Annotated in this window: 57 protein-coding genes and 2 tRNA genes; 31 read left to right on the top strand and 28 right to left on the bottom strand. The window is 53.2% G+C overall.

The annotated features are described in order from the left end of the window. Window positions 1-41: 41 nt before the first annotated feature. From KK078_RS07950 to KK078_RS07935, 4 genes are all read left to right on the top strand, one after another. Complete coding sequence (locus KK078_RS07950; protein ID WP_254089718.1) at window positions 42-404, top strand: response regulator; 363 nt, start codon at window positions 42-44, stop codon at window positions 402-404. Window positions 405-585: 181 nt separating this feature from the next. After that, window positions 586-1041 carry an Hsp20/alpha crystallin family protein gene (locus KK078_RS07945; protein WP_254089717.1) on the top strand — a complete coding sequence of 152 codons (456 nt, stop codon included), beginning with the start codon at window positions 586-588 and terminating at the stop codon, window positions 1039-1041. A 100-nt stretch (window positions 1042-1141) separates the two neighbouring features. Then, complete coding sequence (locus tag KK078_RS07940; protein ID WP_254089716.1) at window positions 1142-2329, top strand: hypothetical protein; 1188 nt, start codon at window positions 1142-1144, stop codon at window positions 2327-2329. A 21-nt stretch (window positions 2330-2350) separates the two neighbouring features. Then, window positions 2351-3541, top strand: a complete 1191-nt coding sequence (locus KK078_RS07935) for a bactofilin family protein (RefSeq protein ID WP_254089715.1) — start codon at window positions 2351-2353, stop codon at window positions 3539-3541. A gap of 22 nt (window positions 3542-3563) precedes the next feature. Here the strand turns inward: KK078_RS07935 and KK078_RS07930 are convergent, their stop codons facing one another. The 4 genes from KK078_RS07930 to KK078_RS07915 form a co-directional block, all read right to left on the bottom strand. Further along, window positions 3564-4004, bottom strand: coding sequence for a DUF2267 domain-containing protein (locus tag KK078_RS07930; protein ID WP_254089714.1), 441 nt, complete (start codon window positions 4002-4004; stop codon window positions 3564-3566). 27 nt (window positions 4005-4031) lie between these two features. After that, window positions 4032-4502 carry a pyridoxamine 5'-phosphate oxidase family protein gene (locus tag KK078_RS07925; RefSeq protein WP_254089713.1) on the bottom strand — a complete coding sequence of 157 codons (471 nt, stop codon included), beginning with the start codon at window positions 4500-4502 and terminating at the stop codon, window positions 4032-4034. Window positions 4503-4514: 12 nt separating this feature from the next. Continuing rightward, window positions 4515-5096 carry a DUF4136 domain-containing protein gene (locus KK078_RS07920; protein ID WP_254089712.1) on the bottom strand — a complete coding sequence of 194 codons (582 nt, stop codon included), beginning with the start codon at window positions 5094-5096 and terminating at the stop codon, window positions 4515-4517. An 84-nt stretch (window positions 5097-5180) separates the two neighbouring features. Then, a complete protein-coding gene (locus KK078_RS07915; RefSeq protein WP_254089711.1) occupies window positions 5181-5855 on the bottom strand; it encodes a BON domain-containing protein in 675 nt (224 codons plus the stop codon). 351 nt (window positions 5856-6206) lie between these two features. Here KK078_RS07915 and KK078_RS07910 point away from each other — a divergent pair, with 351 nt between their 5' ends. Continuing rightward, entirely contained in the window at window positions 6207-6461 is a 255-nt protein-coding gene (locus tag KK078_RS07910; RefSeq protein ID WP_254089710.1) for a YtxH domain-containing protein, read from the top strand. Between the two features lie 33 nt (window positions 6462-6494). Next, entirely contained in the window at window positions 6495-6653 is a 159-nt protein-coding gene (locus tag KK078_RS07905) for a hypothetical protein (RefSeq protein WP_254089709.1), read from the top strand. A 66-nt stretch (window positions 6654-6719) separates the two neighbouring features. Here the strand turns inward: KK078_RS07905 and KK078_RS07900 are convergent, their stop codons facing one another. Both KK078_RS07900 and KK078_RS07895 read right to left on the bottom strand, forming a co-directional pair. Beyond that, window positions 6720-7151 carry a DUF302 domain-containing protein gene (locus KK078_RS07900; RefSeq protein ID WP_254089708.1) on the bottom strand — a complete coding sequence of 144 codons (432 nt, stop codon included), beginning with the start codon at window positions 7149-7151 and terminating at the stop codon, window positions 6720-6722. A gap of 83 nt (window positions 7152-7234) precedes the next feature. Further along, window positions 7235-8701 (bottom strand): MBL fold metallo-hydrolase, encoded by a 1467-nt coding sequence (locus tag KK078_RS07895; protein WP_317195879.1) that lies wholly within the window; start codon window positions 8699-8701, stop codon window positions 7235-7237. Between the two features lie 53 nt (window positions 8702-8754). On the opposite strand from KK078_RS07895, the gene KK078_RS07890 reads away from it, so the two are divergent. Together KK078_RS07890 and KK078_RS07885 are read left to right on the top strand one after the other, a co-directional pair. Beyond that, window positions 8755-9606 carry a universal stress protein gene (locus tag KK078_RS07890; RefSeq protein ID WP_254089707.1) on the top strand — a complete coding sequence of 284 codons (852 nt, stop codon included), beginning with the start codon at window positions 8755-8757 and terminating at the stop codon, window positions 9604-9606. Window positions 9607-9700: 94 nt separating this feature from the next. Next, on the top strand, window positions 9701-10942 hold the full coding sequence (locus tag KK078_RS07885; RefSeq protein ID WP_254089706.1) for a sensor histidine kinase: 1242 nt from the start codon (window positions 9701-9703) through the stop codon (window positions 10940-10942). 166 nt (window positions 10943-11108) lie between these two features. Here the strand turns inward: KK078_RS07885 and KK078_RS07880 are convergent, their stop codons facing one another. The 3 genes from KK078_RS07880 to KK078_RS07870 form a co-directional block, all read right to left on the bottom strand. After that, window positions 11109-11930 (bottom strand): universal stress protein, encoded by an 822-nt coding sequence (locus KK078_RS07880; RefSeq protein WP_254089705.1) that lies wholly within the window; start codon window positions 11928-11930, stop codon window positions 11109-11111. A gap of 15 nt (window positions 11931-11945) precedes the next feature. Continuing rightward, on the bottom strand, window positions 11946-13229 hold the full coding sequence (locus KK078_RS07875) for an acetyl-CoA hydrolase/transferase family protein (protein ID WP_254089704.1): 1284 nt from the start codon (window positions 13227-13229) through the stop codon (window positions 11946-11948). Window positions 13230-13310: 81 nt separating this feature from the next. Next, the gene (locus KK078_RS07870; RefSeq protein WP_254089703.1) at window positions 13311-15800 is read right to left on the bottom strand and encodes a cation-translocating P-type ATPase; all 2490 of its coding nucleotides are present in this window, start codon (window positions 15798-15800) and stop codon (window positions 13311-13313) included. Between the two features lie 307 nt (window positions 15801-16107). On the opposite strand from KK078_RS07870, the gene KK078_RS07865 reads away from it, so the two are divergent. From KK078_RS07865 to KK078_RS07855, 3 genes are all read left to right on the top strand, one after another. Next, window positions 16108-16434: an HPF/RaiA family ribosome-associated protein gene (locus KK078_RS07865; protein WP_254089702.1), complete on the top strand. Its 327-nt coding sequence runs from the start codon at window positions 16108-16110 to the stop codon at window positions 16432-16434. Between the two features lie 147 nt (window positions 16435-16581). Then, a complete protein-coding gene (locus tag KK078_RS07860) occupies window positions 16582-18483 on the top strand; it encodes a sensor histidine kinase (RefSeq protein WP_254089701.1) in 1902 nt (633 codons plus the stop codon). An 11-nt stretch (window positions 18484-18494) separates the two neighbouring features. Beyond that, entirely contained in the window at window positions 18495-19556 is a 1062-nt protein-coding gene (locus KK078_RS07855; RefSeq protein ID WP_254089700.1) for a response regulator, read from the top strand. Window positions 19557-19572: 16 nt separating this feature from the next. On the opposite strand, the gene KK078_RS07850 is transcribed toward KK078_RS07855, so the two are convergent. Further along, a complete protein-coding gene (locus KK078_RS07850) occupies window positions 19573-20211 on the bottom strand; it encodes a class I SAM-dependent methyltransferase (RefSeq protein ID WP_254089699.1) in 639 nt (212 codons plus the stop codon). Between the two features lie 188 nt (window positions 20212-20399). Between KK078_RS07850 and KK078_RS07845 the strand changes: the two genes are divergently transcribed. The 5 genes from KK078_RS07845 to KK078_RS07825 all read left to right on the top strand — a co-directional run bounded on the left by KK078_RS07845 (window position 20400) and on the right by KK078_RS07825 (window position 24897). Continuing rightward, a complete protein-coding gene (locus KK078_RS07845; RefSeq protein WP_254089698.1) occupies window positions 20400-20582 on the top strand; it encodes a hypothetical protein in 183 nt (60 codons plus the stop codon). A 36-nt stretch (window positions 20583-20618) separates the two neighbouring features. Further along, window positions 20619-21908 carry a glycosyltransferase gene (locus KK078_RS07840; protein WP_254089697.1) on the top strand — a complete coding sequence of 430 codons (1290 nt, stop codon included), beginning with the start codon at window positions 20619-20621 and terminating at the stop codon, window positions 21906-21908. Next, complete coding sequence (locus KK078_RS07835) at window positions 21898-23157, top strand: glycoside hydrolase family 57 protein (RefSeq protein WP_254089696.1); 1260 nt, start codon at window positions 21898-21900, stop codon at window positions 23155-23157. Before KK078_RS07840 ends, KK078_RS07835 begins: the two co-directional genes overlap by 11 nt. Before the next feature lie 89 nt (window positions 23158-23246). After that, window positions 23247-23783 carry a CHASE3 domain-containing protein gene (locus KK078_RS07830; protein ID WP_254089695.1) on the top strand — a complete coding sequence of 179 codons (537 nt, stop codon included), beginning with the start codon at window positions 23247-23249 and terminating at the stop codon, window positions 23781-23783. After that, window positions 23728-24897 (top strand): PAS domain-containing sensor histidine kinase, encoded by a 1170-nt coding sequence (locus tag KK078_RS07825; protein WP_254089694.1) that lies wholly within the window; start codon window positions 23728-23730, stop codon window positions 24895-24897. The genes KK078_RS07830 and KK078_RS07825 overlap by 56 nt, the downstream gene beginning before the upstream one ends. A 124-nt stretch (window positions 24898-25021) precedes the next feature. Here the strand turns inward: KK078_RS07825 and KK078_RS07820 are convergent, their stop codons facing one another. The 4 genes from KK078_RS07820 to KK078_RS07805 form a co-directional block, all read right to left on the bottom strand. After that, a complete protein-coding gene (locus KK078_RS07820) occupies window positions 25022-25759 on the bottom strand; it encodes an LOG family protein (RefSeq protein WP_254089693.1) in 738 nt (245 codons plus the stop codon). A 20-nt stretch (window positions 25760-25779) separates the two neighbouring features. Then, window positions 25780-26289 carry a DUF892 family protein gene (locus tag KK078_RS07815; RefSeq protein ID WP_254089692.1) on the bottom strand — a complete coding sequence of 170 codons (510 nt, stop codon included), beginning with the start codon at window positions 26287-26289 and terminating at the stop codon, window positions 25780-25782. A 91-nt stretch (window positions 26290-26380) separates the two neighbouring features. Beyond that, a complete protein-coding gene (locus KK078_RS07810; protein ID WP_254089691.1) occupies window positions 26381-28081 on the bottom strand; it encodes an alpha-amylase family glycosyl hydrolase in 1701 nt (566 codons plus the stop codon). Between the two features lies 1 nt (window position 28082). After that, the gene (locus tag KK078_RS07805; protein WP_254089690.1) at window positions 28083-28556 is read right to left on the bottom strand and encodes a DUF302 domain-containing protein; all 474 of its coding nucleotides are present in this window, start codon (window positions 28554-28556) and stop codon (window positions 28083-28085) included. A 391-nt stretch (window positions 28557-28947) separates the two neighbouring features. Between KK078_RS07805 and KK078_RS07800 the strand changes: the two genes are divergently transcribed. From KK078_RS07800 to KK078_RS07765, 9 genes are all read left to right on the top strand, one after another. After that, a complete protein-coding gene (locus KK078_RS07800) occupies window positions 28948-29427 on the top strand; it encodes an AAA family ATPase (protein WP_254089689.1) in 480 nt (159 codons plus the stop codon). Further along, window positions 29424-30446, top strand: coding sequence for a phosphotransferase (locus tag KK078_RS07795; RefSeq protein ID WP_254089688.1), 1023 nt, complete (start codon window positions 29424-29426; stop codon window positions 30444-30446). The genes KK078_RS07800 and KK078_RS07795 overlap by 4 nt, the downstream gene beginning before the upstream one ends. A 484-nt stretch (window positions 30447-30930) precedes the next feature. Beyond that, window positions 30931-31749 carry a hypothetical protein gene (locus KK078_RS07790; RefSeq protein WP_254089687.1) on the top strand — a complete coding sequence of 273 codons (819 nt, stop codon included), beginning with the start codon at window positions 30931-30933 and terminating at the stop codon, window positions 31747-31749. A 25-nt stretch (window positions 31750-31774) separates the two neighbouring features. Further along, entirely contained in the window at window positions 31775-31921 is a 147-nt protein-coding gene (locus tag KK078_RS30770) for a hydrolase (protein ID WP_394370551.1), read from the top strand. Between the two features lie 220 nt (window positions 31922-32141). Further along, window positions 32142-32522 carry a hypothetical protein gene (locus KK078_RS07785; RefSeq protein ID WP_254089686.1) on the top strand — a complete coding sequence of 127 codons (381 nt, stop codon included), beginning with the start codon at window positions 32142-32144 and terminating at the stop codon, window positions 32520-32522. Window positions 32523-32619: 97 nt separating this feature from the next. Beyond that, complete coding sequence (locus KK078_RS07780; protein ID WP_254089685.1) at window positions 32620-33054, top strand: thioredoxin family protein; 435 nt, start codon at window positions 32620-32622, stop codon at window positions 33052-33054. Further along, complete coding sequence (locus KK078_RS07775; RefSeq protein WP_254089684.1) at window positions 33044-33994, top strand: FAD:protein FMN transferase; 951 nt, start codon at window positions 33044-33046, stop codon at window positions 33992-33994. Before KK078_RS07780 ends, KK078_RS07775 begins: the two co-directional genes overlap by 11 nt. A 6-nt stretch (window positions 33995-34000) precedes the next feature. Further along, window positions 34001-34216, top strand: a complete 216-nt coding sequence (locus KK078_RS07770; protein ID WP_254089683.1) for a DUF4266 domain-containing protein — start codon at window positions 34001-34003, stop codon at window positions 34214-34216. Window positions 34217-34227: 11 nt separating this feature from the next. Beyond that, window positions 34228-35403 (top strand): DUF3570 domain-containing protein, encoded by a 1176-nt coding sequence (locus KK078_RS07765; protein ID WP_254089682.1) that lies wholly within the window; start codon window positions 34228-34230, stop codon window positions 35401-35403. Window positions 35404-35535: 132 nt separating this feature from the next. Here the strand turns inward: KK078_RS07765 and KK078_RS07760 are convergent, their stop codons facing one another. After that, window positions 35536-36525, bottom strand: coding sequence for a 2-hydroxyacid dehydrogenase (locus KK078_RS07760; RefSeq protein WP_254089681.1), 990 nt, complete (start codon window positions 36523-36525; stop codon window positions 35536-35538). A gap of 287 nt (window positions 36526-36812) precedes the next feature. Between KK078_RS07760 and KK078_RS07755 the strand changes: the two genes are divergently transcribed. Then, window positions 36813-37415, top strand: a complete 603-nt coding sequence (locus KK078_RS07755; RefSeq protein WP_254089680.1) for a YceI family protein — start codon at window positions 36813-36815, stop codon at window positions 37413-37415. A gap of 38 nt (window positions 37416-37453) precedes the next feature. Then, the gene (locus tag KK078_RS07750) at window positions 37454-38833 is read left to right on the top strand and encodes a hypothetical protein (protein WP_254089679.1); all 1380 of its coding nucleotides are present in this window, start codon (window positions 37454-37456) and stop codon (window positions 38831-38833) included. Window positions 38834-39068: 235 nt separating this feature from the next. On the opposite strand, the gene KK078_RS07745 is transcribed toward KK078_RS07750, so the two are convergent. The 4 genes from KK078_RS07745 to KK078_RS07730 all read right to left on the bottom strand — a co-directional run bounded on the left by KK078_RS07745 (window position 39069) and on the right by KK078_RS07730 (window position 45184). Further along, a complete protein-coding gene (locus KK078_RS07745) occupies window positions 39069-39500 on the bottom strand; it encodes a response regulator (RefSeq protein ID WP_254089678.1) in 432 nt (143 codons plus the stop codon). Window positions 39501-39562: 62 nt separating this feature from the next. After that, the gene (locus KK078_RS07740) at window positions 39563-40636 is read right to left on the bottom strand and encodes an efflux RND transporter periplasmic adaptor subunit (protein WP_254089677.1); all 1074 of its coding nucleotides are present in this window, start codon (window positions 40634-40636) and stop codon (window positions 39563-39565) included. 3 nt (window positions 40637-40639) lie between these two features. Further along, window positions 40640-43807: an efflux RND transporter permease subunit gene (locus tag KK078_RS07735; RefSeq protein ID WP_254089676.1), complete on the bottom strand. Its 3168-nt coding sequence runs from the start codon at window positions 43805-43807 to the stop codon at window positions 40640-40642. A 6-nt stretch (window positions 43808-43813) separates the two neighbouring features. Next, window positions 43814-45184 carry a TolC family protein gene (locus KK078_RS07730; protein ID WP_262898616.1) on the bottom strand — a complete coding sequence of 457 codons (1371 nt, stop codon included), beginning with the start codon at window positions 45182-45184 and terminating at the stop codon, window positions 43814-43816. A gap of 429 nt (window positions 45185-45613) precedes the next feature. Between KK078_RS07730 and KK078_RS07725 the strand changes: the two genes are divergently transcribed. Beyond that, entirely contained in the window at window positions 45614-46297 is a 684-nt protein-coding gene (locus tag KK078_RS07725; RefSeq protein WP_254089674.1) for a response regulator transcription factor, read from the top strand. Next, window positions 46294-47652 (top strand): HAMP domain-containing sensor histidine kinase, encoded by a 1359-nt coding sequence (locus KK078_RS07720; protein ID WP_254089673.1) that lies wholly within the window; start codon window positions 46294-46296, stop codon window positions 47650-47652. Before KK078_RS07725 ends, KK078_RS07720 begins: the two co-directional genes overlap by 4 nt. 106 nt (window positions 47653-47758) lie before the next feature. Here the strand turns inward: KK078_RS07720 and KK078_RS30630 are convergent, their stop codons facing one another. From KK078_RS30630 to KK078_RS07675, 9 genes are all read right to left on the bottom strand, one after another. After that, a complete protein-coding gene (locus KK078_RS30630; protein WP_254089672.1) occupies window positions 47759-48409 on the bottom strand; it encodes a LytR/AlgR family response regulator transcription factor in 651 nt (216 codons plus the stop codon). Between the two features lie 222 nt (window positions 48410-48631). Beyond that, window positions 48632-49534, bottom strand: a complete 903-nt coding sequence (locus KK078_RS07710; RefSeq protein WP_254089671.1) for a sensor histidine kinase — start codon at window positions 49532-49534, stop codon at window positions 48632-48634. A 653-nt stretch (window positions 49535-50187) separates the two neighbouring features. Continuing rightward, a complete protein-coding gene (locus tag KK078_RS07705; protein WP_254089670.1) occupies window positions 50188-51078 on the bottom strand; it encodes an HNH endonuclease in 891 nt (296 codons plus the stop codon). Next, a complete protein-coding gene (locus tag KK078_RS07700) occupies window positions 51059-52342 on the bottom strand; it encodes an AAA family ATPase (protein ID WP_254089669.1) in 1284 nt (427 codons plus the stop codon). Before KK078_RS07700 ends, KK078_RS07705 begins: the two co-directional genes overlap by 20 nt. A 192-nt stretch (window positions 52343-52534) precedes the next feature. Continuing rightward, a tRNA-Arg gene (locus KK078_RS07695) sits at window positions 52535-52608 on the bottom strand. A 13-nt stretch (window positions 52609-52621) separates the two neighbouring features. Beyond that, the gene (locus KK078_RS07690) at window positions 52622-52972 is read right to left on the bottom strand and encodes a four helix bundle protein (RefSeq protein ID WP_254089668.1); all 351 of its coding nucleotides are present in this window, start codon (window positions 52970-52972) and stop codon (window positions 52622-52624) included. A gap of 35 nt (window positions 52973-53007) precedes the next feature. Beyond that, window positions 53008-53096, bottom strand: a tRNA-Ser gene (locus KK078_RS07685). Window positions 53097-53257: 161 nt separating this feature from the next. After that, window positions 53258-53614, bottom strand: a complete 357-nt coding sequence (locus KK078_RS07680) for a hypothetical protein (RefSeq protein WP_254089667.1) — start codon at window positions 53612-53614, stop codon at window positions 53258-53260. Continuing rightward, on the bottom strand, window positions 53611-56055 hold the full coding sequence (locus KK078_RS07675) for a penicillin acylase family protein (protein ID WP_254089666.1): 2445 nt from the start codon (window positions 56053-56055) through the stop codon (window positions 53611-53613). The genes KK078_RS07680 and KK078_RS07675 overlap by 4 nt, the downstream gene beginning before the upstream one ends. Window positions 56056-56190: 135 nt before the next feature. Here KK078_RS07675 and KK078_RS07670 point away from each other — a divergent pair, with 135 nt between their 5' ends. Together KK078_RS07670 and kdsA are read left to right on the top strand one after the other, a co-directional pair. Next, window positions 56191-56730 (top strand): KdsC family phosphatase, encoded by a 540-nt coding sequence (locus KK078_RS07670; RefSeq protein WP_254089665.1) that lies wholly within the window; start codon window positions 56191-56193, stop codon window positions 56728-56730. Window positions 56731-56753: 23 nt separating this feature from the next. Beyond that, window positions 56754-57587 carry a 3-deoxy-8-phosphooctulonate synthase gene (kdsA, locus tag KK078_RS07665; RefSeq protein ID WP_254089664.1) on the top strand — a complete coding sequence of 278 codons (834 nt, stop codon included), beginning with the start codon at window positions 56754-56756 and terminating at the stop codon, window positions 57585-57587. Window positions 57588-57671 lie beyond the last annotated feature (84 nt).

The raw sequence follows: 57671 nt of genomic DNA, 5'->3' as shown, positions 1-57671 counted from the left end.
GGTAAGCGCAATAAAGTGTAACGTAAAACACATGAAGAGCTATGAAAACAGTCCTTATTATCGAAGACAATCCGGAGATACGAGAGAACACTGCTGAAATTCTCGAGTTATCGGGCTTCCATGTGATCACCGCCAGCAATGGTCAGCAAGGTCTTGCGATGGTGACAGATCCTGTCCCTGATATCATTCTATGCGATATCATGATGCCCCAGGTCGACGGGTATGAAGTAATCCGGCAGCTCAAAGCCGATCCGGCGACGGCCTCCATTCCGTTCGTCTATCTCACGGCAAGAGGAGAAAAGAACGAGGTGAAGCTCGCGATGGATCTTGGCGCCTGCGGCTTCATCCGGAAACCCTTCGATGCCGGTGACCTCATCCGCACGGTGACCCAGTGCCTTCCTTAGGAGCTTGACTGCTATTTATGCGAATCGTCACCGCTTTGTCTCCGGCCCCCCGGGAACGTTCGTTGTATACTATCTGCATACTTAGCGGTGAGGATGAGAATCTTCATTTTGCCCGATGCCCGTCATCGTAGCCTCATCGTGGTGGTGTTAGTTTTGATTAAACTTAAACGAGGAGGTACTTATGAGCATAACACTTAAAAAAAACGGGGGATTCCCCTCCCTGTTTTCCGACTTTTTCGGTACGTCGCTGATCGACCGCGATTTCTTCGACGTGGGCAGTGATCTGTTTCCGTCGCGGCTCGGCATCAACGTGCCCACCGCCAACATCACCGAGAACCCGAAAGCCTACACGCTCGAGCTTGCCGCGCCCGGCTTGGAACGAAAGGACTTTACTGTTGCGCTGGACAACCATGTGCTTACGGTCAGTGCCGAGAAGGAGGAGGGCAAAAAGGAAAATACCGATGAGTATTCGCGACGCGAGTATTCATTTAATTCCTTCAGTCGCTCTTTTACACTGCCCGACAACGTGAGCGAAGGGGGCATCGATGCTAAGTATGAGAACGGTGTCCTGCGGGTTTCGATTCCCAAGGAAAAGGAATCGTCGCCGCGTGCAGCCCACAGGATCCAGGTATCATGAGACGCGTCTGTCTGCGCGTTCTTATTTAGTTGGCGAAAAAGGCGGATATCATCCGCCTTTTTTTCACACATGGAGTATTAAAATATAATATCAAAGCATCATGGCACAGACAACGATATCCGCCCTGACCGGTCTGAAGGAACAACTGAAGCCATACCTGAACAAGCCGCCCGGGCGAAAAGTGTTTGTGGGCTTCGATGGCTTCGTCGATAAGATCAAGAAAGCTGTCAAGGAGCGGCGGAACACCCAGACGGTATACTTCGGAACCATTCGCGACTTCACGGACCGGTTATTGATGGCCTGTGGAAAAAGCGGCCAGGTACAGATGGATACACAACGGATCAAGATCGGCGGGAATGCGCCGATCCTCGCGCACGCACTGGGGCAATGGGGTATAAAAAGTTATTGCCTGGGAAGTATGGGATATCCGCATGAGCACGAGTTGTTTTTGAAGATGACGCCGTCATGCGAAATCATCAGCGTGCTGAATCCCGGGCTCAGCGACGCGGTGGAATTTTCCGATGGAAAGCTGATCTTTTCGGAATTGGAAGTCTTTGATCAATATACCTGGGACTATATTAAACAGCGTGCCGGGCTCGCGCGGATCAGTCAGGCGACGACCGACAGCGCGCTGATGGCGTTTGTGGACTGGGCCAACCTGCCGCATGCGAGCGAGATCTGGCAAGGCGTATTGGAGGACGTGATCAAGCCGTCGAAGCGGAAAGATTTTATGTTTCTCTTCGACCTGTGCGATCCGGCGAAAAAGACCACGCAGCAGATCGACGAAGTGCTGGACTTGATGAGCTGTTTCTCTGCCTACGGGCGGGTAACGCTCGGGCTGAATGAGAATGAAACCTTGCGGATCTGGGCGGCGTTACGTGGCCTGGATTTCGTGCGCGACAAAGAAAAACTGCCGCCCGTCCGCGAAGCGGCCGCGTTCCTGTATCAGTCCATGAACATCGATACATTGCTTGTGCATCCTGTCGACCGGAGTATCGCCTGTCAGCGACAGCAGGTCGTCGAACTTGCCGGCCGGTATGTAAAGGAGCCCAACGTCCTGACCGGCGGCGGCGATAACCTCAACGCCGGATATTGTTTTGGACTGCTGGCCGGTCTCGATCTGCAGCAATGTATGCTGCTGGGGATGGCTGCGTCCGGATCGTATGTCGAGCACGGTGTGCATGCAGATCTGCCGGCGATCCTCGCCTACATCGACACCTGGATCGGTGAATTGGAAAGGCCGCAAACAGCGCCGGAGAAGCATGTGTTTGCTCACCGGCATGAATAAGAAAATCAAACAATCACAGAAATGAAATATTTGTTTTTGATGATGACCGGCCTGGCGTCGATGTCGTGGACTCCGGCCGGCACACCGTACATGCGCTCGGGCGATAAGGTTATCGTGGATGCCGTTGTAGAACACGACGTGTATCTCGCGGCGGGGATGGTTCTCGTACAGGCTCCGGTGCATGGCGATCTTGTTGCGGCGGGCGGCACGGCGATCGTGCAAGACACGGTCACACAGGATGTATTGATCGCCGGCGGCGACGTCACTGTAAGCGGATTTGTGGGCGACGACGTGCGATGCGCGGCGGGTACGGTCATGCTATCGGGCACCATTGCGGGCGACCTGATCGTGACCGGCGGGCGCGTTGTCGTGGCTAAGAGCGCTGTTATTCTCGGAAACGTCATCAGCAGCGGAGGGAAGGTGACGATCGACGGAACGGTTCACGGCGATATCGACGACGCATCGGGTACGTTTACACTCAACGGTACGGCAGAACGCAACGTTACCTGTAAAGGCGGGCGGATCGTCGCCAATGGTACAGTGAAAGGGAATGCCGTGCTGGCAGCTGAGACCATCACAATAGGGCCTGCGGCAACATTCGGCCAGGAGGTGCGGTATTGGAATCGCGCCGGCACACTGGTGACGGGAACGTCGCGGCAGGCCGTCCGGGCGACGTACGACCCTGCGCTGGAAGTGAACGAAGCACATTTGCAATACCTGGGCTTCGCCTCGCTCATCGTAGCCCTCTGGTACCTGGCCACAGCCCTGGTGATGATGGTCGTGATCCAGTACCTGTTCAGCCGCACCTTGCTGGGCGCCGCGACAACGGCACGCACGGTGTCACTGAAATCCATGGGCGTGGGCTTTCTGTTCCTGCTCGGGGCGCCGGTCGGCATCGTGCTCCTGTTTGTAACCGTCATCGGCATTCCCCTGGGCATTCTCGCGGCGCTCGCATATGTCACGCTGGTTGTGCTGGCCACGATCATTGTCGCGTTGCTGATCGCGAACTGGATCAATAACACGTTTTACGAGTCGGCGTGGGGCAACACGCGGATCGTAGCAGCGGCTTTTTTGATTTTCGTCGTCCTGAAATTTGTCACCTTCACACCGGTTGTCGGGCCAATGGTGATGTTGCTCCTCGTGGCTATGGCCTTCGGCGCTATCCTGTTGAATGTGAAGTGGTCGCGCCGGAAAGCGCTCGATCTTACGTAGTGCATACGTTCCGGCGGCCAGATCACCATTCCGACGACTCAAGAATCTGTTGAAGCTTGCTGGGGAGCGTTCCCAAGGCCTGCTCCATTTCCTCCGGGCTGACATAGACCTGCATTGTTTGGATCACGGCCCTGACGCATTCCAGGATCTCTCCTTTGCTGTCAAAGTCCCGCCAGGCGCTGTTACCGGCTTCATTCCATACCTCCGTCAGGAAATCGTCTACGGTGGTAACACGCTTGTGTTTGGCAGGCGACCATCCGTCTACATATACGGCTTTTATTGCCAGGGGCAGCTGTGCGATCATTTGCAGGGATTCTTCCACCGTCAGATGGTTGCGAAGCACGCGGAAGGTCGCGCGCAGAATACGGGCCGCATGGCCGCGATCTTCATTTTCGAGGGCCGATTCCAGGTAATGCAGGAATTCGTTTCCCTTGAAGGCGTATTTATCGAAGTCAAGTGTCATGTTTGCAGGGGTTAAATAGTTATAGCATTATTCTGTGATCTCCGGCAGTCCGGTCTTCTCAAACCGTCCGGTAATTTTGGTGATGTGGATGCGGTAGACCACCGCCTTGCGTTCTTTCTCGATGACTTCCGGCGGGGCGGGCACGACGTGCGGCCGCACCGTTTCGCTGGTAACAAACGGCGTGACCCGGTCACGCAGGATCTTCAGGCCGGCGTTCCGTTCACGTTCGGAGACGAGCTCCTGGAATTCGCCCCAGGCAATGACGCTTCGCCAGTTGCTCATGTTCTCGATCGCGTCGACCTGGAGGCACACCGCCGTGTTCTTTCGCATCATCCGCACCTTTTGTCCCTCGCGTGAGTGTGCATAGATATAGCCGTCGCGCAAAGCATACGTTACCGGTACGACGTAGATCTCTTTGCCGGCATAACAACCGATGCGACCGACCAGCTGGCTTTGCAGCAGGTGTCGCGCCTGTTCTTCTGTCAGGATGCCCATCATATGCATTTGTGCTTAGTCGCCCGGGGCATTGCGTCTGGAAACTTCGGCGGTCGCCGGCATGTTTTGCTGCATGCGCGGAAAACCTTTGAACATCTTACCGACGGCCCGGGCGATCACATCGTCCACCTTGTCTTTGCTGATCATGTCAAGGGTGGCCGTGGCCCAGCTTCGCCATACCAGGCTTTTTGTTTGCGGGTCCATCATGTCGATGATCAGGGTGCCCTCGCGGTAGGCATATACATGCATCCGGGCGCGCATCCAATAAGGACCGTAGAAATAGCCATACGGCTCCGGGGCCAGGACCGATTCGTCGTCCACCACAATGTGGTAATGAAGGAGTCGGTCGGGGTGTGTTTCGCTGTGTATATACCCGCGGCTGGTCAACTCTTTTTCCACGGCGCCCTTGATGCGCTTGTCGTTCAGCTCGTTGTAATAAAGAGGATTTTTACCGGCTTCCACATCCGTCTTGTCCGACCAGCCGAACGTGGTAAAGCCAGACACGTCATAGGCCGGATCGTGGTCTGTATAGGTCGTTATGGACGGACCGCACGCCAGCAGCAGGAGTGAGGGCAGGAGTGATACAAGATATTTCATAACATGCAATAGGATAATGTTGATCGTTCAGGGAGATATGGAAAAGCGGAAGTTGCACATCCGCTTTTCCTGTTACAGCGCCGGTCAGGCGAAGACCGCTACGTCGATCTCAATTTTGTTGTCTACCGTCCGGACGCCCGGGGCCGACCAGGCAACATTTTCAGCCTCTTTCTTTTCCGCCCAGGAACGTACTTTTCCGTGCAGGGTTACCCTGCTGCCGGAAGTATCAATTTTAATGGAGGAGGAGTCGATCGTGGCGCTGCGGTGATAGGCCGAAGCGATCTTATGTTGTATATCTTTGGTGTCGATCGATTGTTCCCTGATCGCGATGTTGTTGGAAACGCCGGTGACACCGATCAGGTTTTCGATGTATTGCTGCGCGTATCGTTTCTGGAAGGCGTAATCCACCTTGCCGTCGAGCGTTACCCAGCCGGTGTCCACCTTGACCTCGATCTGATCTTCATCCACCGCGCTGTTCCAGCGCAGCGCGTTGCGAACGGCTTCCGCTACCTCGGTATCGGTGCGTTTGCTTCCGCTGCTCAGCTTCACCTCGATGTCACAGGCCACGACCTTAACGCCCATGACGCGTTGTGCGGAAATTTCGGCTGCCCGTTTTTTCCAATAGCTGTCCACAACGCCGGAAAGTGTAATAACCCCATCCTTGGATGCCACGCCGATCTCGGTGGCAATGTTCTTCAGTTCCGGATCCCATTTGATCTCATCCATGACATCCCTGCGAAGCTCTTCATTTGTTTTCATACCTGTATATATTTTGTTTGACGATAATGATCTGTCACGCTGGTGAGCGCTTGATGTAAAACTATCAGCCCCGTGTGCGGTGCACGATGATGCCAATCGTCTGGTGACAAGACTTTGGTCGGGTGGCGGTCGCCGACGACAATCACGCCGGCCGATGACCCGGGTCATGTTACGTTGAAGAAGGCGCCGGTAGATTGGCGGTATAAATAAAAACGAATCTTATTATGAGAAGAATATGTGCGGATGAATGAGCTCGAGATCGCGAAGTGGAAGCAACTCAGGAAGAATAAAGCCGGATCGTAAAGATCGGGCATAGCAGTGCGTATAGATTTGATTTAACATGTAACGTTTATGAACAAAGGAAAAGCAGTTTTAGCGGTGCTGGCGGGCGTTGCCGCCGGCGCTGTGCTGGGCGCGCTTCTGGCACCCGACAAAGGTTCTGATACCCGCCGAAAGATCGTCCGCAAAGGGGGCGATCTGGCGGATGCGCTCAACGACAAGATCGATGAGAAGTTTGATGAGTTGTTCACCGCGGTTACCGGCCAGGTAAAAAAAACCGGTAGTCACTCCGAGCACCCGGTTCGCGAAAAGGAGTTTGCGGGATAATGGCCGGATCATGGCGAAGTAACCCTTGGCGATATGAAAGTACATTACGAAGTTCACGACCTGACGCGCGACACGTCGCCGTTATGCCTGGAGGACATTCCTGTGCCGGTGCCGGAGGAGCAGGAGGTGCTGATATTCCAGACGATCGATCTGACGTCTACCGCCAGTAGTTTTCGAGACGGATGTCGCTAAAATCGTTTTACTCATTGCAGCGTCCTCGAGCATAACGGCTAATTGTTACGTGGTGTTCGCAAGGCGTCATGGTATCGTTGATCCCGCAAGCCCCGGCTGCCGTGAGGCACGTGCGATAAAATCGACAGACGCTCTCAAGCGGATGCCCGTCTCCTGCGCAATGTCCTCCAGCGCGGGTGTTTGCTGGTCTGGTGCGATCGTCTCCAGGGGATTGATCGCCGATATGTCTACCTCGCCGTTTTCAGATTCCTGGATCACCACGTTGCAGGGCAGCATGATGCCGATGTGTGGCGCCAGTGTGATCGCCCGGTAGGCGAGCCCCGGATTATAGACGCCCAGGATCTTATAGTTCCGGAGCTCAACTCCCGGCCGATTTTGGAAAATATCGCGCAGGTCGAGCATATGAATAACCGTGAAACCCTGTTGGGTGAGGTTTTGAATCACCTTATTCAACACCTCCTCAAAAGGCATTTTAAGTTTGCGTGAATAGAATGTCATCTTTTTTTTCGAAAGATAGACACACCCCGGGCATCTGTGAAGAGCGAATGTCAGTACCCGGGCATGAGGCTTGTCAGGTTCTGTTATATACCCCTGAAAAGTTGTACGGATTCGAGATATACCGGCTTGAGCACTTTCCAGCCGAACCGGTGGCTGATCTCGTCGGCGTATGCGTCGATGTTATTTTTCTCGCCGTGTATCGGGAAAACAAACTTAGGCGCCTCCTGGAAATGCCCCATCCATTCGAATAATTCCTGCTTGTCGGCATGACCGGAAAGCGAGGTCATGTTTTCGACGGTGCACCGCACGGGAACATCTTCTCCGAAGATGCGGATGGCCGGCGCGCGATCGATCAGGTTCCTGCCGCGCGTCCCTTCGGCCTGATAACCGCTGACGACAATAGTGTCCTGCGCGTTCGGCAGCCGGTGGTAAAGATGATGCAGGATTCTTCCGCCCGCCATCATGCCGCTGGAAGAAATGATAATGGCATTGCTTTTTATTTCATTAAGACGCTTCGAGTGTTCGGAGGTTTTAACAAACATCAGCATGTTTGTTTCGAGCTTCCGGGCAAATTCCGTCTGGTTGAACTGCGCCTTATGATAGGTGGGGTAGCGGTAATACAAATAGGTTGCCGAGATCGCCATGGGGCTATCAATATATACCGGTATATCCGGAATCCTGTTTGTCTCCATCAACTGGTGAAGATGGTACAGGAGCAACTGCGTTCTTCCCACGGCGAACGCTGGGATGAGGACGACGCCTCCTTTGGCGAGCGCGCCGGTCACGATCCGCTCCAGGTCTGCCTCCGGGTCGGGCGCGGGATTGTCTTTGTTGCCATAGGTCGATTCGATAAACAGGATGTCGGCAGCCGTGATAATAGCGGGTGGTCGAAGCAAGGCGTCGTGGTTGCGACCGAGGTCGCCTGAGAAAACAATTTTTTTTCTTTGCGTAGCGCCATGGACATAGAGCTCGGTAATGGCGGAGCCGAGCAGGTGACCGGCATCCCTGAACACGAAAGACGTATTGTCACTGATCGTTATCTCCTGGTCATAGCCGTGCTCGCGCAGGAGCGGAAAGACCGTGGCGGCGTCTTCGGAGGTATACAGGGGTTTGGGAGGATCGTGCTTGGAATATCCTCTTTTCAGCGCAAACAGCGCTTCTTCCTCCTGCAGCTTGGCGGAGTCGAGCAGCATGATTTCCAGGAGACTGGCGGTTGGGGGTGTGCAATAGATAGGACCTTTGAACCCTTCTTTCACCAGGCGCGGCAAATAGCCGGTATGGTCTATATGCGCATGGCTGATAATGACTGCGTCGATCGAGTCGGCTTTGACGGGGAACGCCTCCCAGTTGCGCAATCGCAGTTCCTTCAATCCCTGAAAGAGTCCACAATCAAACAGCAACCGGAAATTGCCGATATCGAGAAGATACCGCGAGCCGGTAACCGTGCCGGTCGCACCCAGGAATTTTACTTGTACATCCATGGTGAAAGGTCTCGCATCGCGGGCGCCTTTTGCATGACAATAATCATCTTCCTGCATGATGATGCTCAACGGAAGACCGGAAATGGCACACTACATTCGGTTTATCAATAAATAATATTGCCATGAAGAAGATCCTGGTTCCCTATGATTTTTCAAAAACGGCAGCACACGCTTACCGTTTTGCGTTGGATGTTGCCGCCCGCGCGAAAGGCGCCACGGTGCACATCCTGCATGTAATAGAGTTGCCGGTGATGCATGATTCGGTGCTCATGCCTGTACTGGACTTTGAAACGCAGTTATTGAAGGAGCTGCGGGAAAAGGCCGAAAAGCAACTGACAGCGATGGTCGACAAGCATCCGCACGAAGACGTGAAGGTTGTTCAGCATGTACATTTCGGAGCGGTATTGAAATCGATCCGGGAGTATGCGCACGAGCAGGCCATCGACCTCATCGTCGCGGGATCCCACGGTGCATCGGGCGTGCGTGAGCTTTTTATCGGATCCAATGCCGAGAAGATCGTCCGCTTTTCGTCTGTGCCGGTATTGATCGTGAAAGAATATTACAAAGGGGCAATCAAGAATATCGTGTTTCCGAATACGTTGGACACGGAAGGGCAGGATGAACTCGTCAAACGCGTCAAGGCCCTGCAAAGGTTTTTTCATGCGGATCTTCACATCGTCTGGATCAACACGCCTTATAATTTTGCGTCCGATACCGAGACGTACGCCCGGCTGCACGATTTTGTCAAAAAGTATGGGATCCGGAATTATACCGTTCATGTATTTAATCACAACGACGAAGAGCAAGGGATCCTGGAGTTTGCCAGGACCGTGGGCGGAAACCTCATTGCTATGGGAACACGCGGAAGAAAAGGCGTCGCACACTTTTTCAATGGCAGCGTGGCCGAGGACGTGGTGAACCATAGTTCCCACCCCGTCTGGACATATAGTCCGCAAGAGGCCGAATCCGCCTGATGGATTGGCGGCGGCGGTTGGCGTGACGATGATTTTCGTTGTATCTTGGTCCGCTGGCACTATATGCCAGGAGGATTTCAAAGCGCCAACCAGTATGGATTTTTCACTTGTGACAAATGAGGCCTACCGGGAGATATTTCAGAGCATGTCCGAGGGCATCATCATGGTAGATGAAGCCGGTACGATTGCCATTGCCAACCGGGTGGCTGAGCAGTTATTTGGATTTGCGCCGGGCGGGTTAGCCGGGGCGCCCCTGGAATCGCTGCTGCCGGAACGTTACCGGAAAGGGCATGTAAACTTCCGGAGAGCGTTTAATGCCGATCCGCACCCCCGGCGCATGGGATTCGGGCGTGATCTGACAGCCTTACGGCGTGACGGGACCGAGTTCCCGGTGGAGATCAGCCTGAGCTTCACGCAGGTACAGGAAAAACTGATGGTCATGGCTTTTATCAGCGATATTTCCCAGCGCAAGCAGGCCGAAGATGCCCTCCGGCGAAGCGAGGAACAACTGATCGTATATGCGGCCGAGCTCGAGAAAAAGGTGGAACTGCGCACCAACGCGCTGAACCAGACCATCTCCCGGCTGGAGGAGGAGATCGCTGAACGCAAGCGGGCCGAGGAAGATGCCCGGCGCGCCCTGGAAAGAGAAAGAGAGCTCAATGAGTTGAAATCGAAATTCGTTTCCATCGCCTCCCATGAGTTCCGCACGCCACTCAGCACGGTTATGAGCTCCGTATCCCTGATCCGGCAATATAAAGAACGGCAGGAATATGAAAAGCAGGACAAGCACATTGATCGCATCAAGTCTTCGGTAAACCACCTGACGCTGATCCTGAATGACTTTTTGTCGCTCGGCAAGCTGGAAGAAGGCAAGGTGGATATCCAATCGGAACCGGTCGTTCTATCCGCCTTCCTGGATGAGATCCGCGAAGAAGTGCAGTCGTTCCTCAAGCCGGGCCAGGTGGTTACAACGGCATGGCCGCAGGCCGTGATGGAGGTATGGACAGATCCGCGTACGCTGCGCAATATCCTTTTCAACCTGATATCCAACGCCAGCAAGTATTCCGATCCGGGCAAGCCGATCGAGGTCTCTGTGGAACAGCAGAACGGCCGTGTAGTTTTTCAGGTGCGCGACCAGGGAATAGGGATACCGGCCGACGACCAGAAGCACCTCTTTGATCGGTTTTTCCGGGCGAGTAACGCCGGCAATGTACAAGGTACGGGACTCGGCCTGCACATTGTGAAACGGTACGCCGATCTTATCTCCGGCGAAATTTCTTTCACCAGCGTATACGGCGAGGGCAGCACGTTTCACGTCAGTATTCCGCATCGTTGACCGTTGACGCGGTGTTCGTCTCCACGCGGGTGCTGACCTACGTGATACCGGAGTCGCCCCTGTAAGGGACGCGAATATGTGCCGATGGCGGAATCCTGTGGAGCGCCACCTGGTGAACGGGCGTGCGTCTGCCGCGTGTACATAGTGCGATGTTTAGCGCCGGAACTCAATGGGGAAAAATGATCACGGGGTAGTTGCAGATGGCGGTGATCTGCTTGATAACGCTTTTATGAAAGATCCTCCCCGCCAGGCTGTGATGTTCCGAACAAAGGGCCAACGCATCGGGCATGTTCTTCAGCATATAGCGGTTGATCGCCTGTGCGATATCGGCGTCGCGGACCGTGTCGTACTTTATTTCTTTGAGGTCGCGATGGTGATAGGTGTCGATGATATATTGTAGTTCTTTCAATTCCTCCTCTGCGTCCTGGCTATAAGCATCTTCCATCACCTGCAGTACGGTGAGCCGGCAGGAGAGCTTTTGAACCAGGGGGACCAGGTGTGTCAGCGGCAGCGTGCGGTTCCGCAGATAGTCGAACGCGTATACCATCGACCTGATCGCGCTGTAACCCAGGCCGGCCGGCACGACGATCACCGGCTTGTTGCTTTTCAGGATCGCATTGTAGGTATTGCTGCCGAAAAGAAGCTGGTAGAGATCATCCGGACCGTTTGATCCCATCACGATCAGGTCGAAGCGTTCGGCCTGGTCATGGATGGCCGCGCTCAGCTTTTCCGGCGCGGAAGTCGCTTCGGCATAGCATGAGATTTTGAAGGCCCTTGTTACTTCGCGGCTTTGGGCCTCCAGTGCATGCCAGGTGCGCGTCGTGGACGTTTCCCGGCCCCGGATCATTTCTGCCGGAGAGAGCTCGAACGCCGACTGCACTTGGAGCAAGGTGAGGCTTGCCTCGAACTTCTGCGCCAGCTTGGCTGCGTAGGCAATGGCATTGTTGGAGGCATCCGAAAAATCTGTCGGACATAAGATCGTTTTCATAAATGGCATATTTCCTTAGTACGATCGTTCAAATGCGTAGCTGTGAAACCGCTCGAAAGCATCCTTCTCGAGTGCCTCGCGGTGGTTGGGATGTGCGATCTCGATGAGTGCCTTCGCGCGCTGTCGCATGTTCTTTCCATACAGATATGCAACGCCATATTCCGTGACGATATAGTGCGCGTGGGCTCTGGTCGTTACCACGCCGGCGCCCTTCTTGAGAAAGGAAACTATCTTCGATTCATTCTTCGATGTTGTGGACGGCAAGGCAATGATCGGTTTCCCACCGGTTGACAGGGCCGCTCCCCGTATAAAGTCCATCTGGCCGCCCACGCCCGAGTAATGGTAGGTGCCGATCGAGTCCGAGCAGACCTGGCCGGTAATGTCCACCTCGATGGCGCTGTTGATGGCGGTAACTTTCGGATTGGTCCGGATCACCGACGTGTCGTTGACATAGTCGATCCCCAACAGCGCGACGGCCGGGTTATCGTCTATAAAGTCGTACAGCTTGCGGCTGCCAAGCACGAACGAGGCTACTGTTTTTCCGCGGTGCTTTTGTTTGTGCTCGTTGGTCACGACGCCACGCTCGATCAGCGGAATAAGACCGTCGGAAAACATTTCGGTATGAACACCGAGTGCCTTGTGGCTGCTGAGACAGGAGAGGACGGCATCGGGAATGGCGCCGATCCCGATCTGCAAGGTGGCGCCGTCGTCGACCAGGTTGGCACAATGACCGGCGATCCTGCCGGCAATTTCTGTTGCGGTCGTCACCACCTCGGGTAGCTCCTCGCACACATCGACCATTGCCTGAAAGTTACTTTTATGTATAATACCGTCGCCGTGCGTGCGCGGCATTCTCGGATTTACCTGGGCGATGATGATGTTGGCGTGTTTCACTGCCGATAAGGCAATATCAACCGAAGTTCCCAGCGAGCAATATCCGTGCTTATCCGGCGGAGAGACATGTACAAGTGCCACATCCAGCGGCAGGATATTATTGCGGAACAGCAGGGGGATCTCGCTCAGGAATATCGGGACGTAGTCGCCTCTTCCTTCGTTCACGGCGGCGCGGATATTCTCTGATACGAACAGCGAGTTCATGCGGAAGGTATCCTTATACCGCTTGTCGGCTACGACCGCATTGCCTTGCAAGCTGATGCTTACCAACTCAATGTCCCACAGGCGTGCTGCCTGATCGGCTAACGCTTGCAATAAAAAGTGCGGTGTGGCCGGACCTCCCTGTATGAACACTCTGTTTCCCGGGCTTATCAGGGCCACTGCCTCTCTGACGTTTGTGATCATGTCGTTTCTTTTTGGTGATCAAAGAAACGCGTGCATGTGCGATAATCCGATGAGCGGAATCATAGCGTCGCAGGACTCTTGTCATCGACGCAACGACTTTGCTGTTCGGTGACGTTTTAATGCCTTGTATACTTCAATCCACATGATCGACAGCACACCGGTTGCTACGCACAACCCGAACTGGTACCCGGTCAGCAGCTCGAAGTGGAAGAAACGGCGGAGCGCCGGGATGGTAAAGAGTATACTGCACAAGCCGCCGGTCGCGGCCAGCGTGAGCGGGATGAGCCTGTTTTTATACATGAGTGTGACGAAAATAGAATAATAAAACGATCGGTTGACGAGGGTCAGGAGCAGGTTGGCCGTCACCAGGGTTACAAAGACCATGGCCGTTACGCAGGCCTGCGAGCCGGCATGATTGACGGAATACCAATAGATCAAGATCAGCCCCGCGGTGATGGCAAGGCCTTGCACGATGCTGATCGCGAGTTCCGAGATCCTGAAAAAGGTCTTTGTAAACGAACGGGGCTTCTCGGTCATCACATTTTGCTCGATGGGCTCATGCTCGTATACGATCGAGCACGTAGGGCCCATGATCAATTCGAGGAAAATGACGTGCACGGGCGTAAGGATCTCCGGGTAGGGCCAGCCCAGCATCAAGGGGAGCAGCACGATGAGTACGATCGGGATATGGATCGAAATGATGTAGCGGATGGCCTTTTTCAGGTTGTTATAGATCTTCCTGCCGATCGTCACGGCGGCGACCATGGCGCTGAGATCGTCGTTCGACAGGATGAGCGCAGAGGCCTGACGCGCCACCTCCGAACCTTTCCGGCCCATGGCAATGCCGATGTGCGCGGCTTTTAATGCCGGGGCGTCATTGACTCCGTCGCCGGTCATGGCCACCACGTGGTGATGTTTTCTGAGCGCTTCGATGACTTTCAGCTTGGCGTCCGGGAACATGCGGCTAAATACGCTGACCTTTTCGACCGCGTCTTGCAGCGCGGGGTCAGCCAGCGACATGACTTGTTCGCCCGTCAGCGAAGTTGCTGTGCCCCTGAAATTGATCTGTCTGGCGATCGTCCCGGCGGTCACCAGATTGTCGCCGGTAAGCAGCTTGACCTGTATGCCGGCGTCATAGAAACTCTCGAGCACACCCGGTATGTTTTCTTTCGGAGGGTCATAAAACGCTACCAGGCCTTTTAACAGGAACCGGAATTCATGCTGATCGGCTGGAAGATCCGGTCCGGCGGGTACCGCTTCGGCCACGGCGAGTACCCGGAAACCTTTGCTCGCCAGGGCATGAAAGGCGTCGTTAGCGGCGTGTAAGTCGGAAGCGGGCAGGTGCGCGTGCAGAAAAGCTTCGGGGGCTCCTTTCGCAGCGATGATCCGGTTGCCTTTCTGATCTTCGAAAACATGCGTCATGATGGGCGGCGTGCCGCCGAGCGGATATTCGTGTATCAACGTTGCCCCGGCGCGCGCATCCACCGGATGTGTTGCTGCGTATGCCCGGTGGATTGCCAGCTCCATGGGGTCGAAGGGAAGCGGTTCACTGGCCCACATAGCCGTGGCGATGATCGACGTCGCGCGGGCAAAGTCCTCCGGGCCATAGGTAATGCGGGCATGCATGTCATAAATGCCGACCAGCGCCATTTCGTTTTTTGTCAGAGTGCCCGTTTTATCGACGCAGATCACCGTGGCGCTTCCCAATGTCTCTACAGTATGGATGTTTTTTACAATGACACCTACCTGTGCAAGCCGCCACGCGCCGAGCGCCATGAATGTTGAGAACGCCACGGGAATCTCTTCCGGCAGGATGCTCATGGCCAGGGTGAGCGCCTTCAGAAGGCTCTGCATGAGCAGCGAGGTTTTAAAAAAATAGATCCCCCATACCGCCAAGAATGCGGCCAGACCCACCATGGCCATATTGCGTACAAAACCTTTTAGCTGGATCTGTAATGGAGACGGCGGTTCCTCTATATCCTGAAGGCCTTTGCCGATCCGTCCCATTTGCGTGTGCATACCGACGGCCGTTGCCTTGCAGACGGCCAGCCCGGCGTTAACCAGTGTTCCCTGATACAGGAACTTATCTTCCGCTGTTTTTTGGACGGACATCGATTCCCCCGTAAGGATCGCTTCATTGACGGAGAGATCGTTGGAACGTTCGATGACGCCATCCGCCGGGACAAGTTCTCCTTCTTCCACGATAAAATGATCGCCGACGACAAGCTCCTCGGCCGGCACGCGCATGACGGTAGCGTTTCGGATGACCGATGCCTGCGGCCGTGTATACTCCTGGAGCGCGTCCAGCGCGGCCTTGCTTCGGGATTCCTGGTAAAAGGAAATAAAGGATACCGCAGCAATGGCTGCCAGCATAAAGGCACCCTCGGCGTATGCCTCGCGGAGGAAATAAATTGCCGATGCCAGGACCAGCAGCATGAGCATCGGCTCCTGCAGCGCCCGCTTCAGAAATGGAACATGTTTCTTTCGTTCAAATGTGTTCCGGCCGTATCGTTCCCGCGCCTGGTTTACCTGGTCGGCCGTCAGGCCGGTGATCCCTTCGATTGTATGCATAACGCAATTTATTTCAGCCGCGTGAACGGATGAATGACGGCCGTCATGTGCCTTGCACCGCAGGGTGCGACAATAATCCTGCCGGCGACTGATGGCCGTCATCGCAGCATGGTCTGCGCACGACTACTTTTGATTAACAACTAAACAAGGAGGTTTACACCGGTCAAGCCGGTACACAAGGTGCCCGTTTTGTAAAGATATCAGGCGAAATACGTCTTGGTTTTCATGGTTGATAAAGCGAAAGGCGGAAATCTCCGCCTTTTTGCTTCGCTATAATCCTATTACAAATCTATATAAATAAAGTCGCATGAAAGTTACCATTCAAACGCCCGGGTTTATCGCCGGGAAAGCACTGATCGATTATGTGCAAGGCCATGTGGCCGGGCTGTCGGTTACCAACGACCGGATCCTGGAGGCACAGGTCGTCTTAAAGCTGGTCAAATCCGACACCGGCGAAAATAAGGTTTGCGAAGTACGGCTGGTCGTTCCGGGCAATGACCTGTTCGCGCAAAAGCAACACCATACATTCGAAAATGCCGTGCTGCATTGCATCGACGCGTTGAAACAGCAGGCATCCCGTTGGAAACAGTTGCATGACCCGGGAAGGTACCGGGGTGCGATACCGGGTATATGATCACCAGGTACAATTTTATCGACGTTCGTTAAAAAACTGATGAATCTCAGTTTTACATCCTGATTTGGCTCATGGAAATCTGGTAAATCCGGAGGTTACCTTAGCATTGTCTACTATAGGTTACCGCTTCGAGTGATATGATTTGCCATGAGCGCTTATCCGAACCCTTTTCGACGTTTCATTGCCGGTATCGTTTTGATGCTGCTGATCCTGCTTTGGGAAGTAGCACTTGAGATCGCCGGGGGCACGATTGCATACGTATTGGTTTCGTTGCTGACACTTTGGTATGTACGTACCTTTCGGTGGATGGTCATCGCCGGCGGCATTGTTTCGACGCTGGCGCTGGGGAGTATATTCTTCCTATATTTTATCATGCCGCATATAGACCCTGCTGTTCTTATGAACCGCATGGTGTCGGTACTGGTGGTTTGGCTGGCCGTTCTTTTTATCCTCCGGTTCCAGCGGCTTCAGCAAACGGAACGCCGCGAAAAACGGCAATTACGGGCATTGGTCGCGCACGCAAACGAGGGGCTTCTCCTGATCGGAAACACGGGTAACATCCTGATGGCAAATCCGGCTGCCGGCAGGATGTTCGGATACCGGCATGATGTTCTGGTGTATAAGCCGATCGCAGACCTCATTCCGGAATTCGACGCAAGCCCGGGTGAACGAGCAGACGCCTATGGGCCGGGTAAGCCGGCATCCACCCGGGCGCGCACCTGGCGGGCCGTGCGGCGCGATAGTTCCGAATTTCCAGCCGATGTGAGTCTTAGTGAATATTATGACGGCCGGCACAGGGTGGTTATCGCATTTATTCTCAACGCTTCCGACCGGGTGAGAAATGAAGAGCTGGTGCGATCCAATCTGAGAATGGCCAGTGAATACAGCCAGGAATTACAGCAACGCGTTCACCAGCGGACTGCCGAGCTGGAGTCGGCGAATCGCGCGTTGCAAAATAGCCAGGACGTATACCGTTCGATGGCCCGCAACTTTCCGGATGGGTTTATCGGCATTATGGACCATGATCTGAAGTGGGTGCTTGTCGATGGAAAGGGTCTTGCCGAACTCGGCCTCCGATCGGAGACGGTTTTACATCAGCGGGTGTTCGATGACATCCATGCGGCGATAAGTTCCTATGCGGAGGGAGCGTTGCGAAAGGCGTTTGATGGAGAAACGGTATCGTTCGATATCGACGTGGCCGGTAACTACTATAATGTTTCCTCCGTGCCGGTGGAAGCGGCGGACGCCGTGATCCGGCAGATACTGGTTGTCGTTAAAAATATCTCCGGTCAGAAAAGCCTGGAACGGGAGCTCGTCAGGACCCTCGAGAAAGAGAAGGAACTGAACACGCTCAAGTCGCGGTTTGTTACAATGGCTTCGCATGAGTTCAGAACACCCCTGACGACGATCCTGTCGTCTGCGTTCCTGTTGGAGAATTATACCGGGACGCGGTTGGAAACAGAGAAGAAAAAGCACCTTGATAGGATCAAACGTGCCGTGCATGGACTAACGGAATTGCTGAACGATTTCCTGTCGCTGGGGCGGCTCGAAGAAGGTGTTGTATACGTAGCCTGTAAGCCCGTTGCGATGAGACAGTTTGGTGAAGAGCTGCTGCAGGAGATCTCGCTGTCGAAAAAGGAAGAGCAGCGCATCGTGTTCGAATGCGAAGGTCCGGACACCGCCGTGCTGCTGGACAAACAGCTGGTGCGCAACATCCTATTGAACCTGTTGTCCAACGCCATCAAATATTCGCCCGTATCGAGCACGATCGGGCTGGTGATATCGGTAAACGCTAATGTTGTAAAGATGAAAGTTTCCGACCAGGGAATCGGCATCCCGGCGGAAGAGCAGAAGTTTATATTCAAGCGCTTCTTTCGTGCGCAGAACACGTCTGAAATTCAAGGGACGGGATTAGGACTCAACATTGTGAGACGCTATGTGAAGCTGTTGAAGGGAAGAGTTGAATTTCAAAGCCGGGTGAACAAGGGTACTGTCTTTACCGTTACGTTGCCCCTGGATCATGCTATCGAATCGAATCCTCATACTTAACCCAACCTCTTATGCATTACAAAATTCTTTTGATCGAAGACAATGTGGAAATGGCGGAAAACATTTCGAGCATCCTGCAGTTGGCGAAATACGATGTTACGCACGCCGTCAATGGAAAGGTCGGAGTAGACCGTGCCCAGAAGAACCCCCCGGATCTGATTTTATGCGATATCATGATGCCGGAGCTTGACGGTTACGGTGTGCTGCATATTCTGAACAAAGATGCCGATACCGCCAGCATTCCTTTTATTTTCCTGACAGCGAAAGCCGACAAAAGCGACTTTCGGGCCGGCATGAACCTTGGGGCCGACGACTATATCACCAAACCCTTCGACGGTGTCGACCTGCTGAAGGTCGTCGAAACGCGGTTGAAGAAGCACGAGCTGATGCGAACCGCCTTCGGAAACAACCCCGAGGATGTGAGCGCATTCTTCAGCAAGACCCGCGAGCTCAAGGATTTTCATAAGCTATCGGAAAACCGGCCGGCAAGAGGGTTTAAGAAAAAAGACCTGATCTTCATGGAAGGGCAGACGCCTAATGATCTTTATTTTATCGAAAAGGGCCAGGTGAAGACATATAAAGTAAATTACGACGGAAAAGAATTGATCACCGGCCTGCACTCCGAAGGCGATTTTCTCGGGTTCGTCCCGCTCCTGGAGGATAAACCTTATAATGAAAATGCCGAGGTGCTGGAGGACACACGGGTGACCATTATTCCCAAGACGGATTTTATCACCCTGATCTATTCCAGCAAGGACGTGGCCCGGAAGTTCATAAAAATGCTTTCCAACAACCTGGAAGAAATCGAGAACCGGCTGCTGGACATCGCCTACCAATCGGTACGGCAACGCGTAGCAAGCGCATTATTGAAGATGGGAGAGAAGCTTGCCGGCAGCGGCAAGGAGGGATTGATCACCGTCGCGAGAAAAGATATTTCCAATATCGTCGGTACGGCCACCGAATCGCTGAACCGCACGTTGGCGGATTTTAAGGAGGAAGGCCTGATCGAAATATCCGGCGACGGCCTGCGCGTCCTGAACCGGGTGAAGCTCGAGAAGCTGCTGCATTTCTGAGGTCAAAGGCACGAGGCTACGTTTTCCCGGCCTGGATCACGACGAAAGAACCCTCGCCATAGCCAGGCCGGGCCGGCTCCAGGGAGGTGATCTCCTCCAGGCGGTGGAACAGCGTCTGGCAGAATCGGAAACGCTTGAACCCGGCGTGTGTCAGCTCAAAGTGTACTTTGTCGGCCGTATAAAACGTGGCCGATCGGTAGAATGTGCTGGCCTGCAGGCGCTGTTCGTATTGCCGGCCGATGATGCTATGCTTATCGAGGAAGCCCAGCACCAGTACGCCTTTGTTCTTGAGCACGCGATTGGCTTCTTTAAAGGCTACATGCAGATCGTTAAAATAACTGATGCAGAAGGCCATGAGCACGAAATCGAACCGGAGGTCGCCGTACGGCAGCTGCTCCGCCACACCGTCCACGACTTCAATACCCCGCTTTACCGCACGGGCACGCATGTCGGGCGACGGTTCGACACCTTCTTTTATTCCCAGGGCTTCGGCGAAACGCCCCGTTCCCAGCGCCACCTCGATGCCCGACAGGCTGTCGCCGACCGGTAACATTTCCCGCAGCGCTTCTACCTCAGACCGGAATACGAAAGGATAGTCATAGAACCATCTTTCGTAGTCCGGTACATGCGTATCAAAAGGCAAGTTGGGTTTCATACTTTTTTAAAACAAGTTGAGCACGTTTCCGCTCGCGGGCGATGACGCCGGGGCGTTTACGGCGAGACATTCATCATGTATAGAAATTTTTTATAACAACGACAGAAAAGTATCGCAAACCGATGACGGCTGTCACTGCTTCGCCCATACGCAAGCGCTTTCTTGGGTGTATAGATCTGACAGCGTATATGACAAAAAATCTGGATACAGCCGACACGATCGTGAAGCTGACCTTGGCGGTGGCGGTGGTGGTATTTTATTTTGGCCGGGTCATTTCGGGACCCGTGGCCCGGGGATTGGTCATTCTGGCCATAGCGCTGATCGTACGGTTTGTGGCGAAAGCGTTATTGCTATTTATTACGCGGGATTGATGTAATACAACGGGTGAAGGTATAAAACAAAAACGCATGACTGTTCTAATGTTTGGTTGGGAGTTTCCTCCGCATCTGTCGGGTGGACTTGGTACGGCCTGTCTGGGGCTGGCCACGGCTTTAAAAGAGCAGGATGTGAAGCTTTTGTTTGTGGTGCCGAAAGCACACGGAGACGAGTCGATCCCGTTGATCAATGCCTCGGGCGTTACCCTCGCCGCGGATGAAACGGTGGTTCGTACCGTTCATAAACGATCGGACACCGGATCACGGGAGATCGCGGTGGCGGCAACGATACGGCCATATGCCACAGGCGCAGCGACGCGGGCAGTGGAGCATTGGCACTGGCAATACGCAACGGAAACCCTGCGCACGGTGAAAAGCGGCAGCGGTATTCGGTATAGCTTCAGCGGAGGGTACGGCCCCTCGCTGATGGAGGAGGTGGCGCGCTATGCCGACGTGGCGGGAGCGATCGCCCGGCAAAACAACTTCGATGTCATCCATGCCCACGACTGGCTCAGCTTTCCCGCGGGCGTGGAAGCGAAGAATGTCAGCGGCAAACCGCTGATCGTACACGTACACGCCACGGAGATCGACCGGGCAGGGGAGAACAACATCGACCGCCGCGTGTTCGATATAGAAAGACAGGGCATGCAAGCCGCCGATCTTGTCATCGCCGTCAGCCAATGGACGAAAGATATCCTTGTTCGGAAATACGATATCCACCCCGCGAAAATACACGTCGTGCACAACGGCGTGATGCCCGTGCAGGTGGATCATTGGCCTGTTACCCCAAAGATCAGCGAGCATGTCGTGACGTTCCTGGGGCGGGTGACCTACCAGAAGGGGCCCCTGTATTTTATTGAAGCCGCCCGGAAAGTGCTGGACTACTTTCCGGATGCTCATTTCATTATGGCCGGTTCGGGCGACCTGTTGCCGGCGATGATCGACCGGGTGGCGCGAGGGAAGATGTCTTCGCGGGTCCATTTCACCGGCTTCCTGCGCGGCAAGCAGATCCATCAGGTGTGGTCGGTGACGGATGTATACGTGATGCCGTCGGTTTCCGAGCCGTTTGGCATCACGCCACTCGAAGCCGTCCAGGCCGGCGTACCGGTCATCGTGTCCAATCAATCGGGGGTAGCCGAAGTTATGGATCATGTTATCAAGGTCGACTTCTGGGACACCCGTGCGCTGGCCAACGCCATTATCGGCGTGCTCCGGCACAAAGTGCTCTCGGACAGCTTGCGATCCAACGGCAGGAAAGAGATCGAAGCGCTCACGTGGAAACGTGCCGCAGGAAAAATAAAACAACTCTACCATGAATTCTGATCAGCAATACCTGAACCTATACTTCCAGGTGCATCAGCCGCAACGGCTCAATATGTTCCAGTTCTTCGATGTAGGATCTGGTCGCGGCTATTTCGACGACGACCTTAACGGCGATATTGTTTCGCGCTTGGCAGAGCGCTGCTACTTGCCGGCAAATGCGTTGTTGCTGCGGCTCATCGACAGGCATCCGGAAATAAAGGTGACATTTTCGATCTCGGGAACTGCCCTGGAGCAATTCGAGCGCTATACACCGAAGGTATTGCAGAGCTTCCGGCAACTGGAGGAAACCGGATCGGTCGAGTTTCTCGGCGAAACATACTACCACTCCCTGGCCTGTTTCCTGAGCCCTAAGGAATTCGCGCTGCAGATCGGCCGTCATCAGCAAAAGCTCGGCGCGCTGATCGGTGCATCGACAACCTTTTTTCGCAATACGGAGCTGATCTATTCTGACGCTATCGGCAAGCAGGTGTCTGAGTTGGGTTTTACCGGCATGTATGTGGAAGGATGCGACCGTATGCTGGCCGGCAGAACGCCAAATGCACTGTACCGCCACGCTACGGAGGATCTTGTCCTGGTTCCCCGAAACTACCGGCTGAGCGACGATGTTGCCTTTCGTTATTCAGACAAGACCTGGAGGGAGTGGCCATTGACAGGTAAAAAGTTTGCTTCCTGGCTTGGGCGCCTGCCGCGCCATGAAAAAATGGTTTCACTGGGCATGGATTATGAGACGTTCGGCGAGCATACGCCGCACAGTACGGGCATTTTTACATTCCTCGACGACTTTATCACGGTGATGCGGAAATCGCGGAAGTTCAGGTTCATAAATCCGTCGGAGATGGCGTCGCTTTTGCCGGTGGAACACGCGGCCGGTGCTAAAGAGGGCGTCTCGTGGGCGGACGAGGCACGCGATGTTTCGGCCTGGCTGGGCAACGCCATGCAGCGCGATGCCTTCGGGTCGCTTGAACGGTTGCACGATGCGGTCATGGCCAGCGACGATGTGGTGCTCATCGATGCGTATCGCCACCTGCAGACCAGCGATCACTTTTATTATATGGCTACCAAAGATGGCGCGGATGATGGCGTACACCGGTATTTCAGCCCCTATACATCTCCCTATGAAGCGTTCATGAATTTTATGAATATCCTGGCCGACCTGGAGCTGCGTGTCGGACGGCTGCGCCACCGTCGGCACATGGTGTATGCCACACCTCCTGCGTTGGAAACCGACCCGGCTCCTATACGCTGGTAACAATAGATGCCGGCAGATGACGGATGTCATAGAGTGGACAGTACGATTGCGGTTACTTTGGATCTGCGTGTATATGAGCTATTTGCCGTATGTTTTCTTTTAAAGCCATTCTGGGGGTCCTGTTTATGCTGTTGGTGGTCACGATCGCCATCCTGGCAATCGTGTGTTTTCGCGCCAACCTGGAGACCGTGGAGGCTTCGCAGGAGGTTAGTCACACCCATCAGGTTGTCGGCAAGGTCGATGCGATCTCGGCCGCGTGTAAAGATTTGCAGTTGTCGGTATACCGCCGGCGCGACCGGGGGGTTGATACGGAAGCAGCAAGCGCGGTGCTTTCAAGCATAACCGAGTTGCGCGATATCACCCATGGTAACCATCTGCAACGTAAACGCATCGATTCGCTCGACCGGGCCGTCCGGAAATGGACCGGCCTGTGGGATCCGGCCGGGGGAGCGGGCATCGATCCCGTTTTGCGGGGTATCGAAACGATCCGGGCATCTGAGGAGACGTTGCTAAAGCAGCAGCGTGGCCAGCGACGAAACTTCGAAGGCTTTCCGGAAAAATTTTATTGTTTTGCTGGCGTGCATTGCTGTCCTGCTGATATCGACATTCCTCGCCATCCGGTATAATTTCAACAAGCGGATCCGCATGCAGGAGGCGTTGCAGCGCAGTAACGTGTTGTTTGAAAAGGTTTTTTACGATAGTCCGATAGCGATCGTGATGAGTGAATATGAAAGCGGCCGGATCCTGCATTGCAATCGTGTCTTTGCCGACACGGTGAATTACAGGGTCGATGAATTGATCGGTAAAACGGCCGTGGAGCTCGGTATCCTCGAGCGCATGGAGCAGCGGAAGGAGATCATTGAACAGGTCGCAAAAGGATCGGAGGCAAATCATACGGAGACTTATATCCGGCCGCGGGATAGAGACCTCCTGTATATTTCCCTGCACGCCCACGTTATCTCATTGTATGACGGGAATTGCCTGCTGACGGCGGTCCTGGATTTGTCTGCGCACAAGCGGGCGGAAGAAGAAACGAAAAAGGCGCTGGCAACGCTGACGGAGCTGAGCAAGCTTAAATCGGACTTCGTCACCCTGGCATCGCATGAGTTCCGGACACCGCTCACAACGATCCTGTCGTCGGCGTTCCTGGCGGAAAACTATACCTTCGGCGAGACCCGCGAAAAAGTGGGAAAACATTTGGCAAGGATCAAATCATCGGTCAATATGCCTACTGCCATCCTGGACGAATTTCTATCAGTGACAAAGATCGACGAAGGCGACGTACGGTTGAACCTGGAGCAGCTCGATCTTCCCCTATACATGGAAAGTGTCCGCACGAACCTGCAGGCCCTTGCCAAACCCGGGCAGACGATTCACTATACACACACCGGGGCCGACACGGTGTGGACGGACCCGGTGTTGCTGGGCCACATCGTCCGGAACCTCGTCACAAACTCCATCAAATATTCGCCGGAGGATGGAGCCATCCACATCGCCACCGAGGTAAACGGCAGTATTTGCCTGATCGTGAGCGATCGTGGCATCGGCATTCCGAAAGAGGATCAGAAGCATTTGTTCGAACGATTTTTTCGCGCTTCCAATGCAGGCAATATACAGGGCACGGGGCTCGGATTGCATATCATGCGTCACTACGTAGCGATGCTCAACGGTTCTGTTACGTTTCAGAGTGACGCCGGAAAGGGCACCCGGGTAGAGGTCGTGCTGACACAGCCTGCGTGAAAGGAACTTGCTGTTTCAGAAAACCCCCCATACCGTATCGCCAGTGATATGAGCACCACAATCAGAAAGATCGTGAAGAGGACATATTTTTGATGAAGTTTCATCGGTGTTATCGGTTTGTTTTTTATGAGTGTTCGAATAACAACCTGGCCGGCCAGCGCTTTCGTTCCGGCAGCAGTCCATACCGGGCAATGCTTTGACCCTTTATGAACTGCAGCGCCTCGTCGATCGAGTCGGTGACCAGTATCAGGCTGAGATCTTCGGTGGAGATTGTCTTCTTTTTTTTCATCAGCGTGATATGCTCGAGAAGCTCTTTATGATATGCGCGGTTGAAGACAATGATGGGAAACTGGTTGATCTTTTTGGTTTGTGTCAGGGTAAGGGCTTCGAAAAATTCGTCGAGCGTACCAAAACCGCCGGGCAACACGATGAAAGCAAACGAGTACTTGATAAGCAGTGTCTTGCGGATAAAAAAATACCGGATATTGACCCACTTGTCGAGGTATGCGTTGGGCTTTTGTTCGTGGGGTAATACGATGTTACATCCTACCGACTTTCCGCCGACGTCCTTCGCACCCCGGTTGGCCGCTTCCATGAGTCCGCCACCGCCACCGGTCAGCACCGTAAAACCGAGCCTCGCCACTTCTCCCGCCGCCTTTCGCGCCAGCTCGTAGTACTCGTGATGTTCGTCGAACCTGGCGGAACCGAAGAACGTTACGCAGGGGCCAATGAAATGCAGGGCGCGAAATCCGCGGATGAATTCGATCAGCGTTTTGACGGTGAACGTCAGCTCCTCCCAGCGCGATTGCGGTCCCTGAAGAAACTTTATTTCTGATCGTATGCCGGTTGTCTCGTCCTGCATGATGTTCCTGGAAAGCGGTTCTATTTTGCCTGGAAAGGGCCGTTCAGTTTGTTGAACTCGTGGATCGACAGCGCGGCCAGTCGTTTACCGGTAGCGAGCTCCCACTCCAGCATCTGCTGAAGCAGGTCTGCGACCGTGTCCAACTCAAGCTCCACAGCCATCAGGTAGCAGTTCCGGAGATTGACCGTTTTATACGCATTGATGTTCTTCATGCATCCGACCATGAGTATATCTTTCAAGTGTGGACGCGCCGCATACGTGAGCAGGAATTGCGTTTCTTCGATCATTTTCAGGATAACCTCATTTTTGCGGGCGATCGGTTCGATCAGCAGGTAGTTGAATATCCGGTCGAGCTTGATCGATACGTTGCCGGCGTTGTCGGCATAGTCCTCCAGCGCATGCTTTACGTCTTCCGACTCCAGGTGGTGGTTACAGCTTTGGAACGCCTCGCGAATCTTCTGTTCGGCATACAGCAGGCCCTGTACCTGGTATGTCAGCGCGTCTTGTAACGTTTTTATAGTCTTGTCCATGGTTTTTTTTATTGGTAAGATAAAGGAGTATGCCCCGGAAAGATATGATGATGGTTTTGTGCCGGCATGATGCATGTCATTCGCGCCGGGCTTATTGAATATTGCTATCCTGGTTTGTCAGGATCACAAATTGCATGGGCTGCAGCTTTATTTTGATGAAGTGGCGGCTCCCGTCTTCGTTCGTTAATACGTGGATCTTTCCTTTACCGCCGTAACAATACCGGAATGCGGTACCCTCCGGGTTCAGGTGACTGTCGACGCCGATGTATTCCTCATCTTCCTGCTGCAGCGAGCTGTTGTATACCACGACGATCTCTTCATCGTACAGGATGCGCGAGAATGCCAGCATGCAATCGCTGGTGACGGGCAGATGAAACGTTTTGCCGTCGTTGGAGTACTCGCGCATATACATCCGCCCGAACTTCAGTACGGCGCTGGTTTCCCGTATATGCGCAATGTTCGCGATCTCCCGGTAAATAAGATTGTTTTCGTTCAGGGCATTGTTCTGCGTGTTCTGCAAGTCGAACATCGATTCACGCACCGCCCAATCACCCTCGCCGGAACCATGAAAGCCTTGCTCGGTGCCGTAGTAGATGCACGGTGTTCCCAGCGCGCAAAGCAGGAACCCGGTGCCGGCGATGATCTGCTGCTCGGTAGCATTGTGGCCGAACCGGGCTTTCCGGATGTGGCCCACCTGATCGTGGTTGTCGAGGAATGTGACCAGAAATTCTCCGAACTCGCCCCGCGACATCGCATTTTTTCGCAACGATTCGTAACGCTCGATAAGCTTTTCCGGTGTGGCCTTTCCCAGGACCACGTTCGACAGCACATGGTACAGCGGATAATCCAGAACCGAGTTGAGGCCGTAATAGATCGCGGTGTCCTCTACCTGTACGGCCGTCTTCGGGCCTATGTATTTATTATACATCTCCTCGGGGCCGACGAGCTCGCCGAAGAGAAAGAAGTTACGTTTTCCCAATTTATAGGCGTATTCGCGGATGTGTGAACAAAACTGGCTGATCGTCTTTTCGCCCATATGCTTGACGGCGTCCAACCGGAATCCGTCGACGTCGGTTTCCCGGATCCAATAACAATGGATCTTGGTCAGGATCTCCTGCACGTATAGTGCCTCCGGCGAATCGTCGTTTCGAAATGCCTTCAGGGTAAGAAAGTCGCCTTCCCGCGTTTCCGGGTAACTGTCGAAGTTCCGCATCTGTCCTTTCCGGGCATAAAGGTCAGGGTTCCTCAATTCCACCGGCGACGGCTTGTCTTCGAAACGCCATTTCCCGAAGGGAAAGACCGCGCCGTTGTAATAGTAATATTCGTGATCGCCGGGGTAACTCCAGTTGTTGCCGGAATGGTGAAGCACGACGTCCAGGAATACCCGCATGTTAAGGCCGTGTGCGACGTCTACGAGTACGGCCAGGTCCTCTTTTGTGCCGAAGCGTTTGTCGATCGCTGTGTAATCCTGAACAGCGTACCCATGATAGGCATCGTCGTTGTTTTCGAAAACGGGGCTTAGCCAGAGCGCCGTACACCCAAGGTTCTTGATATAGCGCAGGTGGTCGGTGATGCCGCGGAGCGTGCCGCCGCAGCGCTCGCGGAGCTGCCCGGGCGTACCATACCCCGGTGTTTTACCCGGCATATCGACCGGCGTTCGCGACCGGCTATCATGAAACCGGTCGACCATCAGGAAATATATTACTTCTTCGCGCCATTCGCGCCCGCCGTTTTTCCAATACTCCTTCCCCGGTTTCGGCGTGAGGTCGAGGTCACGAATCGATTTTTCCACGTTATCCTGGTATTGATATGTTAAGTTCGGTTGAAGTATAATCAGTGGGCAAGGCTTGCGGAAGATTTTCTTCCGGCTTGCCGTGCTCCAAGGTGTCAATCGCCACTCTGAGTCGGTTACCGATTTCCTGCGCGATGACCGCCAGTTGTGCTGTGGCAGTGATATTATCGATCGTTTCGAGCGGATTGATGGCGGAGACCTCGACCTCCCCGTTTTCATGCTCCTGCACGACAACGTTGCACGGAAGCATGAGGCCAATGTGTGACTCGAGACTGACGGCCTGGAAGGCGAACTGCGGGTTGCACGCCCCGATAATGCGGTACTTGCGAAAGTCGATATTCAATTTTTGTTTCAGCGTTTCTTTCAGGTCGATCGTCGTCACGATTCCGAAGCCTTGTTGCTGGAGATTTTGGATCGCCCTTTGAACAGCCTCGTCAAACGGGATCTGTAGTTTTCTGGAATAATAGTACGCCATAAAATAAAATTGTCTGGTGGTTCATACGAAATTTAGCGCGGGCCGTCTGTGATGCGGTATGATACAGATCATCGGTCGATCGGATTCTTATTCCGTCTGGCGCTACCCGGGTGATAAAGATCACGACGTGTCGTCGTTTGGATCACTTGCTTTTCTGCGCGAGCGTGTTATTTTTAATAAAAATCGAAAGTACCATGCAACCAAAAAAAATATCGGTGCGCGCGGCGTTGGATATATTAATCGATCAGCTGCGCGGAGGATTGAAAGCATATGGTTTCTGTATCCTCGGATCAATGCCCGCGCAGAATGGTCCGCATAGCGTAAAGACGCGGTACGCCAGCCTTTATTACGTCCTAGCGTTGAGCCATTCGTCTAAGCAATGCTAATACTCGTGGCTGGATTACCGGGTTCAGGAAAAAGCTTCTTTTCGGAAATGCTTGCCCGGCGGATCGGAGCGGTTTACCTGAATAGCGACCAGGTAAGAGTGGAAATGCAGGCGGGACGAAAGTATTCCATTGAAGACAAGCTTGCTATTTACGGGCGAATGGTCGAACTGGCATCGGCGGCGATCGAAGCCGGCCGCGATGTCGTTGTCGACGCAACATTTTTTCATCATACCCTGCGGGAGATGTTCGTACGGCTGGCGACGGGATACCTTGTGCCTTTGCGGGTGATCGGGATCACCGCCGACGAAGCGCTGGTCCGAAAACGTCTTTCGAGGCCGCGCCGCTGGAGCGAAGCCGACTACGGCGTGTATGAAGCCGTGCGCGACCAATTCGAAGAGATCGTGATGCCGCACGCGACACTTGTCTCCACCGACTCGAATATCGAGTCCATGCTCGAGCAAGCCATTCACTATATAAGCGCATGACCCGGACAGAAGTAGACGCATTCGCCCGCCAAGGATTGTTTGAAGGGCGGCCCCTGCAAGGCGTTGTGGAAGAAACGCATATTTCATGGGTTGTGTTGACGGCCACACAGGCGCTGAAGATAAAGAAACCCGTAAAGTTCACGTTCCTCGACTTCTCCACACCGGCCCTGCGTAAATATTATTGCGAAAAAGAACTGGCGCTTAACCGCCGGTTCACGGACATCTACCTGTCGGTACAGCCCATCGCCCAAGCGGGCGGAGCCTGGCATGCCGGCGGTCAGCCGGCGGCCCCGGTCGACTATTGCGTGGTCATGAAAAGGTTAGCCACGGTGGAAAGAATGGACAACCGTGTTGCCCGGAACGGTGTACGCGTGCACGAGATGCAAACGCTCGCGCGGAAAGTGGCGGGTTTTCATGATCACGCAGCGCCCGTCTATACAGCGTTCGATCTCACTGCCGCCCAGGCGCTTTTCAACGATATTTCATCCATCGGGAAATTATTGACCTCGCAACACTACGGTGTACTGCCGGTCGTGATCGCCGAGGCGACGGCATGGAGCGATGAATTTTTGGCGCGGCACGCGACACGGTTTCAAAAACGGATCGAGCACGGAATGAAACGCGATGTTCACGGCGATCTTCACTGCGGTAATATATTTTTATGTGCCGACCCCGTCATTTTCGATTGTATCGAGTTCAATGATCAATACCGGCAGATCGATGTGCTGTATGAGGTAGCCTTTTTGTGCATGGACCTGGAGGCGTCGGGCCAACAACACCTGGCAGACGCGTTCTTGCGTGCGTACAGAAGTGGCTTTTCTGCTTTCGAGTGTTTCGAAGACGAAATGCTGTTCCTGTATTTTAAAGCGTTGCGGGCTAATGTCCGGGCCAAGGTGCACGCGATGGAGGTAAAACAGGATGGGCGCGCAGAGACCGTGCGCAAGCACGTTGCCGATATGGTGCGGTATGTCGCGATGATGGAGCGCTACATGCACACGGCGCGTTCGTTGGAAGGTTGATGTTTTTTGTAACGGATCGGAGGATGTCACGCCCCTGAATAGGTCCTCCTGGAGCGCCTGATGCAGCGCTTGACTTCGGCCAACAGGGGAGCAGCCGGACAGACAGAAGACCGGCAGCCTGTTTTCTGTCTGCGAGAAGTGTTTCTTTCGTTGGGTGCATGGTGATCAGGAATTTGACTATATAAAAGTACAGAGCTATCCATTTTATCTCCATAACGATCATCAGTATCGCGAGCGATCCTGATCACAAAGGCGCCCCGGTGGGCCGCCGGCTGGTTGTAATGCTTGGATCGCCGCGTGAAGACGTCAGGCGACAAATATCCCGAGGGACGCGGACCGCCATCATTTCTTTTGGCGCAGCAGCGATGGAGATTGTATAAAAATCAATTATATGAAAAGTTCGGTCGCTAGTCTTAAAAGTTCGCCGGTCGGTGCGATATTTACTGCGCACCATCGGAAAGTATTACTTCCGTTTTTGGTGTTGATGTCCATATATACCTTGTCGTGGGGGCAGTATGCAGCATCCGGGGATCGTCGGTATACCGTCGGGGTGCAGTATACACAGGAGTTTATGCTGGGTGGCGATGTGCGTGTTCGGGAGTGGGAGATAACGGGCGATAAAATGCCGCTTAAAGATCTGGGAATAAAAAGTTACGCGGCCGTCAGAATATGGGGCGAATACGCGTTACGGAAAGGACACCGTATCCAGCTCGCCTACGATCGATATTTCCTGCGCGGTACCTCCCGGTTTGATCGTGAGATATTTTACAACGGCACTATGGTGGATGGAAGAACTGGCATTGATGTATCGCCCACGCGGTATTATCGGATCAGTGCGCAATACAGTGGCTGTTTTCTGGATCGTGAGCACGTGCGCCTTTGGTACCTGGGGGGGCTCGTATTTGATCATATCGTATTCTACCTCGACGGCCGGGTGTCGCCGAATAGTCCCATGCATGAGGTCTACGAGGATTTTGGGCGTCAGGCGCTGCCGTATCCGGTGGTCGGGCTGCGCGGCGAGTGGAATGATCATGACGGCTCACTCTGTTGGGAAGTTTCGGGTACCTACATTCCGGAGTTCAAGAGCTTTTACACCGAAGGAGGTAAGGTGAAACTTCAATACAGCAACTTTCTGGCGGATATAAAATATTCGAAGCGACGGGGTGATTTCGATCTTGCCATCGGAGGGAAACTCAGGCACATGAAGTTATTCCAGGAAAGCCGCGAAGACACCAATGAAATCCGAACGCTTAGCGCAGGCCCCTATATCGAGATAAGATACCGGTTCGGTCAGACGCTATAAACGGGGAAGGCCTTTTACGGACGAAATATACGTTTTCGATGACGGTGCCGGGCTGCTGGACAGCAACGACGTGGCGTCGATCAAAGACTATATCTACTTCCCGTATTGCCCCAAATGTGCGAAGAAATATGGGCATACCTACATCGTGGTATCGCAGATCAGAGCGATTTAGCGGCACGGACTATACCGGAGATAATGCAACGTGGGACTTTATACATTTAGTCTGTATGGGATGAAACTCAGCTTGCGATCGCTTTTTATTTAGAACGACTCTTAACAACGTATCAGTTATAATATCCTGTAAAAATTATAGCACGTTTCGAAATAAAAATACGAATTTTCCTGTTAGTAGGTCTGAGGCTTATTGGTTTATGATGGCGACACGCTTGGGAATGATACTGCTTTCCTTCGTTTTTATTGTCGAAACGATGTCTCCTTCGGTGGACCTGGCGGATCTTTCCCGTATTCCGGTTATCGCGGAGCATTTTAAAGAACACCGGCTGGAGCATCCTGAAATAACGTTCCTGACATTCCTCCGGCTGCATTACGGTACGTCGGACCACCGGAAGCACGAACATCGCGGGCACCATCACAAATTGCCGTTTTCGAAACGATTGCACCATCATCATAGCGCGCTTCAGACAGTGCCCGAAGGTACGCGCGTTTTTCCTATACGGAAGTCTTCCCTGGTGATGACCATCACCGCTGTGATCTACCACGATATATATGGCCCGCGGGTGGCTACATCCGTCTGGCAGCCGCCTAAAATCTAAGGGCGCTTGCCGCTTTCTTATTTTCATTCCCGCCCCGAATGCCGTAGAGATTACGGCCGAGGCGTTTTCTACATTTTACAACGTAAAAGTTACTCCTATGAAAGTATTCGTTTCTATCATAGCGTTTCTGCTATGTGGTCCGGCTACATGGTTGAACGACTTCGAGCAAGCCAGAACGCTTGCGCATGAACAAAACAAGTTGATCCTGTTAAATTTTTCAGGGTCGGATTGGTGTGGCCCGTGTATCAAGATGAAACGCGAGATATTCGAAGCCGCCGAATTTCAATCCTATGCCGACCAGCACCTGGTACTGGTGCGGGCGGACTTCCCGCGTCAGAAGAAGAATCAGCCCGATGCCCGGCAGCAGGAGCGCAACGAAAAGCTGGCGGAACGGTACAATCCCACCGGTAAATTTCCTTTAACCCTGCTAATGACGGCCGATGGCGAGGTGATCCGGGAATGGAACGGCTATAGCCATGGATCGGTCAGTGAGTTTATCAACCAGCTACACGAGTCTCCGCATGGCAAATAACGTGCTGTCAGCGGCCGGGGAAACCCTGCACCGCAGGACATGTAAGCTGATGGGCAATATGTTCAGCATCGCCCTTGTGACAGGGGATGCGGCCTGGGCCGAGCATTGCATGGACCTTGCCGTGCAGGAGATCCGTCGCATTGAATCATTGTTTACCACCTTCCGGGACGATAGCCAGACACAGGCGATCAACCGGCAAGCGGGTATCCGGCCCGTGGCGGTGGACCGGGAGGTCTTTGACGTTATTGCGCGCTCGATCCGGATCTCTGAGCTTACGCAGGGAGCTTTTGACATCACCTATGGAGGAGTGGACCGGCGCCTGTGGAATTTTGACCGGTCGATGACCAGCCTGCCCGATCCGTCTGTGGCCCGCCAATCTGTGCGGCTTATAAACTATCGGAATATCGTCCTGGACGAGGCAAGGGTAACCGTCTTCCTCCGGCACGCGGGCATGCGGATCGGTTTTGGCGGTATCGGCAAAGGCTATGCGGCAGATCGTGCCAAACAGCTGTTGATGCTTCTCGGCGTTCATAGCGGTGTTGTAAATGCCGCCGGCGATCTGACGGTATGGGGCCGTCAGGCCGATGGCAAACCCTGGACCGTCGGCATTGCCGACCCGGATACCAAAGTCCCCTTCTCGTCTCTTGCCCTGGCCGACGGCGCCATTGCTACGTCCGGCAACTACGAAAAATTTGTCATGATCGGTGGAAAGCGATACTCGCACACGATAGACCCTAAAACAGGGCTGCCCGTGACAGGCGTTAAAAGCGTTTCGATCATCAGCCCGATGGCCGAGCTATCCGATGCCCTGGCTACACCGGTTACGGTCATGGGGCCGCGCGCCGGACTAAACATGATCGATCAGATGAAAGGTGTTGCCTGCATCATCATCGACGACAATAATCAGTTATTCACTTCAAAGAACATATCCGTTCATTAATCACGTATGAAACGAAAATTTCCCTGGATTGCAATCATGTGCCTGATCGCGATTGTCTCCTGTAAACCCGTCAAAGAATATCAGAAAATGTACCTCAACGATGCCGACATGGAGCTGTCGATGCGGAAGGGACAAAAATCCGAAAACAATTTTGAGCTATACCGCGAAGGATCTGCCGGTGCAAACGGCGGAAAATCGGGCGGTGGATGCGGCTGTAATTAGATCTTGCCTATATGCTTCGAATACCTGTAACCATACTGGCGCTATATGCGTCAATCCTCAGTGCGTTTTCACAAGCGACTGATACTGCCCGCTACGAAGACCGGAAGCTCAAAGTCGATGAAGTGAATTTTGTCTCCAGCTACTATCGTCAGGACGGAAACAATGCCGCCGTGACCGGTGGAACCGGCTCTGAAAAACTTACCGATTTTGCTACCACGATCGACGTGCACCTGCTGAAAACAGATCGGAAACATCGCATCAACTCGTACAACATCGAATTGGGAATCGATACGTATACCTCGGCGTCGTCCGACAAGATCGATCCTTCTACCGTGTCGTCGGCATCTTCGGCCGATCAGCGCATTTACCCGAGTATCGCCTGGTCGCGTATAAATGAATCCAAAGGAAGTACCATCGGCGCAAACTTCTCGCTATCCTCCGAATACGATTATTTCTCTGTGGGCGGAGGTATAAATGCCTTTAAAGATTCAAAAGACAGGAGCCGCCAGGTGGGGATACGGTTGCAGACATTCCAGGATGCCGTCACGCTTATTTACCCGATCGAACAGCGGGCCGGAAGGAAGGGTGGGACCGAGGCCCGCAATACCTATAGCGCCACCGTGTCCTATTCACAAATCGTCAACACGCGTCTGCAGCTTTTGTTTTTGCTCGACCTTGCCTATCAAAAAGGTTTCCTGAGCCTGCCGTTCAACCGCGTCTACTTTAGTGACAATACCGCCGGTATCGAACATTTGCCCGGAGCCAGGTTCAAAGTTCCGGCCAGTGTCAGGCTGAGCTATTTCCTGGGCGACCGGATTGTCGTCAGGGCGTTTTACCGGTATTACCAGGACGACTGGGGCTTAAGGAGCAATACCGCCGAACTTGAGACGCCCGTCAAGATCACGCCGTTCTTTTCGATCAGCCCGTTCTACCGCTATTATAATCAATCGGCGATAGACTACTTTGCACCGTATAAACAACATGCATCCGCAGAGGTGCACTATACGAGCGACTATGACCTCTCGAAGTTCGACAGCCATTTGTTCGGTACGGGCATACGCTTCAATTCGGCCGATGGGATCTTAGGGATCGGCAAGTTCAATACGGTCGAGATCCGGTACGGCCATTACACGCGCCAGACGGGGCTTGTCTCCAACATTATTTCGTTGCACGCGAAGTTCAAATAGCGGAGATGCTTCCGCCGGCATCAGACATCAACAATTCGCATAAGTTTACAGAGCCTTCAAGGTTGTCCTTGAAGGCTCTTTTGCACCCGGCCGGTTGAACAACGGGATCTGCGCGGACGAGAGAAACGGCAGTCATGCAAGCTCAAACTCGCTCTTTATTCCGTTCTGCCAGCAATCCAGATTGTGAATGGTGGTCTCGGAGATCTTTTGCAGTGCCTCGTGCGTCAGGAATGCCTGGTGGCTGGTAATGAGTACGTTTTTAAAGGTCAGGAGACGTGCGATCGTGTCATCCTGTAAGATATCTTCGGAATGATCTTCGAAAAAAAGGCCTTTTTCCTCTTCATATACATCCAGCCCGAGATAGCCGATCTTGCCTTTCTTCAAAGCGTCAATCACGTCGCGGGTATTCACCAGCCCACCGCGGCTGGTGTTGATCAGCATTACCCCGTCTTTCATTTTTTCTATCCGTTCCTTCCTGATAAGGTAGCGCGTGCTCTCCACCAGCGGGGTGTGCAGCGTAATGATATCCGAACGTCTGCAGAGCGAATCCAGATCGGTAAACTCCAGATCGAGTGTTTCCGACAGTTGTTTGTCGGTCGCAATATCGAAAGCCAATAGCTTGCAACCGAAGCCTTTCATGATTCGGGCCACGACCCGACCGATTTTTCCCATACCGATGATACCCACAGTTTTTCCGTAAAGATCAAAACCCGTGAGTCCGTCCAGTGAAAAGTTGAGATCCATGATGCGGTTGTGCGCACGGATGAGCTTTCGGTTTAATGCCAGGATCAATGCAATGGTGTGTTCCGCCACGGCATAGGGCGAATACTCCGGTACATGCGCTACTTTCAGGCCGAGTTTTTTCGCGGCGGCAAGATCGACATGATTGTATCCGGCCGAGCGGAGTGCTATAAATTTGACACCCGCCGCTTTTAAAGCTTCCAATACCGGCGCGGAGGCGTCGTCGTTTACAAACAACGATATCCCCTCTGCGCCGGCACACATACCCAGCGTGTCTTTGCGCAAATTCACCGGGATCAACTGCAATACATGTTTGCTCTTGTTCGCTTCCTCCAGGTAACGCTTTTCAAAGTTATTGAAGCTATATACTGCTACTTTCATTGCGGTCGATCGTTTGTTTATGAAAGGTAACTATTTTCCGCCTTCGGATCACTCGAATGGCCGTTTGCAAACCGGGTTTCCAGATTCCTGTCGTCGGTCCGTTGGTGCCTTGTTCATCGATTTCAGGTTCATCTTGGCGCAAGAGGCCCGGCATGCTACAAAAATACACACCATCCTGACTATTGTCAGTATCTCCCGGTGGCGAAAATCATCGAGCCTGCCGACGCACGTCAGCCGTGCCGTTGGCGATCCGCTATACTTTAGCATCACATTTAACGCACATCGCTATGAACGCAAAACACTCGATTATCACCCCCCTGGTGCTGTTGGCGATCTTACTGTATTATCCGCTATGCGCACAAAATACGCTTGTTGTGAAGTCTGTGAAAGCTTCCATACAAGGTACGTCTACCTTGCATGAATGGGAATCTGAGATTACCAGGATCACCTGCCTGGGTAATTTTCAATCGGAAAGCAACCTGCTCCGGAATATCGAAGATATCAGCGTCAGGATCCCGGTCGCGGGTATTAAAAGTTCGGAGGGCAGGATGATGGACAACAAAACGTATGAAGCGTTTAAGTCCGACGAACATCCCTACATCATCTATACCGCTTCGCACGCCCGGATCACCGTGGATGCGGCCCGGAACACGACAATCAGCGTGGCGGGCAATCTCACGATGGCCGGCACGACAAAGCCCGTGGTCGTCGAGGCTAAGGGCAAGCCCCTGGCCAACGGCGACATGGAGGTGTCCATCTCCCGGAAGCTTAAAATGACCGACTTCAATATGAAACCACCGACCGCGATGATGGGGACGATCAAGGTCGGTGACGAGGTGACCGTAACCGTGAACCTCGTGCTTTCGCAAGGTCCCTCTGCTTCACGCTAATTCTGTAATCCCACTATCACCTTTAAATAATAACCTTTATGAAAAATCTCAGCCACACAGGCCTCTTCGGAAAACTCTCCGGCCTGTTCCTGCTCATCCTGATGGTGCAGGCTGCCGCCGCACAGAATCACATTCAATACTTCCGCCCGTATGATCAACGCGGTGTGAATGTATTTGAAACCTCCAAGAACGACACGATCGTTTACGACGGCCTCAAGCTGCGCGTGGGCGGTAACTTTACACAAAGCTTTCAGTCGCTCAGCCACAGTAACGACAGTGGTGTGCCGTTGTACGACCTGGGCAACGGCTTCCCGCTTGCGCAGGCCAACCTGAACCTCGACTTTCAGTTAGCCGACGGCGTACGCGTCAACCTGATCTCCTATATGTCCTCTCACCACCACAATGAAATGTGGGTGAAGGCGGGGTACTTCCAAATCGACAAAGTGGGTTTCATGAACAGTGAGCTGTTGAACAACCTCTGGAAGAACCTGACGTTGAAGATCGGTCACATGGAAGTGAACTATGGCGACGCACACTTCCGTCGCAGCGATGGCGGTAACGCCTTCTGGAACCCTTTCATCGAAAACAACGTGATGGATGCCTTTGCCACCGAAATCGGTGCGGAGCTCTACTGGCAAAAGAACGGCGTCCTGCTGATGGGCGGTATGACCAACGGCGAGATCCAGGGCAGTGTAACGGCACAGAATAAACGCAGTCCCTCGGTATATGGTAAGATCGGCTTCGACAAAGTGCTGGCGGAAGGGACCCGCGTACGCCTGACAGGTTCCTACCTGCAAAAGTCCAGCTCTATAAACGGCACACTGTTCCGTGGTGACCGTACCGGCTCGAACTACCAGTTTGTGATGGAACCGGCCGCGGCTACCGTAACGGCGAACGCCTTTTCGGGACGTCTCAGCCCCAGTTTCACCGACGATGTATCGACCTTTGTCATAAACCCCTTTGTTCAATTCCATGGATTGGAATTATTCGGAACGGTGGAGTTTGCGGAAGGTAACTCCGCTGTAGAGAACGGTGAAATACAATACGCCGCTTCCGTGAGTGATGCCCCTAAATTCAACAAGCTCGAAAAACGTAAATTCGACCAGGTGGCTGTCGACCTGCTTTACCGCTTCGGTAAAGAAGAGAAGTTCTATGTCGGTGCACGCTATAATAAGGTGAGTGGTACGCAGGTATTCGGCACCGCGACAAACACCACGGCAGCAGGCGGTATATCGCAAGGTACCCGTGCGGACGTATCACAGGAACGCACAGCGTTCGGAGGTGGTTGGTTTATCACCCGCAACATCCTGTTGAAAGGGGAGTATGTTACGCAGAAATACAAAGACTATCCGGCAGGCGATATCCTGCAAGGCGGCAAGTTTGACGGCTTCGTACTCCAGGGAACGATCGCGTTCTAAAAAAGAATACCGGTTGTCCTGACAGGACCGGTCGCCGGCCGAAATCTTTCGAGCACGCGGATTCGGCTTACCTGCCGATAGGCGCTGGCGTGTTGCAGCCGAGGGTGTAGGAATATCATATTCTTACACCCTTTTTACATACTGTATTTACCCTCTGCCTCTTTAGATATTTCCTCGTTCCGGTGATATCTCTGTCGGTGACTGTTGCGATGATCGTGGCAGGCATGTTGCTCTGCTAGTTCAGGCAAATGCTGAATCTTTCTTGCACGAAGATGTTAATCACATTGCAAACGCCTTTGTAATCGTACGACTTAAAATAGAGACCGTGTGCTCCGAGTGCCTTTAGCTCATCTATGTGACGGGTTGCCGGTCGCCGTGAATGAACTATAACCGGTACGTTTTGCAGCGAGCAGATCTTTTTGATCTCCCGGAGGAACGTTAATGCGTTGATCCTTTTCATTTTGAATTCGATCATGATGATGTCGGGGATTAATCCCTTCTCTACCATAACGTCCAGAGCTTCCATGGCGTCCTCTGCCAGGAACAGTTGTGTCGTTGGGGCGATCGCAGCAATTGCTTCAATAAAGATGAATTGCTGCACGGGATTGGAATTGATAAACAGAAACGATCTTCCCGTACCGATTGATTTTTTATCTTTCCGTTTCATAGGTTTGTCCGTTGGTGAGGAGCAACAGTTTCCGCTCAGAGCGGCAGTGCCGCTGGTGACTACTACTTTACGGCCGTGCCTTCTGCAATCTCGTCGGTGGCATGCAATATGATCTCGTCGCCACCCGTCAGTTTCCCGAAGACTTCTGTCGAGTCGTTCGTTTTTAATCCCTCGCGGATGGTGATAATCTTCGCTTTGCCTTCGTCCACTTTGATGATAAATTGTTTTTCTGTGGACCGGACAATCGCGTTATTAGGTACCAGTAAAGACTTGGCGCTCGACAGTAACGGAATCTTTACCTCTGCATACATACCCGGTTTAAGATCTTTATTTTTGTTGTTTACATCTATTTCGACGGCTTCCGAACGTAGGCTGGACAGTGCGTTGGCGGAACGGCTAATCGTTGCGGTATGTTCTTTGCCAGGCCAGGCCGTAAACTCGAAAGACACGGGACGGTTGAGATCGACCTTGTCGACATATGCTTCCGGGATATAAACCTCCAGCCGAAGCTTGTCCAGGTATTGTAATACGACCATGGGTTTATCGTTGGCGGGGCCTACGAGCGCGCCTACAGAGATATTGCGTTGAACGATTACGCCGCTGAACGGAGCGCGGATCGTGAGATACTCCTTTACATTCTTCATGGACTCCATGTTCGATTTTTCGGCCAGGACGGTGGCTTCGTCGGCACGCATCCGCGACGATGCGTTGTCGAGATCGATCGGCGCCACGGCGCCTGAATCACGGGCGGCCTCGCGCAGACGTCTGTAGCGTTCTTTGCTGGCGGCTGCATTTTCCTGCGCCTGAATATATTTGGAGCTGGCCGCCTGATACTGGGATTCCAGCTCGAGTGCTTCGAGCGTAATGAGGATGTCTCCCTGCCGCACGACGTCTCCGCGGTCCACATGGAGTGTCTTTACAAAGCCGTTTACTTTGGAAAAAATGGTTACCTCTTCAAACGGCTTTAGCTGCCCGGGTATGCGCACATGGGCAGCCAGTCCCTTTTCCACGACTTTTCCGAGTTCGTACCGGCTGTCTTTGTGCTGCGGCTGCCTGGTCACATCGACGGGTTTTTGATTTTTTGTACAGGCGGTCAGCGAAGCTGCCAGGGTGATTATGATTAACAGACGTTTCATTGTTCAATGTTGAAGTTGAGGTTCTTTTTCAAGGCTTTCTACCTTCGGCGAGGGCATCAGCGAAACGGGGGCACGACTGGCGCGACGTTGCACCCATGCAAATACGTGTGGCAGGATAAATAACGCCGACAGCGTGGAGGCAAGCAGTCCGCCGATCACGGCCCGCCCGAGCGGAGCTGATTGTTCGCCGGCTTCGCCCATGCCCGCGGCCATGGGAACCATGCCGGCGATCATGGCAAGGCTGGTCATCAGAATCGGACGGAGGCGGAGGGATGCTGCCGATACCGCGGCAAACTCCGACCGGCCGTCTTGCAGACGAATTGTTTCGGCGTTGGTCACAATCAGGATTGCATTTGCGACCGACACGCCGATCGACATGATCATTCCCATATAAGACTGCAGATTCAACGTGGATCCTGTTGCCAGGAGCAACAGCAGCGCGCCCGCCACCACGGCGGGTACCGTGCTGATGACCGTCAACGCAAGTTTGACCGACTGGTAGTTTGCGGCGAGCAACAGCAGTATAACCACCACGGCCAGGATCAAACCGTTTTGCAGGCTGTCGAGCGTTTCGCGCAGCAGACTGCTCATGCCTTTTACTTCTACCACCATGCCTTTGGGCGGTGTGCCCATTTTCCGGATAACGGCTTCTACAGCATCCGTTGCATAGCCCAGGTCTTTATGATGAATGTTCGCGCCGACGGTCAGGAACCTTCGCGGTCCGCTTCGATCGTATTCTCCGGGAACGTAGTCTGTTTTGAAGCTGGCGATGTCGCCGAGCACCGGTGAGCTTTGACCGCGGATGAGCGGAATTTCCCGCAGCTCATCCATGGTATTCATGACGTGTTCGGGAATTTGTACCTGAACCTGGTAGGTATAGGCCTTGGCTTCGTCCAGCCATTGATTCTTCTGCGTAAAGCGGCTCGACGAAGTACTTGCTGTAACAGAGCGGGCAATATCGGTTACGTCGAGCCCCAGTTGAGCGGCCCGGAGGCGATCGATCGAAATGGAAATGACAGGAAAGTGAAGAGGCTGTGCAATCTGGACATCGCGCAATTCCGGGATCTTTTTCATGGCAGTCACCAGTTTGCTTGCATAGCCTTCGATTTCTTTCATGTCTTTGCCCGCTACCCGCACCTCGATCGGCGTGGAGGCGCCCTGACTCATAATTTTTTCAGTCAGATCGATGGGTTCAAAGCTCAATCGGGCTTCCGGCATGTGATATCGGATGTTCTTTCGCAGGGCCTCTTTGAGATCATCCATGTTTACTTTGTAATCTTCATGCAGGTTGACCTGGATCACGGCCTCGTGCGTGCCGGTATTAAAGACATACAGGTTGCTCGTGCCATAACTGCTTGGAATCAACCCTATATATGCAGAAGAAATCGCGACGTTGTGTGCCACGGTGGTGTCGATGATATGAAGCACACGCCGCACCTTTTCTTCCGTGCGTTCCAGTCTGGTGCCGTCGGGTTCTTTGAAACGAATTTGAAACTGACCGACGTTTGTTTTCGGCATCATGTCCTTTCCGATGATCAGGAACCCCGCGGCCGCAATGGCGATCACACCGACAAAATAGAGGATCACCAAAAGCCGTGTTCGCGGCATATTGATCTCCAGTGTTCTGGTAAACCAGGTTTTGATGCGATCAAAGAACGACACACGCTCGACCACCGCTGTTTCGGGGTGGTTGTGTTTATGTTTGATAAACCAGTTGGATAGGATCGGCACCACCGTAAGCGCGGCAACGTAGGACACGATCATCGTCAAGCCGATGGATAGGGAGAGCGGGAGAAACATAGCTTTGGGCACACCTTGCATCAGGAAGGATGGGGCAAACACGGCAAGGATGCACAGGAGGATTAGCAGTAATGGGAAGGCTACCTCCTGGCAAGCATCGAAGATTGCCTGCTTTTTGTCCTTGCCCATCTCGAGGTGTTGGTGAATGTTCTCGATCGTTACCGTAGCCTGGTCCACCAGGATACCGATGGCCAGTGCCAGGCCGCTTAACGTCATAATATTGATGGTGTGGCCGAATAGGCTCAATAGGAATACGCCCGAAAGGATAGAGATCGGGATCGTCACTACTACGATCAGGCTGCTGCGAACGTCGCGAAGGAAGAGCAATACCATGAGGCCCGTCAGTATGGCGCCGAGCGCGCCTTCAGTAATAAGGCTTTTCACGGCGTTGATGACGAATACGGATTGATCGAACTCGTACGACAGCACGACGTCATCGGGCAACAGGCTTTGCATGTCCGGCAGTTTTTTCTTGAGTGTTTGCACGACCTGCCAGGTTGAGGCGTCTGCTGTCTTGACGACGGGGATGTACACCGCGCGTTTGCCGTTGATCAGCGCATAGTCTACCGTTACGTCGGCGGCATCTGCCACACGGGCAACATCCTTCACCAATACCGACACGCCGTTTTTAGTGGTGATGGGCACCTCCCCAAATTCTTCGACGGTCTTGATGAGCGTGTTGATGGTGGTAAGAAACATCGTATTGTCAAGACGCAAATTGCCGGACGGCGACATGACGTTGAAACTGGCCAAAGCATTGACGACGTCGTCGGGGGTGAGGTTGTAACTGCGGAGCCTGGCCGGATCGACGTTGACCGTAATGGCTCTCGAGTTTGCGCCAAACGGTGGGGGCGCTGACAGCCCGGGAATACTCGCAAAAGCGGGGCGAACGCGTGTGGCGGCGATATCGTAGATCTCTTTCAGGCTTCGCGACTTCGACGAGATCACCAGCTGGCCGATGGGAAGCGAAGATGCGTCAAAGCGAATTACCTGCGGCGGCAATGCACCGGGAGGGAAGAATTTCATGGCACGGTTCACCTGCAGGGCTACCTGCGCTGAGGCCTCGGCCATATCGGTGTCCTCATAGAAGGAAAGTTTGAGTAATGTCAAGCCCTGAATGTTCTTTGCGGTGATGTTACGGATACCGTTGACGTAAAGGAATTGATCTTGCAATCGCGTAGAGAAGAATCCCTCCATCTGCTGTGCCGACATGCCGCCATAGGACTCGATGACATAGATGGTGGGCATGTTGAGCTGCGGAAAAATATCAATGGGAATCTTGATTGCCGCGAGTACCGAAAACAACATCAGACTTGCTGTAAGCACGATGGTCGTGATAGGCCTCCTGAGGGCCGACGAAGTCAAAGACATACTATGCTAGTTTAACAGGTTTAAAATCTCATCTACACGATTCTCAATCACCGCCCGTTTGAAAATGGCTTCACAGAAAGCATAGCGTGCGTTAACCAGGTCTGTTTCTGCGCGGTACAATGCAAAAAGCGCCGCGTTAAGGTCCACGAGATTCGATAGGCCGTTCTTATATAAGGAAAACTTCTGGCGGTACGCGGCCTGGGCCGCACCGAGCTGTTCAGGAATTTCCTCCAGGCGCTGTCGCGCTACTTCCAGCTCCAGCACCGACTGTTTCAAGTCGAGGTCGAGCATCGACCGTCGTTCTGACAATCGCGCCTGCGCCTGCCGGGAAGCCGCGCGTTGAACGCCGAGCTGGAGATGCTTACGCCAGAGGTCGGATACATTGTACGATACCCCGAGACCGACCAGGTAATTCGATCGGCTGAGGTCGAACCCGTTATGGAGCGCGTTGAAGTTGTCGGAAGCGTCGACACTCGCGCCGCGTCCCCAAAGCGCGGCTTGAAGGGAGAGCTTCGGATGATAGCTCTTTCGAATAAATGTCTCTTGAAGATTGCTGGCGAGCAATCGCGCGGAGTAGTACCGCAATAATGGATGCAAAGCCGTATCGGCCTGCCGGACAGTTGCCGGTTTGGGAATCGCCAGCATGCGCGAGACATAGGTCGTGTCGGGCTCGATGCGATCGGCCTCCAGGCCACTCATATTTGCCAGGTGCAGTTGCGTTTTTTTATACTGTCCGACCAGCTCATAGTAGCGCTGCCGTGCGCGGGAGAGCTCTGCTTTGGCGGTGCTCGTATCAACACCTGCAATGATACCGCTTTTGGCGAGTGAATGTATGGAGCGATAAATCTCCTGATTGCGTTTGATATTCCGCCATTGGAATTTTTCCAGGTCACGCAGCATCAGGAGATTGAAATAGTAGTAAATAGCCTTTGCCTGTATTTCATACTTGCTTTGCTCGTACCGTGCTTGTTCGGTCTGCACGTCAGCCTGCGCCACATGCTTTGCAGCACCGAAACCGCCGAAGTTGTACAGTTCCCAATCGAACGCTACAATGCCGAGCGTACTCAGCACGGTAGAGGTGTTCTCCGCTTGGCGTACGCGGGAGTTGCCGGGTACGATGCCGAACGAGAAATATCCGCCGGGAAGATTGTTGTTGGTGCCTAGATTGGACTGGTAGTTGAGTCTGAGATTGGGCAGTCCGACATTGTAAAATGCCTGTTCACGGCTGTTGGCGATTGTTACCGCGGCGGAATCTGTGTGCAAGGAGGGTGCATGTCGCAGTGTGCGGGATAGCAACGTCTTTAAAGGGACAACCTGCGCGAAAACGCCGGTTGTCAGGACTAAAACCAGAAAAACAGAAAGAAGATTTCGTAACATGATTGTTGTTAAATATATACCCGACACACAAGATCTTTCACACGCAGCGATACACACTATCGGGAAGGGCGCCCAGGCTGGCCGGCGGTGGACGTTTCATAGGGAATGTTATTGTCCCGGAGGAAGTGAAGGAATTCGATCATCTTTCCCGTGGCGGGTGTGATCATAATTCTTTCGTCCTGAACGCTTACGCGGCTTGAAAGAAATTCTATAGCGTAGCGCAACTTCTGTTCAGAAATGTTTTTTCGAATGATGATAATTTCAACGCTCACTGCTCGCCTTTCGGATGATTTTGTATTTTCGTATGGATATTACAATGTTCGCAATTTCGTTAGTGATCAGGTACTAAATCGAGTGATTAAAGTTGCCTGAGTGTACGATTAAAAAATCATTAAGACGATGCCCAGATTGGGGTGCCGCACCGATCATATGAGGATATTAGTTGTTGAGGATGAAGAGAGACTTTGCAGATCGATTAAAAAGGTCCTGGAAGAGAACCACTATATGGTGGATGTCGCCTACGACGGCGAGATGGGCTTGAAGTTTGCCTTTCAATACGACTACGATTCTGTTGTGCTGGACGTAGTGTTACCCGGCATGAGCGGCCTTGCCCTGTGCCGTGCCATCAAAGGTGCCAAGCCGCTGACGCCTATCCTCATGTTGACCGCTCTGGGCACGACGGAAGATAAAGTGATCGGCCTCGAATCGGGTGCGGACGATTACTTGTTGAAGCCGTTCGAGTTTGCCGAGCTTATTGCGCGGATCCGTGCGCTGATACGCCGCGCCAAAGCGTATCAGGCACCCGACAGCGTGCTTATGCAGTACGAGGATCTGAAGCTCGATACGAGCAGAAAGGTGGCGGTGCGGGATGGCCGTGACATCGCCCTGACCGCTAAGGAATTTCAGCTGCTCGAGTACTTCATGTTGAACAAAGGACGAATTATAACGCGTTCGGAACTGGCTGCCAAAGTGTGGGGTCTGCAGTCGGATAGCTCGACCAATGTCGTAGAAGTATATCTGAATATTCTGCGCAAGAAAGTAGATCGGGATTTCGACTCGAAGCTCATTCACACCCGCAAGGGCCTGGGTTACATCCTGCAGAGAGACCAATGAAGATCCGGTCGCGGCTTACCCTTACGTTTCTTCTGATTGTGACCGTCATCTTGCTGGTAGTGACGGTGTCGATCTATTTCTTTTTCGACAATTTTCGTCATGAAGACTTTCATCGCCGCCTGAGGCGTCGCGCGTTGAGCACGGCCGGGTTGCTTATGCACAGGGGAGAGGAGGGGGTCAAGCTACTCAGGCTCATGGAGGACGGCAATCCGGCGGACTTGCCCGGGCAGCACATACTGGTATTTAACGATCGGTATGAACTTGTTTACAACAGCCGGCCAAAGGCAACGTTTGACCTGGATAGCAGTCTTCTCCGGAAAATTACTGCGGACAGCGATCTTCGCTACAGCTCCGGCGAACAGGATGTAATCGGGATATTGTCTGCATCTGCCTCCGGGAAATTCTATGTGCTCGCAGCGGCACGTGATGTATTTGGCCGTGAAGCGCTGATCTCGCTGTTTGATATCCTGGTATTTGTATTTCTCGTCAGCATCGGCTTTGTGCTTTTACTGGGATGGATCTATGCGGGAAAGGTGTTGAGACCGATTACCCGTGTTATCCATGACGTAGAGAATATGTCAGGTGCGGATCTTTCCTATCGCTTAAACGAAGGCAAGCAGCAAGATGAGATCGATAAGCTATCGCAGACGTTTAACCGCATGCTCGACCGTCTGCGCGATTCGTTTATATCGCAGCGGACCTTTATCTCCAACGCCTCGCACGAGCTGCGAACGCCGATCGCGGTCATCTCAGCAGAGATAGAGACGGCGCTGATGCAAACCGGTGAAGACGACAAGAATTACGAGATACTGACATCCGTGCTGGCGAGCTCGAAGCGTCTCAGCGCTTTGTCCAGCCAGTTGCTATTACTGGCACAGGCCACGGCGCGGCAGTCGAACCGCGGCTTCACCGCGACGCGTGTAGATCAGGCTTTGTGGGACGCGAAAATGGATCTGGACAAGGCCAATACAGGTTATGACATTGTCATCGACTTCGATATCAATCTGCAGGAGGAAGAGTTATCGGTAAACGGCGATGGGGCGTTGTTAAAAGTGGTATTTCTGAACCTCATGGACAATGCCTGCAAGTATTCGCCCGACCGTCGGGTTGCTGTACGGCTGGGGCGATCAACGGAAAGCCTGAGTATAGCGTTTGAAAATAAAGGTGTCATTTCTCCTGAAGATCTTGACAGGATATTGGCACCGTTTTTTCGCGGGTCCAATAGTAAAGCGATCCGTGGGAACGGCATTGGTTTGTCGTTGGCAAACGAGATTATAAAATTACACGGCGGTGCCTTGTCGGTTCATTCGGTCGGCGCTATGACGACTTTTGTTGTTAAGTTTCCGGACATGTAATATCGATAACGCGGGCGCGCTGACGGTGTAGTTCGGTTAAAGCGTCATTTCTCCCCAATTTAATAGTCTCGGCTAAATCAAATGCGAACGGTCATTGCAGATGCAGTTATAATGTCAGACGGGATTTAACATAGCTTTTTTTTTGTTTCGATATCGGCACGCGCTGCGCGCCATGGTTCATGATAAGGTATCCGGAGTCTTCATTTAAGATGCTGGTTACATGCAGCGTATTGACCAGGTGCGACTGATGGCAGCGAATAAAATCGTATGGCGTCAGGAGCTCTTCGTACTCGTACAAGGGGCGGGAAATTAAGCGATCACTGCCATCGGTGAGAAAGAATGTGGTGTAGTTATTCGAAGACTCACATCGCACGATGTCCTTTACCGGTACTAAGTATGTTTCTTTTTGGGTGGGCAGCGCTATTTTGGTGTTGCCGCCGGCATGACGGCTTTCGAGCGTATGGAGCAGATTAGCAAGCCGGATATTTTGTTTTTTCATTGCCAGGGATCGCTCCAGCTTCACGACGGTGGCTTTTAATTCGTTGATGTCGATCGGCTTGAGAAGATAATCGAGGGCTGAGAATTTTACCGCCATGACGCCATACGCGTCGTACGCCGTTACAAAGACAACTTCAAAGCTCGGTTCGTGCAGTGACTTCAGCGGATCGAACCCGTTTTTGCCAGGCATCGGGATATCCAGGAAAACGACATCCGGATTCAAACGGATGATCTTTTCCCGGGCCTCATCGGCGGTCACTGCGGTGCCTGCAAGCTCTATTGCCGAGCAGTATTGTGCGAGTAAAAGCTTCCAGGTTCCGGATGTTGATCGGTTCGTCGTCTACCAATATCGCGCGTATCATTTATGTATTAAGCCAGTGGTGAAACGTTAAGATTGCTTCGGTACCCTCGTGTTTGCTGAATGTGAGCTCGATGCGTTGCTCTTTTTTCAGTTTGTTGATTGCACGCAGCCGTTCTTCCGTTAAAGATAATCCATATCCCGATTCGTTGTGCTGCAGGTGCCGTTGTCTTTGATTGTAATGACGAGGCTATTCGTTTCGGCGCCGGGTTTGCACAAGATGTACAATTCGCCCTTATCGGCGAGACGGGAAATGCCGTGCTTGATCGAATTTTCGATAAGGGGTTGCAGGATAAGGGTGGGGATTTCGATCGTAGCGGTGTCGAGCCCCTCGGCAACGTGCAGATGCCACGAGAAGTTGAATCGCAGGGCCTCCAATCGCAGATACATGCCCATCATGTCAAGCTCCCGGTCCAGCGTATTGAAGACGCGTTGGTTGGTGGTTAGCGTCTTTCGTAACAGCCCGCTGAACTCCTGGAGGTAGTGGTTCGCTTCTTCCACGCGACCGGTATTCATCAGTCCCTGAATAGAGCTTAGCGCGTTGAAGGTGAAGTGCGGATTGAGCATAGCCTGTAGCCGGATAGCGGCATCTTCCAGCTTTTGATGTTTTTTCTGAAAGGACCTGATTTTTTGTTTCAGTCCACCCGTCACGAACCAGAACGCGGCGCCGACCAGGATTATCCCAAGAACCACATACGTGATCGGTCTGCTATACCATCTGGGGTTCACCCGGATGTAGTAAACCGCCACACTTTCAGGCTGAAGGAGATAGCTGAAACGAAGCTGATATTCGGTCCCGGCTTTCAGCGCGAGATCGGCCGTATCGAAGTTTTCGCTATGATGTTCGATTTGCTTCGTCTCTAAATTTATGAGCGAAAATTCAATATCGGATTCACGAAAGTCGCTTGTTGCTTTGGCTTCTACGAACACGATGTCGTCGGGCCGCAGTTGCAGCCTTTGGGTAGTGTCGGCGTTGTTGGCAAATACCAGTTTGCTGGAAGCTCCGTTCGGGCGATATCCGACCAAAATGTTTGGCACACGCCGGACCCTTCTGGCACTCAGCACCCGCTCTGCTTTGCCACCCGCATTTTTGGTTTCCACACAAAACTCCTGGCCGACTTTCAGGTAAACCTGCCGGGCGACGCCCCGCTCCAGAAAATGCTTTTCCGGCGATTTCAGAGAGTCGGGTATATGATAGCCGTAATAATCAAGCGTTGACGCCCCGCTAGCCCGGGAGTATTGTCACGAATCCAGCGACTGTCTGATATACAGAATGATTATTCCATTCTTCGGTGGCGGCTTTGCCTGTGAGGCGCCCGTTGTCGGAGATAGCAACGACACTCGGGGCCGGGTGGTTGCGCTGTTGCGCCCAGCCAACGATACCGTGCGATAGAAATAGAAACGTGAGAGGCAGGTTATACGGAGACATATTCTTCAGTCGTAAGTTAATGGTAATGATCTGATTTGATGTGAGCTCAACCTGCACGAATTTACAGGAAGCCGTCGCCGGTGGGTAATGGCATTGTGAGGGTGACGGGCCCGGCTGTGAATTCGGGCATAAAGCGGGCAGCGCTCGACGCAGTCGTCTTGCTTATCTCCCTAAAGCCTGTCCGGCAACGCGTGGCGTGAAGGTTCTGCTTGCGTTTTGAGGAGTTTCGAAAGTGAGGTGTGAAGGTAGTCTACCAGGTCAACGCCTCGGGGGCTTGAAGTAAGAGATTGTTCGTTTTTGGTAGATTAGCTCTTTGCCTAATTAGTTCTTTCCAGACGGTGGGATGGGAATACTCAAGAATGTCTTTCTTAATGGATGACAATATTCTGGTCTTTTCCTGAACAAAGTCCTTTGCATGGTCGACACTTTTCCAATCGTCGTTAATTGAATTACTTAGTTCTTCGTGCGTTGTCGTTGCGCTGGCCTTCACAAATTTCTCCAGACGAGAGATGTAAAACATTACAGCTTTTTTTCTGCTCTCAATAAGCGTAGCCCTTGTGTTTAGGCCCAGTACTTCTTTCGTGAACTTGGCTTTAAGATAGTTTCTTGTTCCTGGAGGGTGTTTTTCTGTGAAGATGAACTGCTGATTGACCAGATCGAGTTCGAAGAAGTCCATTGGATCTTCTATACGCTGATTAATGAATAGTGAGTCTTCTGTCGGGGGTTTTGTAAATGTTCCTCTTTTAGGTGTTATATCTGTTTCGATAACTGAGTTTTTGGGATCAAAGATCTTGAATTTGTCGGATTTGTGGTGCGTATTACATTTACTACAGGCGAAAATATAATTCTCCCAGGAGAAGGCTTTTTCAGGATAAAGCCTTTTGGGGAAAATATGTTCGATATCGGTAGCTTCATTTTGCTCACAGTAGGCGCAGATTTCAACGCCCACGCACATTTCAAGGAGTGTCTTTTTTATGTCCGCAAATGCGCCTTGTCCGAGGCCTGATCCTTTGTTGTTCCATTTGGATTTTGCTTTTTGGACTTGGTCTTCAAAAGATGCGCCCTGCATAATTGTTTGGGTAACGGCAGACAAATGCGCAAGAGACGAGAGGGAGATGTTTTTAGAGGTCAACTGGATCATCTGTAGAAAACGTTTTTCGAAGTTCGTTTAATTTACCTTCTTCATCGGATGTAATGACGCCTGCCGTTTTCTTTTTACTCAATGTGACGAGTTCTTCTTTTTTTTCCACGGCTTCCAAGCTGATGCTTACATCCGAGCCAAAAATTTCAGTCCCATATGCGTCCAGCACGTTGCCGTAAATCAGCCGATTCCGGTCGTCGCCGGTGACTTCTTTTGGGGCCTCTTCGTTTCCAGGTGCGGCAAGTCGCCAGATCGTACCCTTATCACTGGCGCGACAAATTAGCGGGCTATGCGTTGTAACGATGAACTGGATGTTGGGAAAATATTTAGTGAACCATTGCCCGATTCTTGTCTGCCAGGTAGGGTGCAGGTGGGCATCAACCTCATCGATGAGCACAACACCGGGAAGGTTTATTCTCATGTCTTGTAAGTCTCCGTCTTTAATATCTTTAAAAACAGCATCGGATCCGTATACCCTGACAAGTTGCCTGATAAGTTCAAAGGTTAAGCTTAAGACGGAACGATATCCGTCGCTTAACTGATTGACATTGATAAGCGAGCCGTTACCGTCTTTAAAAGTAACACCATCTGAGCTGATGCTTTCTATCTCAGCCTTATGGGGAAGAAAATCAACCGAGTTAATGAGTCGTTTAATATTGTCCAGTAAATCACTGGGTTCCTTTCCTTCCAGGATTTGGTAGTTGAGTTTTACCAGCCATTCGGTGGCTTCGGTCAAGGCGATATCTTCTCCAAACGCGGATAAATGAGCGCCCAACTTCGGCTGCGAATAAAATACTTTTGTCCATTCCGGATTTCCCCCGGCAAAACGACGATAGGGGCCGTATGCGACGGAAAACCATCCAGCTCCGTATCCCCAATTATACCGCATTGGATTCGGGCTTCCCTTACCTTTATTACTTGAAAACGTAACCTGATCGTTGATTCGGTGAAAAGATATTTCGTTCGGTATATAAAAATTCCTTAATTGCGCGCTCCTACCACTCTGCTTATCTTCTTCTCCGTTCGCTAACGAAAGCGATATTCGTCCCTCAGCTTCCTGATGATTAAGCCAGTCGCGCCAATCAGCTCGTAGTCCAAGAGCTTCCTCCGGACCGACCAGCGCTAATGCAATTGATCTTATGATGCTTGATTTTCCGGCGCCGTTGTCTCCAATCAAAACATGCCAGCCTGCATATTGTGGAAACTCCATCTTGAAGTCTTTAATGGAACGTATATTTTTAATCTCAACTTCTTTTATATACATGACCTCGAATCGGTTTGGCTTCTTAAGTTGACTATGTTATGCTCAGTGTGCAATGTATGGAAGATGCTCTTTTTAGAATAACAAAAATAACGGTTTTGTTTTCCCATGACTTGTTCGCATGTTGGATCGACGGTTTGAATCGCCGGAAACAACGCAAAAAAGCCTTTCAATCGTCGATTGGAAGGCTTTCAGTGACCCGACAGGGACTCGAACCCCGAACCGTCAGCTTAGAAGGCTGATGCTCTATCCAGTTGAGCTATCGGGCCTGGATATGTTTTGTTATTCCGTGTGGCTTCTGTACATGCCGAGCAGCATCTTCGATACTTTCTCGTACCGCTCGTACAGGTCTTGCGCTTGCGCCAGGGGGATCATGCCCAGCTCGCCCAGCACTTGCAGAATGGCCACGCATTCAAACACGGCGCTGCGCGCAATGGTAATGTAATGCTTTTTGTCGGCCGTTGTCATGCGGCCGGTGCCTTCGGCCAGGTTGAGAAGGATGTCCATGCAGGCTTTTCGCCACTGGTCCTTGATGTAGGGATCCATCTTCTCGCTTGAGAAAACGATCTTCAGTGAATCCGTCACCAGCGTTTTGGCGATCTGGTAGACCTCTAATTTCTCAAAATCAAACATGGCGGCGCTGGCTTAATCGTTATCCCAACCACGAGCGGAGAGAGGGGGATTCGAACCCCCGGTACCGGTTGCCCAGTACGGCAGTTTAGCAAACTGCTGGTTTCAGCCACTCACCCACCTCTCCGTGTTATGTGTCCTCTTTGCGCTTGCGGGCCTGTCTGCCGGTAGGCAGGTGTGGCATCCCTTAGCGGGCTTGCCTTTTGGCCTCAAAAACGGGCTTTTTCAAAAAGGAAGTGCAAATATAGAAGTTGCCCGTAAACTATCGCCAAGCCGGGGCAAAATAGTTTATCTTTTCTCGTACCATTTCTTCTTGGCCGGTTTCAACAACGCCCCCGACAAGGCTGCAAAACCTCCTACAAGTCCACCGACCACCGCGGTCATGACAAACAGCAACGTGTTGTCTTGCAGCGTGAAGATGCGCGCTACGCGCGTGCTCAGGTCGGTCGAGGCTTGGGAGTCGATCATCCATGCCTTGAGCGCCCACAGCGACGCGATGGCCAGGAACCCCGCAAGAAAATTAGCCCCCGAACGCACAACGTACCCGGCAAAGAAGGCGGCCACCACGATGACGTACCACGGAAAGAAGAGCTCGAGTACGTAGGCCAAAACAAAGATCACGATCAGTTGCAGCAGGAATTTCATTCTTCAGAGGGTGTTAGCACAATAGAGGAAAACCTGTCGGCCGCCTGGCCGGCAGTTTGTAGAAAATGCAGCGCGGGATACTTTCCGTTCACCCACGGGTCGATCATGTCTGCGTAGTGCGGACTGCCCGGGTTGCCCGACTGTCCACCGGGGTATAATCCCCAGGCTTTGACACCGGTCTTCTCCAGGCTTACGACCATTCTCCACGACGGTCCATGCGTCTTTGAAAACGCGTTGACGATGTCGTGATTACCACCGGCATTCACTGCTGCGCTGAGCGGCTCCAGGCGCAGCAGGTGGTTGATGCGACTGTCTTTATAGGCGCCCCACGGCACCTTTGTGCTGCCGGCGTGGTCTTTTTTCCATTGCTCGACTGTCTGCACACTCTTGCTGAAGGCCAGGCGTACAATGTCGGCGACGGTCTCTTTCTGCGGTGTCCGTTGGATGTCGAAGAATGCCAGGTCGGGCTTTTCGCGCATCAGCCGGAGGGTTGTATATGTGGAAGGAACGTCCAGCAAGGTGTCGCCTTTGAGCAGCTCGTCCCAGATCAACCCGGGGTACAGGCTGTCCCACCAGGCTTCGTAGTAGGCGGCTCCTTCGGCGTCGGCGGTGTTGGTATAGTTCCAGGCTTTCAGGATGTCGAAGGCCGTCATCTCGGCAGGAGAGAGGCGGGCCGAGTCGAGCTGTTTCAACCACGCCGGTAAGCTTTCGGCCGCCTTCAGGTTGTAGTTGTCGGTTTGCAGGGCCATCATGTCCGCCACGGTAAGGCTGGTGTCCTGGCCCAGGACGCTGTTGATGCGGCGGTTGCGATACGCTTCCCAGGAAGATGCGGTGATATAATACGGATAGGTATTGTCTACCGGGTATTGGTTGGCGGAGCTGACGAAGCCGCGCGGCGGATTGCGATAGGTGATGTTCTGCTCCACCGGTATAAACGCCTGCCAGCCGTTGGTGCGGATGCTGCCGTCGAGCACAAAGCGGCCTTCATTCTTGCGGCGTGCCGGGAACTTACCCTGGATGCGCATGGCGACATCGCCCTGCACGGAGGCAAAGACAAAGTTCTGCGCGGGCGCCTGGTAGGTGTTCAGCGCTTCTTTATAGTCGTCAAAGCTGCGCGCGCGGTTCAGCTTGTAAAAGGTCAGCAACTCGAGCGACGGATCGTGGGCGATCCAACGGAAGGCATAGTCGACGTGGTTGTTGTTGCTGCGGAACGTGTGGTCGTATGTGATCGGTCCCCAGTGGGTATAATAGACGGTGTCGGATACGGCATCTTCGCCGCGTACCGCGATCGTTTCGACAACGGGCCGGGTGTCGGCCCAGCGCTCGTCGAGCCGGTATTGCCGGCGGCTGCTGTCTTTATAGGTAATGCGGAACCAGTCGATGAGGTCGCGTTGCGCATTGGTCACGCCCCATGCCACGGAGTCGGTAAAGCCGATGATGATGCCCGGGGTACCGGGCAGGGATGCGCCCATGCAGTTGGCGCCGGGACCGTGGAGCTGGACGACGTACCACAGCGACGGCAGCGACAGGTTGAGGTGCGGGTCGTTGCAAAGCATGGGCGTGCCGGTGGCGGTCTTGCTGCCGTGCACCGCCCAGTTGTTGCTGCCCGTGGTCGGGTCGGCGCCGGGTTTCTTTTTTACCTGGATCAGCTCGGGCGGCAGGGCCATCGGTACCGAGTCTGACAATACGCCGGCAAACTTCCAACTGCCGGGCTGGTCGACGATGGGTTCGCCGACACCTTCCTGGTCGGGGTAAAGCAGGTCGACCACCTCGGGGCCGAAGAGCCGCAGGGCGTTGGTCATTTCCATGTCCTTGTCGCGCATACACAGGCTGTAGGCCATGTTCTTGAGCAGCAACGCCGACTTGAGGGGCGTCCACGGCTCGGGCCGGTAGTCCAGGAGTTTGTATTCGAACGCCAGGTCGCCGTAGTGGAGCGACTGGATATAAGCGTTGATACCCTCGGCATATTTTTCGATCATCATCCGCGTTGTGTCGTTCTTCATCATCGATTCGAGCGCATGCTGCGCGCCGTAGGCCATGCCCAGGCGGCGCATATAGCGGTCGTTCTCGAGTCCGGCAGGGCCTGCGATCTCGGCGACGCGCCCCGCGGCGGCATGTGTCTGGATCTCCATCTGCCAGAGGCGGTGCATGGCGGTGATATAGCCTTGCGCCAGGTATAGGTCGGCATCGTTCGAGGCAAAGATGTGCGGTACGGCCAGGCTGTCGAACACCAGCGTGACCTTGTCTTGCAGGCCGGGTATCTGCAGCTCCGCGGGAGGCTTATAGCCCCGGGGTTCGATATTTTGCCAAAAGCCGTGGAACGGGTCGAGCAGCTTGCCCAGCGGTGGGAGGGGAGCCTTGCCGATCACCCAGCGGTTGTCCAGGAAATACACGAGGGCCAGGGTCATGGCAAAGGAGACGAAGAACTTAAATAAGCGCATGTCGGGGCGGTTCCGGAAATAATAATATCGTGTTTAAAGCCGTGAGCGGGGCCGGCTCAAACTTTTTCCGTTCAAAATAGAAAGCTTTTCCTAATTTTCGGATGGATTTTCCACGAAAAAATTTAGCTAAATCGTTTGAAACAGATTTTATCCAAATACACCAAGGAGCAGGTCCGTCGGGCGGGCCTGATCAAGGCGATCTTCTTTGATGTGGACGGCGTGCTGACCGACAGTAAGATCATTTACGACGAGAACGGCCGCGAGATCAAGAACTTCAACGTCAAGGACGGACAGATCATTTCCCACCTGAAGCGTGCGGGTATCCTTACCGGGGCAATCTCGGGCCGCGAGTCGGGCGCGACGGCCAAACGCTGCGCCGAGCTCAAAGTGGACTTCTGCCACCAGGGTATCATGGACAAAGCTTCGACGTTCGAGAAGCTCGCCAAGCACTATAAGCTGAAGCTGAAGGAAGTAGCCTTCATCGGCGACGATATCAACGACCTGGCCACCCTGTCGCGTGCCGGCCTGGCGGTTTGCCCGTGCGATACCTTCGACTATATCAAAGAACGCGTACACCTGGTGACCTTTGCCAAGGGCGGTCGTGGCGTGCTGCGCGAAGTAGGCGACCTCGTGCTGGCGGCACGTGGTGAGTTCGACCAGATTTTGGATGTTTAGGACCAACGAAGAAAAAACAAATTATGGATAAGTTTAAAGATACCGTACAGATCGCCGACCGCATCACCCTCGGGGGTGAACGCATGGTGCTGTTTGGAGGCCCCTGCGCGGCCGAGAGCTATGACATTTGCATGGAGACCGGCTCGCAGGTAAAGGCCCTGTGTGAGAAGCTCGATATTTCTTATGTCTTCAAGTCGTCGTTCGACAAAGCCAACCGCACCTCGTCGGGTTCGTACCGCGGGCCGAGTGTAGAGGGTGGGTTGGATATCCTGCGCCGCGTGAAGAAAGACCTGCAGGTGCCGATCGTCACCGACGTGCACGAGTCGTACCAGTGCGCGGAGGCTGCCGAGGTAGCAGACGTGCTGCAGATCCCGGCCTTCCTGTGCCGGCAGACCGACCTGCTGAAAGCCGCGGCCCGTACCGGCAAAGCGGTCAAGATCAAGAAGGGCCAGTTCATGGCGCCCGAAGACATGAAATACGCCGTAGACAAAGTGCGCGGCGAGGGTAACAATAACGTGTTCCTGACCGAGCGTGGCGCCAGCTTTGGCTATCACACCCTGGTGGTGGACATGCGCTCGCTGCCCATCATGCGGCAGTATACACCGGTGATCTTTGACGTGACCCACTCGGTGCAGCAGCCGGGCGGCAAAGGAGGCTCGTCGGGCGGTCAGCGCGAGTTTGCGCCGTTCCTGGCCCGTGCTGCGGCCGCTGCCGGCGTGGATGGTTTCTTTATCGAAACACACCCGAACCCTGAAAAGGCCTTGAGCGATGGCCCCAACATGATCCCCCTGCACCAGATGGAGGACTTTCTGCGGATGCTCAAACGTTACTGGGAGCTGCACACGCTGCACCACTAAGCTCCGCAATCGATAAAAAGGGGAAATTCGGTACTACCGAGTGTTTGTACGATCGAATTTCCCTTAACCTTTCCAATTTTTTCC

The organism is Dawidia soli, assembly GCF_018598185.1.
Lineage (GTDB): Bacteria > Bacteroidota > Bacteroidia > Cytophagales > Cyclobacteriaceae > Ohtaekwangia > Ohtaekwangia soli.
The sequence above is the reverse complement of the archived record's forward strand: the minus strand, read 5'-3'. Positions and strand labels throughout refer to the sequence as shown.

Coding starts and splice junctions, on each gene's coding strand:
- KK078_RS07950 (WP_254089718.1), top strand. CDS start 42: ATGAAAACAGTCCTTATTATCGAAGACAATCCGGAGATACGAGAGAAC.
- KK078_RS07945 (WP_254089717.1), top strand. CDS start 586: ATGAGCATAACACTTAAAAAAAACGGGGGATTCCCCTCCCTGTTTTCC.
- KK078_RS07940 (WP_254089716.1), top strand. CDS start 1,142: ATGGCACAGACAACGATATCCGCCCTGACCGGTCTGAAGGAACAACTG.
- KK078_RS07935 (WP_254089715.1), top strand. CDS start 2,351: ATGAAATATTTGTTTTTGATGATGACCGGCCTGGCGTCGATGTCGTGG.
- KK078_RS07930 (WP_254089714.1), bottom strand. CDS start 4,004: ATGACACTTGACTTCGATAAATACGCCTTCAAGGGAAACGAATTCCTG.
- KK078_RS07925 (WP_254089713.1), bottom strand. CDS start 4,502: ATGATGGGCATCCTGACAGAAGAACAGGCGCGACACCTGCTGCAAAGC.
- KK078_RS07920 (WP_254089712.1), bottom strand. CDS start 5,096: ATGAAATATCTTGTATCACTCCTGCCCTCACTCCTGCTGCTGGCGTGC.
- KK078_RS07915 (WP_254089711.1), bottom strand. CDS start 5,855: ATGAAAACAAATGAAGAGCTTCGCAGGGATGTCATGGATGAGATCAAA.
- KK078_RS07910 (WP_254089710.1), top strand. CDS start 6,207: ATGAACAAAGGAAAAGCAGTTTTAGCGGTGCTGGCGGGCGTTGCCGCC.
- KK078_RS07905 (WP_254089709.1), top strand. CDS start 6,495: ATGAAAGTACATTACGAAGTTCACGACCTGACGCGCGACACGTCGCCG.
- KK078_RS07900 (WP_254089708.1), bottom strand. CDS start 7,151: ATGACATTCTATTCACGCAAACTTAAAATGCCTTTTGAGGAGGTGTTG.
- KK078_RS07890 (WP_254089707.1), top strand. CDS start 8,755: ATGAAGAAGATCCTGGTTCCCTATGATTTTTCAAAAACGGCAGCACAC.
- KK078_RS07885 (WP_254089706.1), top strand. CDS start 9,701: ATGGATTTTTCACTTGTGACAAATGAGGCCTACCGGGAGATATTTCAG.
- KK078_RS07880 (WP_254089705.1), bottom strand. CDS start 11,930: ATGAAAACGATCTTATGTCCGACAGATTTTTCGGATGCCTCCAACAAT.
- KK078_RS07875 (WP_254089704.1), bottom strand. CDS start 13,229: ATGATCACAAACGTCAGAGAGGCAGTGGCCCTGATAAGCCCGGGAAAC.
- KK078_RS07870 (WP_254089703.1), bottom strand. CDS start 15,800: ATGCATACAATCGAAGGGATCACCGGCCTGACGGCCGACCAGGTAAAC.
- KK078_RS07865 (WP_254089702.1), top strand. CDS start 16,108: ATGAAAGTTACCATTCAAACGCCCGGGTTTATCGCCGGGAAAGCACTG.
- KK078_RS07860 (WP_254089701.1), top strand. CDS start 16,582: ATGAGCGCTTATCCGAACCCTTTTCGACGTTTCATTGCCGGTATCGTT.
- KK078_RS07855 (WP_254089700.1), top strand. CDS start 18,495: ATGCATTACAAAATTCTTTTGATCGAAGACAATGTGGAAATGGCGGAA.
- KK078_RS07850 (WP_254089699.1), bottom strand. CDS start 20,211: ATGAAACCCAACTTGCCTTTTGATACGCATGTACCGGACTACGAAAGA.
- KK078_RS07845 (WP_254089698.1), top strand. CDS start 20,400: ATGACAAAAAATCTGGATACAGCCGACACGATCGTGAAGCTGACCTTG.
- KK078_RS07840 (WP_254089697.1), top strand. CDS start 20,619: ATGACTGTTCTAATGTTTGGTTGGGAGTTTCCTCCGCATCTGTCGGGT.
- KK078_RS07835 (WP_254089696.1), top strand. CDS start 21,898: ATGAATTCTGATCAGCAATACCTGAACCTATACTTCCAGGTGCATCAG.
- KK078_RS07830 (WP_254089695.1), top strand. CDS start 23,247: ATGTTTTCTTTTAAAGCCATTCTGGGGGTCCTGTTTATGCTGTTGGTG.
- KK078_RS07820 (WP_254089693.1), bottom strand. CDS start 25,759: ATGCAGGACGAGACAACCGGCATACGATCAGAAATAAAGTTTCTTCAG.
- KK078_RS07815 (WP_254089692.1), bottom strand. CDS start 26,289: ATGGACAAGACTATAAAAACGTTACAAGACGCGCTGACATACCAGGTA.
- KK078_RS07805 (WP_254089690.1), bottom strand. CDS start 28,556: ATGGCGTACTATTATTCCAGAAAACTACAGATCCCGTTTGACGAGGCT.
- KK078_RS07795 (WP_254089688.1), top strand. CDS start 29,424: ATGACCCGGACAGAAGTAGACGCATTCGCCCGCCAAGGATTGTTTGAA.
- KK078_RS07790 (WP_254089687.1), top strand. CDS start 30,931: ATGTCCATATATACCTTGTCGTGGGGGCAGTATGCAGCATCCGGGGAT.
- KK078_RS07785 (WP_254089686.1), top strand. CDS start 32,142: ATGATACTGCTTTCCTTCGTTTTTATTGTCGAAACGATGTCTCCTTCG.
- KK078_RS07780 (WP_254089685.1), top strand. CDS start 32,620: ATGAAAGTATTCGTTTCTATCATAGCGTTTCTGCTATGTGGTCCGGCT.
- KK078_RS07775 (WP_254089684.1), top strand. CDS start 33,044: ATGGCAAATAACGTGCTGTCAGCGGCCGGGGAAACCCTGCACCGCAGG.
- KK078_RS07770 (WP_254089683.1), top strand. CDS start 34,001: ATGAAACGAAAATTTCCCTGGATTGCAATCATGTGCCTGATCGCGATT.
- KK078_RS07765 (WP_254089682.1), top strand. CDS start 34,228: ATGCTTCGAATACCTGTAACCATACTGGCGCTATATGCGTCAATCCTC.
- KK078_RS07760 (WP_254089681.1), bottom strand. CDS start 36,525: ATGAAAGTAGCAGTATATAGCTTCAATAACTTTGAAAAGCGTTACCTG.
- KK078_RS07755 (WP_254089680.1), top strand. CDS start 36,813: ATGAACGCAAAACACTCGATTATCACCCCCCTGGTGCTGTTGGCGATC.
- KK078_RS07750 (WP_254089679.1), top strand. CDS start 37,454: ATGAAAAATCTCAGCCACACAGGCCTCTTCGGAAAACTCTCCGGCCTG.
- KK078_RS07745 (WP_254089678.1), bottom strand. CDS start 39,500: ATGAAACGGAAAGATAAAAAATCAATCGGTACGGGAAGATCGTTTCTG.
- KK078_RS07740 (WP_254089677.1), bottom strand. CDS start 40,636: ATGAAACGTCTGTTAATCATAATCACCCTGGCAGCTTCGCTGACCGCC.
- KK078_RS07735 (WP_254089676.1), bottom strand. CDS start 43,807: ATGTCTTTGACTTCGTCGGCCCTCAGGAGGCCTATCACGACCATCGTG.
- KK078_RS07730 (WP_262898616.1), bottom strand. CDS start 45,184: ATGTTACGAAATCTTCTTTCTGTTTTTCTGGTTTTAGTCCTGACAACC.
- KK078_RS07725 (WP_254089674.1), top strand. CDS start 45,614: ATGAGGATATTAGTTGTTGAGGATGAAGAGAGACTTTGCAGATCGATT.
- KK078_RS07720 (WP_254089673.1), top strand. CDS start 46,294: ATGAAGATCCGGTCGCGGCTTACCCTTACGTTTCTTCTGATTGTGACC.
- KK078_RS07705 (WP_254089670.1), bottom strand. CDS start 51,078: ATGATCCAGTTGACCTCTAAAAACATCTCCCTCTCGTCTCTTGCGCAT.
- KK078_RS07700 (WP_254089669.1), bottom strand. CDS start 52,342: ATGTATATAAAAGAAGTTGAGATTAAAAATATACGTTCCATTAAAGAC.
- KK078_RS07690 (WP_254089668.1), bottom strand. CDS start 52,972: ATGTTTGATTTTGAGAAATTAGAGGTCTACCAGATCGCCAAAACGCTG.
- KK078_RS07680 (WP_254089667.1), bottom strand. CDS start 53,614: ATGAAATTCCTGCTGCAACTGATCGTGATCTTTGTTTTGGCCTACGTA.
- KK078_RS07675 (WP_254089666.1), bottom strand. CDS start 56,055: ATGCGCTTATTTAAGTTCTTCGTCTCCTTTGCCATGACCCTGGCCCTC.
- kdsA (WP_254089664.1), top strand. CDS start 56,754: ATGGATAAGTTTAAAGATACCGTACAGATCGCCGACCGCATCACCCTC.